General features: G+C 59.8%; 51 protein-coding genes (2 of these 51 only partly in view). 25 read left to right on the top strand and 26 right to left on the bottom strand.

Annotation, left to right across the window (positions count from 1 at the left end):
• Together ASE00_RS07635 and ASE00_RS07630 are read right to left on the bottom strand one after the other, a co-directional pair.
• Positions 1–3,982: the 5' portion of a translocation/assembly module TamB domain-containing protein gene (locus tag ASE00_RS07635; RefSeq protein WP_056378707.1), read on the bottom strand. 221 nt of this gene lie to the left of the window's left edge; only the first 3,982 of its 4,203 coding nucleotides appear in the window; it begins with the start codon at positions 3,980–3,982; the stop codon falls past the left edge of the window.
• Complete coding sequence (locus ASE00_RS07630; RefSeq protein ID WP_235538566.1) at positions 3,982–5,979, bottom strand: autotransporter assembly complex protein TamA; 1,998 nt, start codon at positions 5,977–5,979, stop codon at positions 3,982–3,984. The genes ASE00_RS07635 and ASE00_RS07630 overlap by 1 nt, the downstream gene beginning before the upstream one ends.
• A gap of 188 nt (positions 5,980–6,167) precedes the next feature.
• Between ASE00_RS07630 and ASE00_RS07625 the strand changes: the two genes are divergently transcribed.
• Complete coding sequence (locus ASE00_RS07625; RefSeq protein ID WP_235538565.1) at positions 6,168–6,707, top strand: YihY/virulence factor BrkB family protein; 540 nt, start codon at positions 6,168–6,170, stop codon at positions 6,705–6,707.
• 762 nt (positions 6,708–7,469) lie between these two features.
• Here ASE00_RS07625 and ASE00_RS24315 read toward each other — a convergent pair.
• A complete protein-coding gene (locus ASE00_RS24315; RefSeq protein ID WP_082594512.1) occupies positions 7,470–7,709 on the bottom strand; it encodes a PRC-barrel domain-containing protein in 240 nt (79 codons plus the stop codon).
• Between the two features lie 298 nt (positions 7,710–8,007).
• The gene (locus ASE00_RS07615; RefSeq protein WP_056378702.1) at positions 8,008–8,289 is read right to left on the bottom strand and encodes a hypothetical protein; all 282 of its coding nucleotides are present in this window, start codon (positions 8,287–8,289) and stop codon (positions 8,008–8,010) included.
• Positions 8,290–9,033: 744 nt separating this feature from the next.
• Here ASE00_RS07615 and ASE00_RS07610 point away from each other — a divergent pair.
• Together ASE00_RS07610 and ASE00_RS07605 are read left to right on the top strand one after the other, a co-directional pair.
• Positions 9,034–11,118 (top strand): tetratricopeptide repeat protein, encoded by a 2,085-nt coding sequence (locus ASE00_RS07610; protein ID WP_056378700.1) that lies wholly within the window; start codon positions 9,034–9,036, stop codon positions 11,116–11,118.
• Positions 11,119–11,221: 103 nt separating this feature from the next.
• Positions 11,222–15,340, top strand: a complete 4,119-nt coding sequence (locus ASE00_RS07605) for a beta strand repeat-containing protein (protein ID WP_056378698.1) — start codon at positions 11,222–11,224, stop codon at positions 15,338–15,340.
• A 299-nt stretch (positions 15,341–15,639) separates the two neighbouring features.
• On the opposite strand, the gene ASE00_RS07600 is transcribed toward ASE00_RS07605, so the two are convergent.
• Positions 15,640–15,882: a helix-turn-helix transcriptional regulator gene (locus ASE00_RS07600; protein WP_056378696.1), complete on the bottom strand. Its 243-nt coding sequence runs from the start codon at positions 15,880–15,882 to the stop codon at positions 15,640–15,642.
• Positions 15,883–16,512: 630 nt separating this feature from the next.
• Here ASE00_RS07600 and ASE00_RS07595 point away from each other — a divergent pair.
• Entirely contained in the window at positions 16,513–18,264 is a 1,752-nt protein-coding gene (locus ASE00_RS07595) for a ParB/RepB/Spo0J family partition protein (protein ID WP_056378694.1), read from the top strand.
• A 63-nt stretch (positions 18,265–18,327) separates the two neighbouring features.
• Here the strand turns inward: ASE00_RS07595 and ASE00_RS07590 are convergent, their stop codons facing one another.
• Positions 18,328–18,603: an HU family DNA-binding protein gene (locus ASE00_RS07590; protein WP_056378691.1), complete on the bottom strand. Its 276-nt coding sequence runs from the start codon at positions 18,601–18,603 to the stop codon at positions 18,328–18,330.
• A gap of 143 nt (positions 18,604–18,746) precedes the next feature.
• Between ASE00_RS07590 and ASE00_RS07585 the strand changes: the two genes are divergently transcribed.
• The 3 genes from ASE00_RS07585 (at position 18,747) to ASE00_RS07575 (ending at position 22,658) form a co-directional block, all read left to right on the top strand.
• On the top strand, positions 18,747–19,667 hold the full coding sequence (locus tag ASE00_RS07585; RefSeq protein ID WP_056378690.1) for a HEPN domain-containing protein: 921 nt from the start codon (positions 18,747–18,749) through the stop codon (positions 19,665–19,667).
• Positions 19,668–20,079: 412 nt separating this feature from the next.
• Entirely contained in the window at positions 20,080–22,101 is a 2,022-nt protein-coding gene (locus tag ASE00_RS07580; RefSeq protein ID WP_082594510.1) for a DUF3363 domain-containing protein, read from the top strand.
• 140 nt (positions 22,102–22,241) lie between these two features.
• Entirely contained in the window at positions 22,242–22,658 is a 417-nt protein-coding gene (locus tag ASE00_RS07575) for a hypothetical protein (RefSeq protein ID WP_056378688.1), read from the top strand.
• Positions 22,659–23,783: 1,125 nt separating this feature from the next.
• Here ASE00_RS07575 and ASE00_RS07565 read toward each other — a convergent pair.
• Together ASE00_RS07565 and ASE00_RS24425 are read right to left on the bottom strand one after the other, a co-directional pair.
• A complete protein-coding gene (locus ASE00_RS07565) occupies positions 23,784–24,713 on the bottom strand; it encodes a hypothetical protein (protein WP_056378684.1) in 930 nt (309 codons plus the stop codon).
• Between the two features lie 17 nt (positions 24,714–24,730).
• On the bottom strand, positions 24,731–24,970 hold the full coding sequence (locus tag ASE00_RS24425) for a DUF6471 domain-containing protein (RefSeq protein WP_056378682.1): 240 nt from the start codon (positions 24,968–24,970) through the stop codon (positions 24,731–24,733).
• Positions 24,971–25,074: 104 nt separating this feature from the next.
• Between ASE00_RS24425 and ASE00_RS07555 the strand changes: the two genes are divergently transcribed.
• Positions 25,075–26,031 carry an IS1595 family transposase gene (locus ASE00_RS07555; RefSeq protein ID WP_056379432.1) on the top strand — a complete coding sequence of 319 codons (957 nt, stop codon included), beginning with the start codon at positions 25,075–25,077 and terminating at the stop codon, positions 26,029–26,031.
• Here ASE00_RS07555 and ASE00_RS07550 read toward each other — a convergent pair.
• From ASE00_RS07550 to ASE00_RS07525, 6 genes are all read right to left on the bottom strand, one after another.
• The gene (locus ASE00_RS07550) at positions 26,028–26,462 is read right to left on the bottom strand and encodes a hypothetical protein (RefSeq protein ID WP_162256424.1); all 435 of its coding nucleotides are present in this window, start codon (positions 26,460–26,462) and stop codon (positions 26,028–26,030) included. The two genes, ASE00_RS07555 and ASE00_RS07550, sit on opposite strands and share 4 nt — an antisense overlap.
• 259 nt (positions 26,463–26,721) lie before the next feature.
• Positions 26,722–26,901: a hypothetical protein gene (locus ASE00_RS07545; RefSeq protein ID WP_056378679.1), complete on the bottom strand. Its 180-nt coding sequence runs from the start codon at positions 26,899–26,901 to the stop codon at positions 26,722–26,724.
• A 179-nt stretch (positions 26,902–27,080) separates the two neighbouring features.
• Entirely contained in the window at positions 27,081–27,512 is a 432-nt protein-coding gene (locus ASE00_RS07540) for a hypothetical protein (protein ID WP_056379431.1), read from the bottom strand.
• Between the two features lie 54 nt (positions 27,513–27,566).
• Positions 27,567–28,580, bottom strand: coding sequence for an MFS transporter (locus tag ASE00_RS07535; protein ID WP_162256423.1), 1,014 nt, complete (start codon positions 28,578–28,580; stop codon positions 27,567–27,569).
• A gap of 96 nt (positions 28,581–28,676) precedes the next feature.
• Complete coding sequence (locus ASE00_RS07530; RefSeq protein ID WP_056378675.1) at positions 28,677–29,870, bottom strand: serine hydrolase domain-containing protein; 1,194 nt, start codon at positions 29,868–29,870, stop codon at positions 28,677–28,679.
• 25 nt (positions 29,871–29,895) lie between these two features.
• Positions 29,896–31,041, bottom strand: a complete 1,146-nt coding sequence (locus ASE00_RS07525) for a CapA family protein (RefSeq protein ID WP_162256422.1) — start codon at positions 31,039–31,041, stop codon at positions 29,896–29,898.
• Positions 31,042–31,195: 154 nt separating this feature from the next.
• Between ASE00_RS07525 and ASE00_RS23360 the strand changes: the two genes are divergently transcribed.
• Both ASE00_RS23360 and ASE00_RS07520 read left to right on the top strand, forming a co-directional pair.
• Positions 31,196–31,339 (top strand): hypothetical protein, encoded by a 144-nt coding sequence (locus ASE00_RS23360; protein ID WP_156405310.1) that lies wholly within the window; start codon positions 31,196–31,198, stop codon positions 31,337–31,339.
• A gap of 24 nt (positions 31,340–31,363) precedes the next feature.
• Entirely contained in the window at positions 31,364–31,957 is a 594-nt protein-coding gene (locus tag ASE00_RS07520) for a TetR/AcrR family transcriptional regulator (protein ID WP_082594508.1), read from the top strand.
• On the opposite strand, the gene ASE00_RS07515 is transcribed toward ASE00_RS07520, so the two are convergent.
• Positions 31,954–33,435, bottom strand: a complete 1,482-nt coding sequence (locus ASE00_RS07515; protein WP_082594507.1) for a leucyl aminopeptidase family protein — start codon at positions 33,433–33,435, stop codon at positions 31,954–31,956. The genes ASE00_RS07520 and ASE00_RS07515 overlap by 4 nt on opposite strands.
• Positions 33,436–33,511: 76 nt before the next feature.
• Between ASE00_RS07515 and ASE00_RS07510 the strand changes: the two genes are divergently transcribed.
• Complete coding sequence (locus ASE00_RS07510) at positions 33,512–35,800, top strand: TonB-dependent receptor (protein ID WP_082594506.1); 2,289 nt, start codon at positions 33,512–33,514, stop codon at positions 35,798–35,800.
• Between the two features lie 106 nt (positions 35,801–35,906).
• Entirely contained in the window at positions 35,907–37,139 is a 1,233-nt protein-coding gene (locus tag ASE00_RS07505) for an alpha-hydroxy acid oxidase (protein ID WP_268801344.1), read from the top strand.
• Positions 37,140–37,568: 429 nt separating this feature from the next.
• Here ASE00_RS07505 and ASE00_RS22845 read toward each other — a convergent pair whose 3' ends face one another.
• Genes ASE00_RS22845 through hxsB form a run of 3 tightly spaced genes read right to left on the bottom strand, consistent with a single transcriptional unit; the run spans position 37,569 to position 40,581 of the window.
• Positions 37,569–38,105, bottom strand: coding sequence for a peptidoglycan-binding protein (locus tag ASE00_RS22845; protein WP_082594505.1), 537 nt, complete (start codon positions 38,103–38,105; stop codon positions 37,569–37,571).
• Complete coding sequence (gene hxsC, locus ASE00_RS07495) at positions 38,102–39,175, bottom strand: His-Xaa-Ser system radical SAM maturase HxsC (RefSeq protein ID WP_056378665.1); 1,074 nt, start codon at positions 39,173–39,175, stop codon at positions 38,102–38,104. The genes ASE00_RS22845 and hxsC overlap by 4 nt, the downstream gene beginning before the upstream one ends.
• Positions 39,172–40,581 (bottom strand): His-Xaa-Ser system radical SAM maturase HxsB, encoded by a 1,410-nt coding sequence (gene hxsB, locus ASE00_RS07490; protein ID WP_056378662.1) that lies wholly within the window; start codon positions 40,579–40,581, stop codon positions 39,172–39,174. Before hxsB ends, hxsC begins: the two co-directional genes overlap by 4 nt.
• A 16-nt stretch (positions 40,582–40,597) precedes the next feature.
• On the opposite strand from hxsB, the gene ASE00_RS24015 reads away from it, so the two are divergent.
• A complete protein-coding gene (locus ASE00_RS24015; RefSeq protein ID WP_235538563.1) occupies positions 40,598–41,002 on the top strand; it encodes a hypothetical protein in 405 nt (134 codons plus the stop codon).
• Between the two features lie 151 nt (positions 41,003–41,153).
• Here the strand turns inward: ASE00_RS24015 and ASE00_RS07480 are convergent, their stop codons facing one another.
• From ASE00_RS07480 to ASE00_RS07470, 3 genes are all read right to left on the bottom strand, one after another.
• A complete protein-coding gene (locus ASE00_RS07480; protein WP_056378660.1) occupies positions 41,154–42,104 on the bottom strand; it encodes a protein-glutamine glutaminase family protein in 951 nt (316 codons plus the stop codon).
• Positions 42,101–42,955: a hypothetical protein gene (locus ASE00_RS07475; protein ID WP_162256421.1), complete on the bottom strand. Its 855-nt coding sequence runs from the start codon at positions 42,953–42,955 to the stop codon at positions 42,101–42,103. Before ASE00_RS07475 ends, ASE00_RS07480 begins: the two co-directional genes overlap by 4 nt.
• Before the next feature lie 87 nt (positions 42,956–43,042).
• Positions 43,043–43,312: a hypothetical protein gene (locus ASE00_RS07470; RefSeq protein ID WP_056378655.1), complete on the bottom strand. Its 270-nt coding sequence runs from the start codon at positions 43,310–43,312 to the stop codon at positions 43,043–43,045.
• Between the two features lie 676 nt (positions 43,313–43,988).
• Between ASE00_RS07470 and ASE00_RS07465 the strand changes: the two genes are divergently transcribed.
• Positions 43,989–44,297 (top strand): DUF938 domain-containing protein, encoded by a 309-nt coding sequence (locus ASE00_RS07465; protein WP_082594504.1) that lies wholly within the window; start codon positions 43,989–43,991, stop codon positions 44,295–44,297.
• Between the two features lie 204 nt (positions 44,298–44,501).
• Here the strand turns inward: ASE00_RS07465 and ASE00_RS07460 are convergent, their stop codons facing one another.
• Positions 44,502–45,605 carry a GmrSD restriction endonuclease domain-containing protein gene (locus ASE00_RS07460; RefSeq protein ID WP_056378653.1) on the bottom strand — a complete coding sequence of 368 codons (1,104 nt, stop codon included), beginning with the start codon at positions 45,603–45,605 and terminating at the stop codon, positions 44,502–44,504.
• Positions 45,602–46,627: an adenine-specific methyltransferase EcoRI family protein gene (locus ASE00_RS07455; protein WP_056378651.1), complete on the bottom strand. Its 1,026-nt coding sequence runs from the start codon at positions 46,625–46,627 to the stop codon at positions 45,602–45,604. Before ASE00_RS07455 ends, ASE00_RS07460 begins: the two co-directional genes overlap by 4 nt.
• Positions 46,628–46,988: 361 nt before the next feature.
• Between ASE00_RS07455 and ASE00_RS07450 the strand changes: the two genes are divergently transcribed.
• On the top strand, positions 46,989–47,291 hold the full coding sequence (locus tag ASE00_RS07450) for a hypothetical protein (protein WP_056378649.1): 303 nt from the start codon (positions 46,989–46,991) through the stop codon (positions 47,289–47,291).
• A gap of 81 nt (positions 47,292–47,372) precedes the next feature.
• Here ASE00_RS07450 and ASE00_RS07445 read toward each other — a convergent pair whose 3' ends face one another.
• Positions 47,373–47,576 carry a helix-turn-helix domain-containing protein gene (locus tag ASE00_RS07445; protein WP_056378647.1) on the bottom strand — a complete coding sequence of 68 codons (204 nt, stop codon included), beginning with the start codon at positions 47,574–47,576 and terminating at the stop codon, positions 47,373–47,375.
• Positions 47,577–47,736: 160 nt separating this feature from the next.
• On the opposite strand from ASE00_RS07445, the gene ASE00_RS07440 reads away from it, so the two are divergent.
• The 7 genes from ASE00_RS07440 (at position 47,737) to ASE00_RS07410 (ending at position 53,191) form a co-directional block, all read left to right on the top strand.
• Positions 47,737–48,114 carry a DUF4177 domain-containing protein gene (locus ASE00_RS07440; RefSeq protein ID WP_056378645.1) on the top strand — a complete coding sequence of 126 codons (378 nt, stop codon included), beginning with the start codon at positions 47,737–47,739 and terminating at the stop codon, positions 48,112–48,114.
• A 2-nt stretch (positions 48,115–48,116) separates the two neighbouring features.
• Entirely contained in the window at positions 48,117–48,599 is a 483-nt protein-coding gene (locus ASE00_RS07435; protein ID WP_056378644.1) for a hypothetical protein, read from the top strand.
• Positions 48,600–49,223: 624 nt separating this feature from the next.
• The gene (locus ASE00_RS07430) at positions 49,224–49,475 is read left to right on the top strand and encodes a hypothetical protein (protein ID WP_056378641.1); all 252 of its coding nucleotides are present in this window, start codon (positions 49,224–49,226) and stop codon (positions 49,473–49,475) included.
• A 294-nt stretch (positions 49,476–49,769) separates the two neighbouring features.
• Positions 49,770–50,075: a hypothetical protein gene (locus ASE00_RS07425; RefSeq protein WP_056378639.1), complete on the top strand. Its 306-nt coding sequence runs from the start codon at positions 49,770–49,772 to the stop codon at positions 50,073–50,075.
• 81 nt (positions 50,076–50,156) lie between these two features.
• Positions 50,157–51,464: a VapE domain-containing protein gene (locus ASE00_RS07420; RefSeq protein WP_082594503.1), complete on the top strand. Its 1,308-nt coding sequence runs from the start codon at positions 50,157–50,159 to the stop codon at positions 51,462–51,464.
• A gap of 190 nt (positions 51,465–51,654) precedes the next feature.
• Positions 51,655–52,821, top strand: a complete 1,167-nt coding sequence (locus tag ASE00_RS07415) for a site-specific integrase (RefSeq protein WP_056378636.1) — start codon at positions 51,655–51,657, stop codon at positions 52,819–52,821.
• A 94-nt stretch (positions 52,822–52,915) separates the two neighbouring features.
• Positions 52,916–53,191, top strand: a complete 276-nt coding sequence (locus tag ASE00_RS07410) for a hypothetical protein (RefSeq protein WP_156405308.1) — start codon at positions 52,916–52,918, stop codon at positions 53,189–53,191.
• Positions 53,192–53,465: 274 nt separating this feature from the next.
• Here ASE00_RS07410 and ASE00_RS07405 read toward each other — a convergent pair whose 3' ends face one another.
• The gene (locus tag ASE00_RS07405; RefSeq protein WP_200957884.1) at positions 53,466–54,206 is read right to left on the bottom strand and encodes a hypothetical protein; all 741 of its coding nucleotides are present in this window, start codon (positions 54,204–54,206) and stop codon (positions 53,466–53,468) included.
• A 234-nt stretch (positions 54,207–54,440) separates the two neighbouring features.
• On the opposite strand from ASE00_RS07405, the gene ASE00_RS07400 reads away from it, so the two are divergent.
• The 3 genes from ASE00_RS07400 to ASE00_RS07390 are packed head-to-tail and all read left to right on the top strand — an operon-like array spanning position 54,441 to position 56,401.
• On the top strand, positions 54,441–54,896 hold the full coding sequence (locus tag ASE00_RS07400) for a hypothetical protein (RefSeq protein WP_056378631.1): 456 nt from the start codon (positions 54,441–54,443) through the stop codon (positions 54,894–54,896).
• A 12-nt stretch (positions 54,897–54,908) separates the two neighbouring features.
• Positions 54,909–55,478, top strand: coding sequence for a hypothetical protein (locus ASE00_RS07395; RefSeq protein ID WP_056378630.1), 570 nt, complete (start codon positions 54,909–54,911; stop codon positions 55,476–55,478).
• Positions 55,472–56,401 (top strand): hypothetical protein, encoded by a 930-nt coding sequence (locus ASE00_RS07390; protein ID WP_056378628.1) that lies wholly within the window; start codon positions 55,472–55,474, stop codon positions 56,399–56,401. Before ASE00_RS07395 ends, ASE00_RS07390 begins: the two co-directional genes overlap by 7 nt.
• A 472-nt stretch (positions 56,402–56,873) precedes the next feature.
• On the opposite strand, the gene ASE00_RS07385 is transcribed toward ASE00_RS07390, so the two are convergent.
• Positions 56,874–57,671: the 3' portion of an aldehyde dehydrogenase family protein gene (locus ASE00_RS07385; RefSeq protein WP_056378626.1), read on the bottom strand. Its footprint extends 648 nt past the window's final position; 798 of the gene's 1,446 nt are visible here — the last part of the coding sequence; its start codon lies beyond the right edge, outside the window — the gene reads right to left on this strand; it ends in the stop codon at positions 56,874–56,876.

Genomic DNA, 57,671 nt, shown 5'->3' with positions numbered 1-57,671 from the left:
GGTCGATCCCCGACGCCGAACGCAGCTTGCCCAGCGGATTGAGCCCGCCACCCGATCCGCGCAGCGAATTGAGCGCGGCGGCGAGCTGGATCGCCTGGGTGGGCGACAGCGAGGTCACCGAACTGCCGAACAGCAGTCGTGACAGGACCTCGTCCTGCGGCAGCGTCGGAGTCGAGGTGAAGGCGATCAGCGGGTTGAGCGCATGGCCGCCGATATTGATCGTGGCGCTCACGCCCTCGACGCTGGTCGTGGCCGAAAGATCGAGCTGCGGATCGTTGACCGGTCCACCTTCGAACCGTACCTCGCCATCCTCCGCAAGGTCGAAACGCCGCCCGGCGAAGCTGTACGTGCCGCGCACCACCGATAACCTGCCAGTGACCCGCGGATCGCTGGCGCTCCCGCGGACCCTCAGATCGGTTGCCCATTCCGCTTCCAGTCCCATGCCGCTGACAAAGATCTTGTTGTCCGCACGGACCCGTATATCGAGCTTCCACATGCTGGGCAGACCGCCGGCATCCACCTCTCCGGGCTTGGCAGCTTGATCGGTGCGACGGCGGACTCCGGTCAGTTCGGGGACTTCGGCAGCACCCTGGCGGATGATCTGATAGCGTGCCTCGGGGATGGTGAGCTCTCCTTTGATCCGAGCGCCGCCCGCCTTGCTGTTGGTGATCGCTATTGTCCCGGAAACGGTGGCGCCAAGGGCATCGCTGCGCGCGAGCTGGGCGCGGTGCAGCTCCGCCTTGAGGTCGATGGGGAAGCCTCGCGCCGCATCGAGACCGATGGCGCCGCTGGCGCTGATCGTTCCGCTGCCCGCCTTACCCGTGAGCGATGCGATCTGCAGCGATGACTGCGTGAAGCGACCATCGACCGCGATGCCTGAAATCACGGTGCCATAGGTCTCATTCTCGTAGCGCAGCGCATTCGCACGCACCACGCCGTTCAGCGTAGGGGTGTCGAGCCGGCCGCCGAAATCGGCACCGAGCGCGACCGAACCGCTCACCGTCTGCCCGGCGACCCCGGTCAGGGTCCACAACACGTCGGCGGGGCCATTGTAACGGATCCCGCCTGACAACGGCGCGTCGAACAGCCGCTCCGAGAGCGTGGCGCCAGGGCCCAGCGGGGCAAGCCGTGCCTGAAGCCGCCCGACGATACCGCCACCGCGCCGGATCAAGGCCCGGATATCACCGCCGCCGGCATCGAGGGTGCCGAGCATCGCGATATCGACCGGTGCCGAGACGACATAGGCGGCCGTACGGGTGAAACGCGCGATATCAAGGCGGGCCCGTGCCGTCGGAGCGGCGGCACCCGCGGCTAGGCGGTAGTCAACGGTCCCGGTCGCCCGGCCACCAAGGCCGAGGCCGGGCAGGAAGGCTTGCGCGATCGAGACATCCATGTCGGACAGACGCGCATGGAGCGTGGTGCCGGCCCCATAGCTCCCGCTCAATTCGACCTTGCCCTGCGGCACGATCAGCGTAACCGGCTGCAGCGTCCAGCTCGCTCCGGCCTTGGTCGCGACAGCGGGCGCGGCGAGCGAGAAGGCGACGCCGTTGGCGCGGCCCTTGGCATTGGCGACAACCCGGGTGGGAGCAAGCGCTGCCTGCAGCTGAATATCGAAGGGCACGCCGCTGCGACCGCCGGCGACGAGCGCGACCTTGCCTTGGCCAGCCGCATAGGTGACGCGGCCTTGCGCCAGACTCAGCATCGCTTCGCCCTGACGGACATCCTGCAGCGCGAACCGGCCGGTGACCGATGGCCCCTTGTCCGCCAGGATTGCGCTGGCGGTCACGCTGCCCGACCCGATCGCGATGGGACTATCGCCGGGGATGCGGGCGGCGCTGGCGGTGACGGCGAGATCGGCACGTTGATCGGCGCCCGCTGCCGTCAAGCGCACGGTGCCGTTCAGTCCCGATCCCGCCAGTGTCAGCGTGCCGGCAAACGGTCCGGTCGGAGCCTGGACCAGCCTGCCCCGGAGATCGACTCCCGCGAAGCTGGCCCTGTTTACCTCGATGGCAAGCGGTCCGCGCCCGCTGCGCACAAGCAGGTCAGCGTGGAGCGGGCCATAGGCCGACCGTGCGCTCGCGCGCACCGCATAGCCGGCGGGAACGCCGCGCAACTCGGCGTTCAACTCACGCAGATCGACCCCGAGACCAGGCTGCGTCGCCTTCAATCGGACGAGCGGGCGTTCTAACGTGCCCGAAGCTGTGACGGTGAGCGGGCCATAGAGCTTCGACATCGCCTGCGCGGTGAAGACGATCCGGCCAGTGTCGACATTGTACCGACCCCCGCCGCTGGTGATCGCGAAGCCGGGCGCGGTCATCCGAAGGCCGGTCAGCGACGCCGTGCCATTCTGGTCGAAACCGAAGCGCGCGGTGGTCACCGCATTGCCGCCGAGCGTGTCGCGCAAGGTCGCGTTGTCGAGGCTGCGCGTCGCCAGACGGAACACGCCCTGGATGCCGAAGCTGCCCTTGGCGCCCGGCACGAGCTTCGCGTCGGTCACAAGGCGGATCCGGCCGAGCCCGTCAATCCGATAGTCGTTGACCCGGCCCTTGATCGCACCCGTGTAACGGCCTTCGGCCGGATCGACGAGCACGATAGCGGTTGCATCGATCTGCTCGGATTTGAGCTTCAGATTATCCGACATCAGCCGCCCGTTCGACCAAGCGAGGTCCCCATTGACCGCGAGATTGGTGAGCAGTCCGCCGGCCGCAGCGTTGAGCCCCGTCACCCGACGGGCGGTTGCATGTACCGGGATGCGGATGCGATTGGCATCAATCGTCGAGCGTCCCTCGGCGCTCAGACCCTCGACACCCATCGTTCCGAAGCCGATCGACGTTGCCGAAAGCCGATAGGCGATGGCGGGTGTTGCGAACGGCCCATCGATCGTCGCTGCGAAGGCGACGTCGCGCCCGCGGACATTCTCGGCGATCGCGCCGGGAGTCAGCAGGCGTCCCGAAATCTTTAGGCTCCCAAAGCGATTTTGGCCGAGATCGACCAGTCCCGCGCCTTTCACGGCGATCGCGCTCGATCGTGCGGCGAACCGCAGATCGGCACGCCGCTCGCTGAGAGCAGCGGACACATCTAGCGACAGCTTCGGCGCGGTCAGCCGCGCAGCCGGGCCAGTCAGTATCGCGCTAGGCATGGCGTCGCCTTTTAGCGCGAAGCTTCCGTCGCGTGCGGTGAGCGTGAAATCGGCAAGCGCAGCATCGCTGGCGCGGCCCGTCAGTGTTCCGTTCCACGCCTGCCAGTCGCCGCGGCCCTTGAGGATAAGCGCCACCGGCGTGCCGAGTTGCGTATAGCGCTCGATGAGCCCGCCACGCGGAGCGCTCATGGCGGCATCGATGACGAGCCGGTTGGCGGCGGGAACGGCATCAAGCCGCACCGTCAGACTGTCCCCGGCGGTTACGCCCGGACTGGGGAGCGTGCGCGCATTGAGATCAAGGCGGGCGCGGCCGTCGGCTATGTCGACTGAACCGGTCAATCGCGCGATATGGCGTTTGCCGGTGATCGCCGGCGCGATGACGATCCTGTCAATGTTCAGCCGGCTGAGGGAGATATCGATATCGGGCAGCAACGGCGCGTCCGGATCGGCCGGAACGGGTTTGAGGACGGGCAGCCGAAACAGCCGCACGACGGGCGCGGACAGCTCGCGAACATCGATTTTGCCCTGGCGCAGATAGGCGAAGGGCCGCCAGTCGATCGTGACCGCGCCCGCGGACGCGAACACGCCCTGGGTGTCGAAGACGCGAATATTGTGGAGCGTCATCCTGCCATAGAGCGTTCCGTCGATCCGACCGATGTCGACGGCCAGACCGGATTCGGTCCCATAGGGAAGGAACTGGCTGGCGACGAAGCGACGGCCGGGACCGCTGTCAATGGCCAGGAGCAGTGCGGCCGCGAGCGCGGCCAGGACCGCAAGCGCGATGCCGACCCGCTTGGCGATCCGGTGCGAGCGCGGCGTAGCGAGCACATCTTTCTCGGCCATCAGAACGCCTGGCCGATCGAGATGTACAAGGCGATCTTCGATTCACCGGGTTGCCGGTTGATCGGGGTAGCGACGTCAATCCGAAACGGACCAAAATTGGTATAGTAGCGCACACCGATGCCGGCACCGTAGCGAATGTTTTTGATGGACGGTGTGGAGGCTTCGCCGACCCGCCCCGCGTCGAAGAAGGGGACGATGCCATAATCGCCGAAGCGATAGCGCGCTTCAAGCGCGAATTCGGTAAGCGACCGGCCACCGATCGGCTTGTCGTCGATATCCTTGGGGCCTAGCTGCTGATAGCCGAAGCCGCGCACCGATCCACCGCCGCCGGCGTAGAGGCGCCGTGAGGGCGCGATGTCGTCGCGCGCGGCGCCCACGATCGAACCCACCCGCGCGCGGCCGGCCAGGGTCAGCGCGTCGCTGATCGGATAATAGGCGCTGCCTTCGAACAACAGGCGCGCATAGCCGTCGAAGCCCCCTCCCGAACGTTTCTGTGCCTCAGGGCTGAGCCGCCCCGACAGCCGGAAGCCTTTTGTCGGATCGAGCTGACTGTTTGAGCGATCATAGCCGAGCTGGAGCGGGATCGCGGCGATGAAATAGGTGTTGCGGTCGCGAACGAGTGTCGCCGCTTCGAACGGCGTCTCGCGGGTCGCGACTAGTTCGCCGCCAACGCTCCAGGTCCAGCGCTTCTGGAAGATCGGCGTGCTCTGGCGCGAAAGGCTGCCCGACAAGGTGATCGTCTGCGCATTATAGGCGTCGAAATCCTGCCGTGCGACCGAAGCGCCGAGCGCGAAACTGCGATCGCGCTGGCCGGCGTTGGACCGCCGAAAGGTCGTGCCGAGGCTCTGCTGCAGGGTGCCCGCCACCGCTTCGACGGTCAGGGCGCCCTCTGGTGGGAAGAGATTGCGGTGCGTCCATGATCCGGTGAGCTTGATCCCTTCGCCGGTGCCATAGCCAGCGCTCGCGGCCAGCTGGCGCGCCGGACCCTTGGTCTGGCGTACCAGCACATCGACGACCTCGGTGCCGTCTGCCGCCATCTGTCCCGTCCTGACCGGCTCGATCGCGTTGGTTGCAAGCAGGCTAGTTGCAATCAGCGCCTGGCGCAGGTCATCTACCTGTCGGCTGTCGTAGAGCTCGCCTTTATCGAAGCGGCTGATCACGGTCAGATGCTCGGGCGTGAACACGGGATCGCCCTCGGTGCGGATCACGCCGAACCGCGATTTGGGGCCCGAGTTGATCGGCAGCGTATAATCGCCATGATGGTCGCGATCATCGAGCAGTATGTCCCGCTGCCCGACCTCGACAAAGGGATAGCCGGCTTCTGGCAGGCGTAAAGAGATCGCGGCTTCGGCACTCTGCACGTCCGCCGCGACGATTGGATCGCCGGTTTCTAAAGTCAGCGCCTTGCGGGCAAGCGCTGTCGGCTCGGGCGCAGCACCGGTTATCGCGATCTTGCCCAATCGATAGCGCGCGCCCGGCGTTGCGCTAAGCTCGACCGTCAGGCTGTTGGTCGCATTGGGCAGCGTGTCAACCGCGACGGTGGCGATCCCATCATAATAGCCCTCGCTGCGCATCAGCCGCTCGGCGAGTTGGACATCCTCATCGGCGCGCGCGGAGACCTGTGCGGCATTGGCGGCGCGTCTCCCGTCCTTGAGCAAGGCGGAGAGGTCGCGAAACGAGTCGTCTAGGCCGACCGGCTCGAGACCTTTGACCACCAGCGTATAGCGGATCTCGGGCATTTTTTCCGATGCGACGTCGATCTCCGGCGGGGGCTCGGCGTCGAATGTCGCGATCGGTGCGAGCGGGGTAGTCAGGGCCGGATCGGCGGGGAAGTCGGCAGGTCCGGCGATGGCGTCGCCATTCGACGACAATGACCCCGGCCCGGGCGTCGGCACGAACACGAGCGACGGAAGGCTTTGCTCGAAGGCAGGGTCGCTCAGAAGCCGGTCGTCGGATGTATTTTGGGCATGCGCTGTCGACGCCAGCGCGATGCTCACGGTAGAAACCAGCCATGTCGACACTGTTCGCAAGGGCGCCCCTTTTTTCATCGGTCGCCCGCACCGCTCGTCGCCGATATTGTCCTTAATGCTCAAAGGTCGGGCCCCGCCCAGGTTCCCAGCGCCAAGAAATTCCCATGACTTTCCGTCAGGTCGCGCGTTTGGTCTTCGGGAGCGGCACCATGGGCATGAGACAGAATAGTATCGAACTCGGCGCCGTCCTCGTCGGGATCGCCGGCGTGCTGGCGGCGTCGGTGCTCGGTTTCGTTCAGGATCTGATCAGCGGCATCGGACCGGTCGCAGCGGCCCCTGTGCGGATCGTGACATGGGCCATCGCTGGCCTGCTCGTCATCGCGACCATCGGGGCGACCTACCGTTTCGCACCCTATCGCACCAACGCGCAATGGCAGTGGCTCAGTGTCGGCGCCGTCCTGGCGACGGTGCTGTGGCTGCTGGCCACCCTTGGCATCGGGTTCTACGCGTCGCACTTCGCTGGCTATGACGCGACCTATGGCTCGCTGAGCGCGATCGTTGTGCTGATGATGTGGTTGTATGTGTCGGCCTACGCCATCTTGATCGGCGGTTTGATCAATGCTGAGGCCGAACGCCAGACGGCGGTCGACACCACTACGGGTCGGCCCCGGGCGATGGGAGGCAGAGGCGCGACCGTCGCCGATACGAGCGCCGCGCTTCAAGACGCTCCGCACGCCGCGCATCTTTCGGATTGAACCGTGCGCCAAGCGCGGTAGCCGCCCATTGCCAGCAGAGCGAGCCCCAGGAGCGGCCTATCCCGGCGCATTGCAAGAGCGACGCCTGTTGTCAGCAACATGGCATCGACCGGACCGACAGCGGTCATTCCCAAGCGTTTGTGAACGAAGCGCGGGACAAAGCCGGTGGCAAGGGTGCGGATCACGGTAATCTCCCGGTCGTCGATAATTAGTTCGCTCGCGGCTCGTCGAGTAGGCTACTCAGCGGCACGCCTTGACATGGGTTGCCGACGACTTCGTGCCTTCAATCGTTATCGCTAGTCCTTGTCTTTCCATGCTTGTTTTGCTCGGCCCGCTCGCAGTCTACCTTGTGAACCGGCCAATGAGTGACGCTGCGGTTACGGTGGAGCGAGCCACGGCATTTGATGTCTTCATGAGCAGGATTGTGTCCGGTCCTTGGGTGGCGCATGGTTCGAGCTCGCATGCCCAGGGAGCGCTGGGACATTTACGACGGCCACGTCCAACCCTTGTTTAAGCTGTCTGCGCCATGACGCGGATTAGGGGTCGGCAAGTCGTCAAACCCGCGAGCGGATCCGTCGGATCGCTCACTTACAGCTGGAATATCGATCAGAACGGCACGCCATAGTGACCGTAAATCCCCATTCCATATGCGCGATCAAAGGCGGGCATATTTTCTCGTCCGAAGCGGGGTCCGGTCTCGAGCGCCTCTTTCTTTATGCCAACCACATAGCCGCCAAGCTTCTCGTCATAGCGCAGGATCGGCTAAGGAAGCGGATGATATTGCTCACCAATGCCTAGAAAGCCCCCGAAGGACATCACGGCATAGCGAACTTGGCCGTCATATTTGTCGATCATCACACAGTAGATCGAGCCGATCTTCTCGTCGCGTGAGTCATACACGGCGGTGCCGGCGACCTTATCGGACGAAATCGTGCGATCTGTCTCCTCGATGGGTAGGCGGTTCTCGATATTTTCGGGATAATCGGAGCGGGTGACGGTCATGATGATCTCCTAGTCTGCAGACCTTGCCTGATGAGGTGCGAATGCCAAACCGGACGTTGGCCGGAAAATTCGCTGGTCATTTCGAGTGATGCTCGTGATGGGAGCAGATGCGAGACGTCGACGCTCTCAGCCGCCAGTCCCTGATAATTCAACGGTTCGCGGCCTGTATCGTTTCATCGGATTGCCGTTGGCCTATTTAGAGGTTGCTACAACCATCGTTCGCAGAGAAGGCAGTCGCCGCCTGACCCGCGCTTACGACACCCAGGCCGATCAATGTCGTCCGTGGACTCTGCAGGGTCTAGTCGATGTCGAGAGCGGTGACGAGGATATGCGGCATTCCGAATGCTTCCGAGGTGTCCTCGTAGGCGCCCTGATCATAAAGCCGCTCCGCCGCACGCGCTAATGTTTCATAATGCTGGTCCACAAGCGATCCGGTATTGCGGCCCGATATCCATCCGCCCAATTTCATGCAGGCTCCGGTGTCTAGTTCGACCAACACGGGGTCACTGTCTATCATGCCAAGCAATCGGAGATGATCGGGATCCCGACTCTGATGTTCCAAGATAACACGCTTGAACATTTCCCAGCTCCTCTACGATAGCGTTAGGCGATCTGCCGTGATCACATTCCTTAGGTCAGCCCAACGACACGCCATGGTTCGACGGCCAGCCTTGCGATTGATCGGCGGCCGATCGACAGGCCCTGTTTGGGCGGTCTAGTCCTCGTGGCTCACAGGATGCTGCGCATTCACCGCAGGCCGAATGAGGACAGGAAAAGCTGGAGCCACCGTCCATAACGGGGGCGGGAGCTTTCTGCGTACAAGCGACGCCGAGCGGACTGGCGTCGCTCACCTCTGATTCGAAGGCGACATGAGGCATATATATCGGATTACGACATATATGCAATTGTTGGCGCGCTATCCTGGTATCGGAGGTTCTGGCGGGTTGGAAGTTGTTGACCCGGTCTCGAGCTTATTGTGGCGCACGTTGGGCCGTGCAGCGCGGAGCTCTGCAGGAAGGCTATCGGCAGGCCCGACCCGCCGGATGCGCGATGCAGTGTGTTGGAGAATACGGACCAGACTCAGGAAACAAGCCCGCATGGGAAACTGTTCTGTTCACATGTTCTTTGATAACGCCATAGGTCTGTTGCGCGTCATCCTGATGTCAGCGCTGGCCTATGGGTCGCTTATTCTCGTGCTAAGAGCGGCAGGAAGCCCATAAGATCCAGCGAGGGGCGCGCTCGCCAAGGCACGCTTTTACGACGTGCGGTCTGCACCCTTCATTAACCATAAATCGCGATAAGCAATTGTCCCCACGTGAAGAAAATGACCAATATGTCCTTGGAAATTAATGTTTCTGCCAAGATTCAGATGATCGTTGCCGCTTTCTCTCAGGGGCGCTATGAGGAAGCGCTTCGCGAACTCGATCCACTGATGCAGATCGTTCCGGATCAGCCTGCGCTCTATAACATTGCTGGCGCCGCCTATGCGGGAACCGGGCAACTGGAACAGGCGATCACGCGCTACGACAGAGCCATTGCGCTGCAGCCCGATTTTGCCGACGCCTACTCGAATCGCGGCCTCGCATTTCGCGAACAGGGGAAGGCTCTTGATGCCCTGGCCAGCTTTGACATGGCGATCCAGTGCAATCCCGGCCTTGCAGACGCTTATTCGAATCGAGGAATTCTCCTCAACGATTTAGGGCGAACCGCGGAAGCCATCGAAAGCTATGATCGGGCTATCAGCCTGATGCCGATCTTTCCCGTCGCGCTATACAATCGGGCAAACGCGCTCGTCAAACTGAGGCGCTATGAGGACGCGTTGGCCAGCTTCGATCAGGCTATCGCCCAAAAGCCTGACTATGCAGAGGCCCTTTGCAATCGGGGGAACGTCCTGCACGAGTTGGGCCGGTTGAAGGAGGCAGTAGACTCCCTCGATCGCGCTATCGCCATCAAGCCTGACTATGCTGCCGCCTATAGCAATCGGGGCAATGTCCTGCATGAGACCAGGCAACTGGATGTGGCGCGGATCAGTTATGAAAAGGCTATCAGCCTGGTGCCTGACGATGCCGAGACCTTAGGCCGATTGGCGTTCCTGAAAGCGCACATGTGCGACTGGCACACGTTGCGATCGCTCGATATTCCCGCCTTGGGCATTCGGACCGCCGCGATTACCCCCTTCAACATGCTGGCACTCGATGACGACGCCGGGCGACAGCTAAAGCGGTCCAGAAAATGGGCCGAAACCAAATATACTGTCCGGAAAAGACCCTCGTCACGCCCGCGCGCCGCCGACGCTCCGATCCGGATCGGCTATTTTTCCGCAGATTTCCACAATCATGCTACCATGTGGTTAGTCCACTCGCTGTTCGCAGCGCATGACAGAAGCCGTTTCGAAATCCATGCCTTTTCCTATGGGCCCGACCGGCAGGATTTCATGCGGCGCCGCGTGATCGATACAGTCGATCATTTTCACGATGTCCGGTGCCTGAACGACGAGGCGATAGCTACCCGAGCGCAGGCTGCATGTATCGATATCGCGGTGGATCTGAAGGGGTACACACAGGATACCCGATCGGGCATTTTCGCACATGGTGCGGCACCTATCCAAGTCGCCTATCTGGGCTATCCGGGGTCGATGGGAGCGGACTTCATCGATTATATCGTCGCTGACGCGATAGTGATTCCTCCCGATCTGCGGCGGCATTACAGCGAAAAGCTGATATGCCTGCCCGCTAGCTATCAGGTGAACGACGATCGGCGCCCGACGGATGGCAAGCTGACCAGCCGGGCCGATGAGGGGTTACCGGAAGAAGGTTTCGTTTTTTGCTGCTTCAACAACAGCTATAAATTCTCCCCTGATTCTTTCGATGTCTGGATGCGACTTCTCACAAGTGTCGATGGCAGCGTCCTATGGTTGCTGCAGGACAATGAATGGGTCGTCGGCAATCTCCGGCGCGAGGCGCGGGACCGGGGCGTCGATCCCGACCGGATCATCTTTGCTGAGCGCGCTGTGCTGGCGGACCACCTTGCTCGTCATCGACATGCCGATCTGTTCCTCGATACCTTCGCCTGTAACGCTCACACGACAGCCAGTGACGCGCTCTGGGCCGGTGTGCCAGTCGTAACCAAGTTGGGCAACAGCTTCGCATCACGGGTGGCAGGCAGCCTGCTTCATACGGTGGGCTTGCCCGAACTCGCGACCGACAGCGTTGAGGCGTACGAAAGCCTTGCCTTGTCATTGGCATCAGATCCGGCCAGGCTCGGCGTGATCAAGGCGCGGCTGGCGGCGCAGCGCTCAGCTTCCCCCCTTTTCAACACGATGGCGTTCACCCGGCATCTCGAACGGGGTTTCATCGAAGCATTCGATCGACAGCTCCGATCCCTGCCTCCAGATCATATCATCTTGTGACGAGTAAGGCCCTCAGCGAAATTTGATCCAATTTGGCTTATTTCTCCGTAGTTTAATAAAAATGCTGTTGATAGCCTCCCTGTGGGCAAAACAGGAGATATCGATGGCGACCATCACCGGAACATCGGGCAACGATTACCTCACCGGCACAAGCGGAGCGGACACGATTTCCGGCCTTGATGGTAACGATCGGATGATCGGAGGCGCTGGCGCCGACGCTTATGACGGAGGCAACGGGTTCGACTGGGCGAGTTACGAGACGGCAGGGTCGGCGCTGGTCATCGATCTGTACGACGGAAGCCGAAGCACGGGAGAAGCCGTGGGCGACACTTATACCGGTGTGGAGAGCTATGTCGGAACAGCCTATAATGATGTTTTCTGGGCAGGTAGCACGACCACGACGTTTGATGGCGGTCCAGGAGGGGATGATGATGTCGTCAACTACTCGCTTTCCGCCGCAGGCATCACTCTCACTTTTAATCTGACGACCACCACGCAGACGGGCTCTGGGGTCGGAGGTCTCGCTCAGGGCGACGGTTTTTGGGCAATCGACCGTGTGATCGGCACAAGTTACAACGACGTCTACAATCTCAACGGCAACGTTAGCACCGTTACGATAACCGAGGCGTCGGGAGGTGGAACCGACACCATCCAGACGAATCTCAACAGTTATTCATTGGGCGCCAACATCGAGAATCTTACCTTTACGGGGACGGGCAATTTTTCTGGCGAGGGGAATGGAGGAAATAACGTCCTCACGGGAGGGGCCGGCAACGATCTTCTCAGGGGGCAAAGTGGTGCGGATCAACTCATCGGAGGCGGCGGCACCGACACGGCGAGCTATCAGAACGCTGTAGCGGGCGTGACCGTTGATCTGAAAACCGGCGCAAACAGCACGGGCGACGCGGCCGGCGATACCTTTTCAAGTATCGAATGGTTCAGAGGATCGCTCTATGCCGACACCTTCATCGCAAGTTCGGCCGCTGAAGGCTTCGACGGCAACAGCACGGGCGATACCGTGGATTATTCCGGATCTGGTGCTGCAGTTAACGTCAATCTCGTGTCCGGTATGGGAAGCGGCGGCGATGCGACCGGAGATAGTTATGTGAACATCGAACGCGTCAAAGGTTCGGCCTACGACGATGTATATACGATAACCAGTGCACACGTAGTGGTTGAGGCGCCTGGCGGCGGAATCGACGAGGTCCGTACCTCGGCTTCCAGTCTCAGCATTCTCACATTCGCCAATGTCGAAAAGCTGACCTACACCGGCACGGGAAATTTCACGGGCGAGGGCAATTCTGGAAATAACACCATCACCGGAGGATCGGGCAATGACACCCTCAAGGGAGCTAGCGGTGCCGATTATCTTGTCGGTGGCCTGGGGACAGACACCGCTAGCTATGACAATGCCATAGCTGGTGTAACGGTCGACCTTAAGACCGGGATGAACAGCACGGGCGATGCCGCCGGTGATACGTTTTCGGGCATCGAATGGTTCAGGGGGTCCAGTTACAACGATACATTCATCGCCAGCGCGGCGACTGAAGGTTTCGATGGAAACGGGGGCATCTCGGATATAGTCGATTATTCCGGTTCGAGCTCTGCCGTTACAGTGAACTTGGTAAGCGGCTCAGGCAGCGGCGGAGATGCCGCGGGCGATACGTATGCCAATGTGGATGGAGTGAAGGGGTCGGCCAATGACGACATCTTTGTTCTTACCAGTGGACAATTCGCGATTGAAAGTACCGGTGGAGGTGTCGATGAAGTTCAAACAGCTTCCTCTACGTTTGATATCATCAATTTCACCAACGTAGAGAAACTCACGTTCATCGGTAGCGGAAATTTTGTCGCCACGGGCAATTCGGGTGCAAATACGATCACTGGAAAGGCAGGAAACGATACCCTTTCGGGAGCCGAAGGCAACGATACTCTGATCGGAGGAGCAAGCGGGGATCAGCTTAATGGCGGATCGGGTACCGATACTGCGAGCTATGAGACTTCTGTTTCCGCAATTTCCTTGAATATGAAGACCGGGACGCATACCGGCGACGCTGCGGGCGATATCTTCAACAGCATCGAAGCCTTCAAAGGCTCGAACTCCAACGATACGTTTGTAAGCGGTACTGCGTCGGACAGCTTTGACGGCAATGGTGGGACCGACACCGTGGACTACTCCACGTCAGCCGCAGCCGTCGCCGTCAATCTGACCGGGGGCACTGGTAGCAGCGGTGACGCAGCAGGCGATACCTATACCAGCATCGAGAAGGTGATAGGCTCGGCATATGCCGACACGCTGTCGTCAGCAATGTCGGGCGACACCTTGGCCGGCGGGACAGGAAGCGATATCTATGTCGTGGGAGCCAGCGGGATCACTGTCACGGAAGCATCGGGCGAAGGAACCGACGAAATCCAGACGTCCCTGGCCAGCTTCAGCATCGCCGGTATCGCGAACGTGGAAAACCTCTCCTATACGGGTTCAGGCAACTTCGTCGGCACGGGTAGTGCGGGCAATAACGTCATCACGGGTGGTGTCGGAAACGATACCCTCATCGGCGGTGCCGGTGCGGACCAGCTAATCGGTGGCTCAGGAACCGATGCTGCCGACTATTCGGCTTCCGGCTCAGCCGTCACCATAAACCTGACGGCAGCTACGAGTAGCGGCGGCGACGCCGCCGGCGATAGCTTCTCCAGCATCGAAAAGGCGATCGGTTCGAACTATGCCGACTCCCTATCGTCTGCCACCTCCGGGCACACTCTCGCTGGAGGAGCGGGCAATGATATCTATGAAGTCGGGTCAAGCGGCGTCACCGTCGTTGAGGCTTCTGGTGAAGGAACCGACGAGGTTCAGACCGGATTGTCGAGCTTGAGTATTGCCAGTTTCGCCAACGTGGAGAATCTGACTTACACGGGTTCATCCAGCTTCACTGGAACTGGAAACGCGGGCAACAATATCCTGACCGGGGGCAACGGGAATGATACGCTTATCGGCGGGGGCGGCGCGGATCAATTGATCGGCGGCTCCGGCACGGACGTAGCCAGCTACGAGAACGCTTCTTCAGGCGTGACGCTGAACTTCAAGACCGGAACGCACACGGGCGATGCGGCTGGTGACAGCTTCACCAGCATCGATGCCTTCAAGGGTTCGAATTTCGCAGACACCTTTGTCAGCGGTGCATCAGCCGACACGTTCAACGGCAATGGTGGGACCGATACCGTCGATTATTCGACATCAGCTTCGGCTATCACGGTCAATCTTACGGCAGGGACGGGCAGCGGCGGTGATGCTGCTGGTGACAGCTATACGAGCATTGAGAAGGTGATCGGTTCTGCCTATGCGGATAACTTGTCCTCTTCGACTTCAGGACACATCCTGGCCGGTGGAACGGGCGATGATCTCTATTTCGTGGGATCGAGCGGTGTCACGGTCACCGAAGCCCCCGGCGAGGGCAGCGATGAGATTCAAACCGGCCTGTCGAGCTTCAGCATCGCCAGCTTCGCCAATGTGGAGAATCTCACTTACACAGGCTCATCGAACTTCATGGGTACCGGTAATACCGGAGATAATATCGTCACCGGGGGGATCGGCGACGATACACTCGTTGGCGGAGCTGGCAGCGATCAGCTTATAGGCGGTTTCGGAACGGACACCGCGGATTATTCGGCGTCGGCTTCCGCAGTGACCGTCGATCTGACCACAGGGACGAGCAGCGGTGGCGATGCGGCTGGCGACAGTTTCGCTAGCATCGAAAGGGTGATCGGCTCTTCCTATGCCGACAATCTCTCCTCATCGACCTCGGGCCACAATCTTTACGGAGGAGACGGCGACGATACGGTCGCGATTGGCGACGGGACCGCGTTGGGGGACGGCGGCAATGACACTATTAGCAGCGATGGCACTATTGCCGTTCTCTATGGCGGCGCGGGCGATGACACTTTCTCGGTCATCGGTAGCGCGAGCATATTCGGCGGAGAAGACAGCGACACCTACGATCTGAGTTCGGCATTGCTCGATACGGTGACGGTGCGCGACGATGGCAGCACCGGGTTCGACAAGGTTTTCCTGCCCTTCTTGGATTCGACGTCCTTCACGCAAACTCAAGTAGGTAACGATCTTGTGCTCGCTGATGGAACCTATAGCGTTTCGTTAAAAGACTGGTTTGCCGGATTTAATACAATCGAGGAGTTTGAAACTCTCGACCATAATACCTTTACAATATAATCTGTCGATCCCGCCGCCCGCATGTGTGCGGGCGGCGGGACTTCGACCGGTCTTTCTCCAAAGAAGACGAAGCGTCGCCATTTCGACCGGCAGTTCGCGTCAATGCACGCGTGAAGCCCCGCATATCGATGCATCTTGGCTCTTGGTGCGCAAAGAGGCGATGCGAGCAGCTCGCCTGACCTCCACAGCAGCAAAGCGCGACTGCCGCCCTAAGTATGGACAGTCCGCAATCCCATTCGCTCGCCCTGCTGAGCTGGTGGATGAACGAACGGCAGCTTTCACGATTGATCGAAGCCAGGCTACGACCGGGATTGGGGCGCATTGCAGTCTTCAAGGTTTGGGGCCTCTGTTTTATAAGACAACGGATTGTTCATCCACTGGATGACCGCTGACTCTCGCCAGCCTGCGCATCGCATGGCGATCCTGATCTGTCGGGGGAAGGTGCCGGCCTCGACCTTCCTGTACAGCGTCGAGCGGCTAAGGCCGGTGCGATCGAGCACGGCGTCGAGGCGTAGAATACGATCGGGTTGATCTTGGGTCATCTTGGCAAGGTCCTGGGCTGAAATGGGCGATTGATCCCCCGCGATCAGATTTGAGGCAACATGATCTCCCTGCAAGATGCCCGGTCGCCAGATGCCTTCGTCGTCACCGCAAAGATATGGTGTTGCCCCATAAGAACCAGCGCCTGAGGTGGTGTGCTGACATCTGCTCAGCCCTTTTCGGCTCCGCGACAGGCCGGTGGCACATCACCAGGATTGATCATCGGCGATGTGGCGAGCCTTCCCGGCCTTGAGTGCGCTGGAGGCGGATCGACAATCGGGGCGTCTCAGCCTGTGGCGGACCGCGCTCTATTCCGCTGCCGCTCCACCGAGCCGCCGGCTGCGCCAGCGTCTCGTCCCTGTCGGGCGACGATCGCATGACGCTGCTGGATCTGGCGATCCAGATACGGCCATCGCGCGAGCGCGATGACGTCGACCGGCCTGCGGCGGCGGTGTGGGCGTCGCTTGTCCTCTAGGACCTCCGCGGCGTGCTGCAACCCGGCTGCGCCGGGTCCTCCTCTTCGTTCCGGCCCTTCGGATGCGGCCCGCCTCCGACGGCGGTCCTGCCGGCCAGCTCCTGTCGCCCACCCCGCCTTTCGGGGCCGGTTGCGGCTTTTGAGAAGGAGCAAGGCTATGGAACTGCGTCATATCGATATCGCCCGTCTGAGCGTCTCGCCAGCAAACATGCGGGGTGCGAAGAACGTGCCCGACCTCGCCAATATCCTGCCGTCGGTCAGGGCGCGCGGGGTCTTGGTCCCACTGATCGTCAGGGCCAATGGCAAGCCTGACCATTATGAAATCGTCGCGGGCAAACGGCGCTACCATGCGGCGCTGGCGGTGGCTGACGAGGGCGGGGCGGTCGAGGCGCTTCCCTGCGCGATCATGGCGGCAGGCGACGACGCGGCGGCGCTCGAAGCCTCGCTGATCGAGAATATCGCCCGGCTCGATCCCGACGAGGTCAGCCGCTGGGAGACCTTTACCCGGCTGGTCCGCGAGGGCCGCAGGCCCGAGGATATCGCGATCACCTTCGGACTGACCGACGTGCAGGTGAGGCGGACGCTCGCGCTCGGCAATCTCATGCCGCGCATCCGCAGTCTGTACCGGGCGGAGAAGATCGATGCCGTGACGGTGCGTCATCTCACCCTTGCCTCGAAGGCGCAGCAGCGCGACTGGCTGGCCTTGTTCGACGATGAGAAGGCCTATGTCCCGATCGGGCAGCAGTTGAAGGCATGGCTGTTCGGCGGTACCTCGATCCCGGTCAAGGCGGCGCTGTTCGATCTCAAATACTATGGCGGCGAGATCATATCCGACCTGTTCGGCGAGGAGCGCTGGTTCGGTTCGGCATCGGATTTCTGGGCGGCGCAGCGCGTCGCCATCGAGGCGCGCGCCGACGCCTATCGCGGGGCGGGCTGGCAGGATGTCGTCATCCTCGGTGAGGGCGAAGCCTTCCACGGCTGGGAATATGAGCGCTATCCCAAGCGCAAGGGCGGGCGCGTCTATGTCGCTATCGGCCATCGCGGCGATGTCAGCTTTCACGAAGGCTATATCTCGGCCAAGGAAGCGCGAAGGATGGAGCGCGGCGAGCCCGTTGAGAAGGCGGTGCGGCCCGAGATCAGCGCGGCGGTCCAGAATTATATCGACCTTCACCGCCACGCCGCCGTTCGGAACCGGCTGCTCTCCAGTCCGGATGCAGCACTGCGGCTGATCGTGGCGCATGTCATCGCCGGATCATCGCTGTGGCGCGTATCGGTCGAGCCCCAGCACGCGCACAACGATGCGATCAGCGAGAGCGTCGAGCTCTGCCCATCTGAGACGGCATTTGATGCGCAACGGCGTGCAGCGCTGGCGTTGCTCGGCTTCGATCCTGATATGCCGACCGTGACCGGCGGCTATATGGGGGAGGGTGGTCTGTCGGGCCTGTACCGCCTGCTCACGACGCTGAGCGACGATGTCGTGCTTGATGTGCTCACCCTCGTCATGGCCGAGACATTGGAGGCGGGGAGCGCGCTGATCGAGCTGCTCGGGGTCGATCTCGGTGTCGATATGGCGGCGCTGTGGACCGCCGACGACGCCTTGCTCGACCTCATCCGCGACCGCGAGGTGATCGGTCATGTCCTGTCCGACGTGGCGGGTGAGGATGTGGCGAACGCCAATGCCGACGCCACCGCCAAGGTCCGGCGCGGCATGATCCGCGATTGCCTCACCGGCGCCAATGGGCGCGCGAAGGTCGAAGGCTGGGTGCCGAAGTGGATGGCATTTCCACCGTCGAGCTATACCGAGCGGGGCGGGGTCGGCACCGTCAAACGGGTGAGGGCGCTCGGCGAACTGCCACCGGCTGCGGTGGTTGTCGGGGATAGCGCCCCCGACGATGCGACGCTGCATTGAGCGCTGCTGTCATCATCCCGAACGACCGGGCCGGATATTTCCGGCCCGGCTTCGGATGCTGGATCAGCCGTTGAGCTTGTCCTTGATCGCCTTGGCGGGGGTGAAGCCGAGCTTCTTCGACGCGGCGATCTGGATGGTCGCGCCGGTGGAAGGATTGCGGCCTTCGCGGGCGGCGCTTTCCTTGACCTTGAACTTGCCGAAGCCCGGCAGCGAGACCTCCTCGCCCTTGGCGGCCGCGTTCGCAATCCCGGCGAACACGGCATCGACCAGCTTCTTGGCGTCGGCCTTGCTGAGGTTATGGGCGGCGGCGATCTGGTCGGCGAGGTCGCTATTGTTCATGGAGATACCTTTCTATGATGTGTCCGGCTGGTGTTGACGAAGCGCCGCGCCTTTAGCCGTGACTTGGGTCACATCGCCAGTCCGGTGAGACCCGGGGTACGATTTTTCTTGGCAATCCGCCGCCACCGCGCGAGTCTGAAACCATGAGGCCGATCACCGCCAAGGACATAGAGCTGCCCGAGGGCAAGCGCCGCGAACTCGAGTTCGTGGTGCAGCTGATCCGCGACGGTTTCGCCGAGGCGATCGAGCGCCGCAAGGCCGAGCGGCTCAAGGACGGCAAGCTCCTCAAGATCATATTGTTCGGCTCTTACGCGCGGGGCGACTGGGTCGAGGACCCTGTAGGCCGATATTTTTCCGACTATGACATCCTCGTCGTCGTCGACCATGAGGATCTGACCGACGTCCCCGAATTCTGGCTGAAGACCGAGGACCGGTTGCTCGATGCGCTGTCCGAAGGCACCCGGCTGCGCACCCCGGTCAGCCTGATCTATCACAGCCTCGACGATGTGAACGAGAAACTGCGGCTGGGCCGCTATTTCTTCATCGACATCCTGCGCGACGGTATTTTGCTGTTCTCGGAGAGCGGCTTTCCATTCGCGAGACCCCAGCCCTTGTCGCCCGAACAGGCGCTCCGGGAGACGCAGGAATATTATGAGGAATGGTTCGAGAGCGCGGTCGCTTTCGCAAAAGGCGCTCAATATTACCGCAGCATCGAACGCCCAAAAGAATCGGCATTCAATCTACATCAGGCTGCCGAACGGCTCTATCATTGCCTCCTTCTGGTGCGCTCCTTGTACAGTCCTAAGACGCATAATCTGAACCGCCTGCGCTCACAGACCGAGCAGCTTGAGCCAAGGTTGAAGGCGATCTGGCCCTCGACCAACAAGTTCGAACGGCGCTGCTACGACTTGCTTCGCGCCGCCTATGTGAAGGCGCGTTATTCACGCCAATATCGCATCACCGACGAGGAACTGGCGTGGCTCGGCGAGCGCGTCGAGCTGCTCACCGCGCTCATTCGCGAGCTGTGTTTGGAGCGCATCGAGGCCCTCGCAAAGGCTGCCTGATCGGCCCACTCCGCGTCGGCCTTTGACGAAATCGAACAGCAAATCCGTTGAGCTGCGCTGCCTAGGAGGTCCCGCATGCCAGCAAACCATGCGCACCATACGGCAGATTCTGGCGGTCTATCGGCAGCGGCTGACGGCATGCCTCGCCGCTTGAACTGTAGATGTGCGGAGATGGACGGACAGAGAGGGGCGGAAAAGGGGGAGGGGGATATGGCAAGATAAACCGGGTTGCCCCGGCCAGGCCTCGTGGCCCTAAGCTATTGTCTGCACATCATTTTTTAGGGAGGTCTGCTTGCTCCCTTTGCGGCCGCAGGGAGACTTTGCGAGCCTCGCGACCCCTTCGAGCCCGGCGTTCCGGCGCTTTCCGGGGAGATACTTGCGAGGCGGTGCAGCGCCGACCAGCTTTCGCATCATGACACAGGATGACGATGGCTTCGAGTTGTGGCTCGGCCGGATACGCAGCGGCGGCAGCGCCACGGCGGGTGGTGCCCGACAGCGCCGCCTGCTCGAGCGGATGGCGCGCTCGGGCGGCAATCCACGGAGGCTGCGCAGCGTCGTGGCGGAGGCGCCGCGACCACGCTCGGGACGCTTTAACGGTCGGGGCCGCGGCGCGGCGGTCGCGGCATCCATCCCGCGCAGTTCGGGCTGGTCGTTCGACGACGTCACCGGCGCGCGCGTCCGGATGCGCCGGGTGACGGTCAAGGCGCGGATCGTCAAGGCCGCGGGCAAGGCTGGCGGCGCTGCCGCTCATCTGCGCTATCTCGAACGCGACGGCACCACCCGCGACGGCACGCCGGGCAAGCTCTTCTCGACCTTCAGCGACGAGGCCGACCGCGATGCGTTTCTCGAGCGCGGCGCTGATGACTGCCACCAGTTCCGCTTCATCGTCGCACCCGAGGATGGCGGGAAGCTCGAGGAGCTCAAGCCCTTTACCCGCGATCTAATGGCGAGGGCCGAGCAGGATCTCGGCACCACGCTCGACTGGGTCGCGATCGAGCATCACGACACTGGCCACCCCCATGTCCATATCGTCGTCAGAGGGGTGACCGAGGATGGCAAGACCCTCAACATCGCCGGCGACTATATCGCCCATGGCATCCGCCACCGCGCCAGCGAGATCATGACCCGTGAGATCGGAATGCAGAGCGAGCATGAGGTCGCGCGCCAGCTTGGCCAAGAGGTCGACGCCGAGCGGCTGACCCGACTCGACCAGGCGCTGCTCGGACGGGCCGAGGATGGCCTCGTCGATCTTTCGCAGGCGATGGGCCGGACCGGCCTTGGCGAGGACTATCGCCAGCTGCTGATCGGCCGGGCGCGCACGCTCGAGCGCATGGGCCTGGCGGAGGCCGGGCTTCCGCTAAACTGGAGGCTCTCGCCCGGCCTCCGCCAGACATTGGACGAGATGGGCCGGCGCGGGGACATCATCCGCACGCTTCATGCCGCGATGACCAAAGATGTTGCCGAGCGCTCACCGCAGCTTTATCGCATCCGGTCGATGGACGATGAGCCGGTCGTCGGCCGCATCGTCGCGCGTGGGCTCGTCGATGAGCAGGCCGACCGCCGCTACCTGATCGTCGACGGCATCGATGGGCATAGTCACTATGCCGACATCGGCGAGGCCGAGGGCAGCTTTCCCATCGGCAGCATCGTCCGGCTGTCCTCGTCGCACATCGAGCCGCGCACGGTCGATCGGACCGTCGCCGAAGTCGCCGCCGGCAATGGCGGCCACTATTCGGTCGATGCGCATCTGCGTCATGATCCGAGCGCCAGTGAAGCCTTCGCCCAGGCGCATGTCCGCCGGCTCGAGGCGATCCGGCGCGCGACCGGCGGGGTCGAGCGGTTGTCGGATGGCAGCTGGACGATCGCGTCCGATCATCTCGGCCGGGTGCGGGCCTATGAGGCTCAGCAGGCCGAACGCAGACCGGTGATCATCGAGACGCTGTCGCCGGTCGGGATCGAGCGGCAGCTGTCGGCCGAGGCGCCGACCTGGTTAGACCGCAGGCTGGCGGGGGAGGAGAGCAGCCCGCTCGCTCCTCATGGCTATGGGCTCGATGTCGCCGCCGCGCTGCGCCAGCGCCAGCAATGGCTGGTCGAGCAGGGGCTTGCCTACGTGCAGGGAGAGGATGTCGTCCTGCGGCGTGGCGCACTCGACCTGCTGCGCAGGCGCGAGCTGCTGCGTGTCGCTGGGCAACTGTCCGATGAGTTGAGTCTCGCCTTTGTCGAGCATCGTGACGGCGAGCGGATCACGGGCATCTATCGCAAGACCGTCGACACCCTTGGCGGGCGTTACGCGCTGGTCGAGCGCTCGAAGGAATTTTCGCTCGTTCCTTGGAGGCCGATGCTTGAGCGGCAGATCGGGCGCGAGGTCAGCGGGACGCTGTCGCGCGGCGCGGTCGACTGGACGATTGGCCGAGGGCGTGGGCTGGGGCGCTGAGCCCGATCCTGCATCTCGGTGCACCAGAGAGACTCTCCCGGCGCGCCACTCGCGAATGCATCATCGGGATCGATGGCGGCGCGGCGTCAACGCCCTCGTCCCGAAGCGCCAGCGTCGCCATCACCGAAGAGGGTGAACCGATGGCTATCAAGGGCAAGACCCGCCACCAACTGTTTCTCCCTGACGCAACCAGCGCTCGGCTGACCAGGATGGCGCGCGCCCAGAAGCGCGCCCGCTCCGACCTACTCGTCGAGATGGTTGATGCCTGGATGAACCAGCGCGCCGCCAGCGAAGGCGACGACAGCGTCAACAAACGCCTCGACCGGCTCCAGCGTTCGCTCGACGAAACGCGGCGCGAGACCTTCATCATCAGCTACACGCTGTTCCGCTTCTTGAGGCACCATCTGATCTATGCGGCGGCATTGCCCCGGCCCGACGAGGCGGCCCAAGCGGCGGGGCAGCGCAGCTATCAGGTGTTCCTTGACCAGATTGCGCAGCGCATGGCGCAAGGGGCTGAAGTAGAGGCGGCCCCGGAGGGGCGTGATGATGAAGCGTGACGGTCGATGGCCCACGTCAACTGGTCCCGGGTCAGGCAACCCATGTCAGCTTTGCGCCCTAGTTTCAGTCATTCGACGCACCATGGCATCTGCCCGAAAGCCGCCGTTCGTTCATCTGCTCACATCTCACGTCCTGAACGGCTGGGATTGGGACTTTTCTGCCGCTCCTAGTGACGTGTCGAATGGCAGGTCCCGTCAGGAGCCGACATCCAGCACTGCGCCGACCGGCTATCAGAAAGCGATAGAGACTGGGCCCAAAGCGGTATCGCAAGTTTGGAGAGAGCTAGGGATAGCAGCCGTTCGCGCACTTCGGTGCTTCTTCTGCGGCGGTCAGTTTTCCACAATATGGTGGGCCCAGGCGTGGATCAGTCTTCCAGATCGCGCCTTAGCGACCGGCCGGCGACTAAGATGATTGCGCTGGCTGGCAGCAGTAGCCAGACAACGGTTATGATGGCGCTTTTCAGCCCCGCGGCTCCTTCTGATCGCGAGAAAACATCGCTGAGCCACCCCGTCAGAAGCGGCCCGAGTGTCATCCCGATCATATTAAGGCCGCCGAATAGCAAGGCAGTTGCAAGTGCGCGCCGTTGCGATCCACACGGCATTATGTAGCAATTGCACCAAATACGATGATATAACACATCGGATAAGGTGGTTACATAACGCCGCTCCAACAAGGAGTGAGCGCTAATGAATACGGGCCACTGGTCGGACTGCGCGACCAACAACGAACCGGCGTATCCTGCCGGGCCATGCGACTGCGGCGGGTTAGATCTGGCAGCGTATGAACGCTATCGCCGGATCACCTCGCTTATACCCACTCCGGGGAGCTTGGCTGCGTTCATGGTAGATGAGGCCGCCGCGTGCCTCGTCGAGCCGGAACAGCTTCCATCCGGTCCGCTCTCCGCTGACGCTCCCGCCACTGACTTGCCAGCAACGCATGATGGGGTTGCCGTCTTTCGTGGTCCCGACGGCGTGGACCTCAACGATGCGTGAGTATCCGTCATATTGGAGTTCGAGGCAGCAGCCTTTCTCCAGCGCGTCGCATGCCACATGCCACCACATCACCGCTCTCCCGACTCGTTGCGGAGACGGTACATGATTGGCGCGTGGATCATAGGCGCGCTACTAGTCGGCACTGATCAAACTAGCATCGCATGTCATGTGGTGCGCGCAGACATTAAAGGGGTCCCCGTAGAGATCCTTACGTCGATAAAGCTTACCCTGTTCGATCCAGTGGACGGCATCACCGTTTTCGTCGATCGCATGGAGCATCCACGCACGCCAAACAATTTGTATTCGGTCGGGGTCGCTCACAGTCCGGTAGTAGGCGGCCATGAGGAACACAGGCGTGCTTCCCATAACAGGCCCCAGGATCTTTGCCCAAGGGATGTCTTTCGAGGCGATATCATTCCACCAAGGAACAACGACCCTCTCTGCGGGAACAACAGTCAGGGTTTTAATTTCGTATATTTTGTCCAACCAAGCCTCGACCTGGCCAAGCATCCGCGTGGCGAAGTCGTTAGAGCTTTCGCCTGCGCCCTGAAACAGCACGGAGTGTTTGACAAAGAAATGCGTGGCCTCAGTGTTTCCCACATTGGCAGCCGTGAAATTGATGCGAAAATATATCCCCCCGCCGGGGTAAGGGCTGGCGTGATCCGGCTCTATGCCAAGAGTTATCCAAGCGCGTTGGGCATTTTCAGAGATGCGGTTAGCTTGCCTCATCGCCTCAGTAGCGCGCCCGGTGTCTTCCACAGCTTCGCGAGTGAGCATAATTTGCCAGAGCAGGAAACTAGACCCGACGACGGCGATCCAAAAGCCCCACTGTGCCCAAAATGCGCTATCTTCAGCCGCGTTAGCGGCTTTCCATTGGGCGCAAAGGTCGCTCTCAGTTTCCCCTTTTGGGTCTTGGCAGGGGCGGCGATATCCGAGGGGTTGGGCGCGGGGCACACCCGCCTGCGCCGATTCAGCCTCCGCTGGCTTGTCGGCGGCGTAGCGATAGGGCTCATACCGTTCTTTGTCGGTATCTAACGAGCCTAAGCTGAATCCGAACAGCACCGCCCAAATGAGCGCACCTAGTCCAGCCGCAATGCCGAGACTCCGATAGCCTCTAGACATTGGAGCAGAAACGCAGCCGTAAAGCCGCCCCGGCTGATCTTATTGTTAAGGTTGCGCTCGTTCTCTGTGACGCCAATCGACGCCAGCTTCTCCGCAAGCTGAGCATAAGTGACCCCCCGTCGCTTCAACTCACCCTTAAGCAAGTTCTTCGCGCGAGTCTCATACTCGACATTCACGGGGTCCGACTTCGCCACCATAACGGATCAATCCTAAAAATATCATCGCTTGTGATGATATACACCCTTGACTTCGGTTATATCAACCATCATATCCAGTGTATAACATCACCGGATACGATGACATGCAACACTTTCTTCTCTCAGCCGCCGCCCGCACGCTCAGCCTCAAGGCTGTGTTCCGCATGGGCGAGGATGCGGCTTACGAGACGTTCAAGCGCCTGCGCTGGGCTGCTACGGACGGCGAAGCGGTGTGCCCGCGTTGCGGCTGTGTCGAAACCTACGACATTGCCACGCGCCGCCGGTTCAAGTGCATTGCCTGCCATCATCAGTTCTCGGTGACGAGCGGCACCATCTTTGCCTCGCGTAAGATGAGCTTCACCGATCTGCTCGCCGCGATCGTGATATTCTGCAACGGCGCAAAGGGCGTTTCGGCGTTGCAAGTCAGCCGCGATCTGGATTGTCAGTACAAGACGGCTTTCGTCCTTTCGCACAAGCTGCGCGAGGCGATGGCGCGCGAGAATATGGGCGCGCAGCTTGGGGGCGTTGTCGAGGTCGATGGCGCTTACTTCGGCGGCTACAGCAAGCCGGAGAACGAGAAGTCAGACCGCAAGGATCGCCGCCTTCTGGAAAATCAGACCGGCAAGCGTCAGGTCGTTGTCGTCGCTCGCTCGCGCGGTGGTCGCACCCTAACTTTCATCGGTCGCACCGAAGCACAGGGCGTCCCTTTCATTCGCTCGGTTGTTGAGACTGGCGCGACCGTCCACGCCGACGAAGGCTCCGCATGGGACGCGCTGCACGCCTCCTACGATACGGGCCGCGTCAATCACTCGTTCCGCTATATGGACAAGGGCGTTTGCACCAATCAGGCCGAAAGCTACTTCTCGCGTCTCCGCCGTATGGAAGTCGGCACGCATCACCACATCGCGGGCCCGTACCTCGCCAGCTATGCAAGCGAAGCTTCGTGGCGGGAAGATAACCGCCGCGCTTCGAACGGCGCGCAGGCGGCTATGGTGGGGACGTTGGCGCTGGCGTCGAGCCAGTCGCGCCGGTTCGCGGGATACTGGCAGCGGGCTTCTTAATCGCGCAAAAAGAGTGCCTTCAGGATCAGATGCATGGCCTGCGCGGAAACACGCCCACTAAAAAGTGCCGAGACCACATCAATTTCAAACTCGTCAGTCGTTCGAGCGACGAAATCATCTACCCTATCGATACGATTTTTTTCGAAAAACTCGCAAATATGATACCCGATTAACCAAGCAAGCATTGGGGTTTGTCCATCGACAAATTTTGCCAGTTCTCTCTCGGGCAATCGTTCCGGAGGAGGAAACTGAATGCCATCACCATCTTGGTATGAAACACTACCTCCGATCCTCGGAACAGCCTCTCCAACCGCAATTGGAGTCAACTCAATCATAGACTCGATGAAAATCGCGGAAAGCTTAAGATGGCTGAGGTACTTTGTTCCGACAGGAAGGATATGTTCGAGCCATGCCTCTTGATGCGCCAGCATTCGCTCATGCGCTATCTGCAATCTATGCGGGTCAAGCTTGACACGGCGCTCCGTCCGGTACGCCATAATGTCACAAACGTGCTCTATATCCTCTCGGAAATCCGAAAAGGACCGCCAACGAGAAAATATATTCTCGTCCACAACGAGCGTTCCAGAGATAATGGACATTCCCACCGCCGCACCGCTAAGCTTATAATTTAATAGGCGCGATGTTACATCGCGCCTATTCGTCGTTGAGCTACTAAGTGATTGTTATCTCTTAAGCGGCGGTCTTTGCTGCCATGCGCTCCCGCTGAATCTCATAGGCAGTTTTAAGGACAATATGACCCTTAATGCCTTCAGGCATTTTTGGCATACCATTCTGACGGCACCGACGAAACATGTTGTTGCTGTCGAGCTGCAACCTGCGGTCGTCAATCATCTGGTCACTATTCGTCATAATGTCCCTCCCGCGCTGCGGGTCAGCTATAGGGCCAAACCTCCTGTACCCCCAAGCGAACTAACAGAACGTTAGCAATCACTCGGGCGCACAAAAAAACTCCAACCCGTGAATCACGGGGGAGTTCCTTAGCCTTATCGTAGGAGTACGCCCCATGCAACCGCTATATATACGTAGTTCTAACGCGCAATCTCCCACAATTGGTACAGCCCCGCACCCTCGACAGTGCGCACCAAGCCCTTCTCGCGCTTGTCCCTGAGCGCCGACCCGACGCGCTTCGTCATCAACCGGAGAAGCTTCATATCCATAGCCATGCCGCGCTCTAGGATAAGCTGAGAGGCTATGTCGCGGGATGCCAGCGGCTCCTTGGCGTTGCGGAGGATGCTCAGCACAAGGCGGCTCATCTGTCCGCGCTTGCTCCAATCTTCGGGCGGCTGAAACAGGCGGGGCGGAATAGCTTCCGGCACGACATGCGGCGCTACGATCTGCAACGTCGCGTCCAGATGCTCGATATCCCGCACCAGTTGCGCGACCCGGTTGTGGATGTTCGCCAGTTCCCCGGCTAGCTCTGCCCGTTTCTTGACGAGGCCCGTCACCATGTAATCGGTCATGGTGCACTGTATCATTGCATGTCGTGACGTTCATCAGTATGCTTGGTGCAATTGCTACATAATGCCGGATCCACACACGGCCTGAACTGCAGCGAAGATGACGGGAAGACAGGCCGAGAGCATTGCGACCATCAGGCTGCACGTTAGCAAGAATGTTTTCATCGAGCTTGTGGTGAACGCCGCTAGGCCTGCCGGCAAAGCTGCCAGCAGCCCTAACGAAGGTATGCGCACTAACCACAGGGGGTTGCGTTGGACCAACCGATCGCCGAGCAGGCCGCCCAAAAAGGATCCCGCAAGCGTCCCCAGTCCGAGAGCCGGACCGAATACCAGGCCCGCTTGGAAAACGTCAGCTCCCAGCACGCGAATGAGATAGGTCGGCGCAAGCAGCAGTGGGCCATAGGCGACAAAGCCGTAAATGGTCAGGCCCGTCGCCAGGAGAACATATGATCGCTTTGCGGCCAAGGCCCAAAGCTGATCCAGCCAGTGCGTAGATCCGGTCCGTTCGTCTACCGCTTCGCCGCTCCTGTTGCGCGGTTCGATCAAGATGCGGGCCGCGAGAACCAGGACCGGAAGCGACGCGGCGCCCATGACCAGGAATGCGGACCGCCAGCCATAATGGCCGGCAATGAAGCCGCCACCGGCCAGAGCGAGAAAGCCGCCAATCGCGGCCGAAGCCGTCAATGCCGAGTAGGCGCGCGATCGTTGAGCTGGGGAACAGTAATCAGCCACGAGCGAATGGCTCGTCGGCGCGGCGCCTGCTTCGCCAGCGCCGACAAGCATGCGGGATAAAGCTAGCATCCACACGGTGCCGGCTAAGCCGCACAGCAGCGTCGCGCAACTCCAGACGAATAAGCAAAGGAGCAGAATGGATTTTCGGTTGTAGAGGTCGGCGAGGCGAGCGATCGGAATGCCGAACAGCGCAAACAGGATGGCAAAGGGACCGCCGATCAACAAACCGACCAGCGTGTCGGAGAGGTGAAACTCCTGCTTTATTCCCTCCACGACGACCGAAAGCACGTTCCGATCGGCATAGCTCAGCGTGGAAATGAGAAACAACGTCGCGATCAAAAAGAACCGATGGCGGTTCGAGAAGCTTTCATGATGCACGACGGGCCAACCTGCTCACCACGAGGAATCCTGTCATCTCCCGTCTTGCCCCCGTCATCACTGTTCTTCGAAGGCGCGGTAGACGATGTCTTGCGATATGACGTCGAGCGGGCGCATGTCGCCCTGGCCGCGCCTCAAATTGGTCATGCCGACGAAAAGGACGTCGTTCGCCGGATCGACCCAGAACCAGGTGCCGAAGGCACCGCCCCACTCGTAGGTTCCTTTTCCGACCGGACGGCCGGCACGTACCGGATCAACGCAGACCAGACCATTCAGCCCGTGCCCGTTTCCGTTACCCAGCACATAATGTTGCACACCCCTGGTCGTCTCTAGGAAATCGTCGGACAGATGGTTCGAGAGCATCAGATCGACGGCTTCTGCCGAGAGTATCCGGGCATCCCCCAATCTGCCGCGGTTCAATAACATCCGTGCGAACCGTGCATAATCCAGCGCAGTGGATTTGAAGGACGTGCCGCCCATCGGAAAGATCGACTCGAGCTTCTCGGCCTCTGTCGCGGGCCGCAGGCGGCCGCTCTCTGGATCCTGGATGTAGCCATTCACGAGGCGGCGCGATTGTTCGTGATCGAGCCGGAATCCCGTGTTGACCATGCCAAGAGGTTCGAACACCCGCTTTGCCATATAGAGGTCGAAACGCTCGCCGGTGATGCGCTCGACAATTTCGGCCTGGAGGTCCGTGGCGACACTGTACTGCCAGTCTTCGCCGGGCTGGTAGGAAAGAGGCATGGCGGCATAGCGGCCAATCAGCTGCGACAGCGACCGCGCCCCGGACCAGTCGACACGCTCGATGGTTTGCAGTACCTCTTCCGGCGTTCGGCCGAACGAAAAGCCTGCGGTATGGGTAAAGAGCTCGAGCATTGTCGGCTCACGCGTCGCGCCGCTGCCCGGCAAGGCTGCGATATCGGCAAACTCGGGCAGGAAGCGCGACACCGGGTCGTCGAGCTTCCAATGCCCTTCGTCGAACAACGTAAGGATGCCGACCGCGGTGAGCGGCTTGCTCATAGAATAGAGAGTGAAGATCGCATCGTGCTGAAGGGCAGTTCTGCGCTCGATGTCGCAATAGCCCGACACGCTGGAGAAAATGAGCTTGTCGCCGCGCGCCAAAAGCATCACCGCGCCAGCGATGTCACCATTCGCCACCTTGACATCGACATAAGCGGGAAGCTCCGCGAGCACCTCAGGCGCAAAGCCGGCCTCCTTAGCCAGGCTCGCCTTGAAACGGAAATCAGTCATTGGGATACCTTCACTACCGGAGCAATCAGGGTGCAACGACCCGCACAGTGGGCCAACCGGCGATCTCGATCGCACCGTCGGTCGTGAGGCGGGCGTTCAATCCCTGGCTGATATTGCATCGCTCGACATAATCGACGACCTCTTTGCCTTCGCCGCTGTCGCGATGGACCGGCTCGACTCTGCCATCCGGCCGAAGCCGGCACGGCAGGAAGCCAATGTCCTGGACGCCGGTACCCTCGGCCTGAGCATAGGCAAATAGCGTCATCCGAGTATCGGGATGCGTCGGCAGCAACGGCCAGCCCTCGCGGGGAAAAATTCCGAAGCTGTCCGGATCGGTGCCGATCATCGCCTTGGCCTCCTCGCTCATCTCCAAGCGTACATCAAACACGAAGTGGCCCAGTCCGTAGAAGATCGGTTTGCCGTTATACCATTCGATGCCGCGCAGCGCATGGTGGTGATGCCCGATTACCATGTCGGACCCGTTGTCGATCGACCAGCGCGCAGTCCGCTTCTCATGATCGGAGAGATGGAAGGGACGCAGCATGTCGCCCCAATGATAGCTGGTGAAAACGAGATTCGCGCACGACCGGGCTTCGGCAATGTCGGCAGCGAGATTGGCAAGATCGGTCTCGTCGGGCACTGTCTGCGCCCGGGGCGGGACTCCGGGGATATAATAGTTGTCGAGAAAGGGGCGCCACAGATCATAGGCGCGCATTGGCGCGATGCCCGGCACGTTCGATCGAGCCTCATAGCCCATCGGAAACACGGAAGCGCGCGCGAGGATGCCGATCGTCAGGTCGCCCGTCGTGACGAACGCCGGCTTGCGCGCTTCGGAAAGATTCTCGCCTGCCCCCGAAACGTGGACGCCCTGCGCGCGAAGGCGGGCAATATTCTCCAACATCGCCTCATGACCAGCATCCACCATATGGTTGTTGGCGAGCGACAGGATGTTAAAGCCGGCCCTGCTGAAGGCATCGAGATTATGTGCCTTGGGATACAGGGGCGTCGCGCCGCTCGGCGCAGGATGGGGGTCGTCGGTAAAGCAGGCTTCCATATTGCCGAACATGACGTCCGGCGCTGCCAGCACATCTGCGACCTGCGCAAAGGGTTCGTCGGGATCATCGCGGTCAACGAGTAGGTCGCCCACCATCCCGATCAGATGCTCAGCCATTTCATACTCCAGCGTCATCGGGGCCATGCGACCTCGGTTCCGCCCTTTTGTAACCTGTCAGTAAGCTGCCAGCAATTAAAAACGCGTGCACTCTCTTTTTATGTGAGTGATTATTGAGCTTCTCGGCGAATGCGCCTAGTCGATGGTGCAACGCATGAACACGCAACTGCCGGCGGGGGCGGTCGATCCAGGTGCATTCGCGAGAGATGGAAGGGATGGCGAGCGGGCCAAACCAGGGATCAGTCAGATCGCCGATGTTCCCGACAGTTCCAGTGTGCTGGCGATCGCATGCTATTAGAAGAGAAACAGGCGGGAACGCACGATGCCAAAACGCAGTCCGGAATATATGGAGAGCCAGCGCCTTCGCTTCTGCGAAGCGGCGATGGCCTGCTTCAGCCGAAAAGGGGTTGCGGCCTCGAACCTTAACGATATCTGCGAGGAAGCAGGTCTCAGCATGGGGGCGCTCTACAAGCATTTTTCCAGCCGTGAAGATCTTCTCGAAGCAATTCTGCAACTCCGATCAGAGCGTCGGAATGCGATGCTGCGGGGTGAAACCTGGCTCGATTTGCGGTCGGCGCTTGTCAATTATTGGCGGGAACTCCAGGGCCTTCCGTTCTGGCGGGAATTCCAGGGCGTGAGCGACTGGAGCGAACAGTTGCGAAAGCTTCGTCTCCAGCAGGCGCGTTTGATACTGATGCAGATCCAGACCCAACTGGAGGGATATATGGCGCGTGGAGAGATCAATCCGCCGTTCGACCTGGCCCGTACTGCCCAACTCGTAAGCATCATCTTCGATGGCTCGAGCACCGGCATTCGGTCGTCAGGCGAGCTCCATATCATGCTCGAAGATCTTGCCGCTTATCTCGATTTCGCCGTCGGGTCACGGGAAGTGCAAAGCAAGCGCAGGCCAGGCTAAGCGTCGCGCTCGTTCTCTAGTCCGGCGAGCCATTCATCGATCAACGCGACACCGAATCCTGTCGCGCCCGGCTGTGATCGCGACGTCTTGCGTGTCGCCCATGCGGTGCCCGCGATGTCGATATGAGCCCAGGGCGTATCACCTGCAAAGCGTTCGATGAATTTGGCACCGGCAGTCGGCGACCCGATGCCCAGCCCAAGAAAGCCTGGCGCGCCGAGATTGGCCACGTCTGCAACCGACGATTCGACAAGGTAGTTCTGTTTTGGCGTGAGCGGCATACGCCATAGAAGCTCGCCCGTGGCCGCGCCCGCATTCAATAGCGCGTTAGCCAGGCGGTCTTCGGACGCGTACAAGCCCGCATATTCCTCATGCAGCACCCCGGTGATCAAACCGGTCAGGGTGGCGATATCCACAATGGCCGCCGGCTTGTAATGATCAATCGCGTAGGTAATCCCATCGGCCAGTACCAACCGCCCCTCGGCGTCGGTATTCAGGATCTCCACAGTGAGGCCCGACAATGATCGAATGACGTCTCCCGGGCGCATCCCTCGTCCGCCGATGACGTTCTCCGCCATCGGCACCACCGCGACGAGATTAGCGCGGGCGTGACGCGACATGGCGAGTTCCATCGCCCCGAGGACCGCCGCCGCTCCGCCCATGTCAAACTTCATCTTTTCGATGACAGGGCGGGACTTGATATTGAGGCCACCGCCATCGAAGGTGATCCCCTTTCCGACAAGCGCTGCATCCCAGCAGCCGTCTCGCTCCGGCGCACCACGCCACTCGGCAACGAGCAGCTTGGGCTCGTGCACCGATGCTTGGCCGACGGCGATCAGGGCACCCGCCCCGATTTGCTCGAGTTCCGCCAGACCGAGGACTCGAACGGTCGCGCCGCAGGCTTCCAGCACGCTCGCAGCCTCCTGCGCGAAGATCGCAGGGGAGAGGAGGTTGGCGGGCTGCTCCACCCAGGCCCTCGCACGATTGACCGCGTTGGCGATGCGCAGCGCTTCGTCTGCATTTGGCCCGTCGGCATCATCGATGACAATTGTCTCGGGTCGAGACGCACCAGAGTCTTCATTGCGTCCTTGATCGAGATGATAGCCGTGTAGGAGCGCGCCAAGAAGGATTCCGTACAGGGCGCTTTGATCGCCTATCTCGCTGCTCTTAGGCAACCGCACGCTTCCGATCCGCAGCGCGCGCATCGCATCCAGCAGCGCCGCACCTGTAGCCAGCCAGCTGTCGCGGCCGCTCCTGGCCGAAGACCCGACGCCAAGGAGCACGATACGCCGTTCGTCCTGCTTGCCCACCAGATCGAGCCATAACCCGTCGTGCGCCTCGAATTGCGTTGACTGGATCGCAGCCGCTGCGCGGGCGGTTAATTCGGCGGCGCCTGTGGGCCCAGCGTCAGTTCGCGCGAACAAGACGTCGGCATCGCAATGAGAGCTGCAACCGATTTCTATGGAGTGCCATTTTGTCATTTCTATCTCATGACACTCTTGCGCCTTAAAAAAAAGAGGGTAGAAGCTTTTTTTAATCAGCTAAGGGAGAAGCGCTGTGCTCAAAGCATCTCAACGGGGAAATGCTCCGTCGGTCGGTTTCACGGCCAAAGCCTGGTCGCTTTCGTCAAGCGTAGCAATTTCGGCATTTTTGCTGTCATGCCCAGCTTCAGCGACGGCGCAACCGTTCGATACCCCATCACATGCCGCGCCCAGCGCAGGGCAGGTCGCCGAAGGTTCGGACCTTGGCGAATCGACCGATATCATCGTCACTGCGCGCAAGCAGTCCGAGCGGCTGATCGACGTTCCGCAGTCGGTTACGGCAGTCTCGGGCGCGGATCTCGTCAGGCTTAACGCCACGCAGTTTCGCGATTTCGCCAACACTCTGCCCGGGCTGCAATTCACCACGTCCGGCGCCGGCCAGACCCAGGTCAACATTCGCGGCGTAACGACCGGAACGTCCGGTTCGCAGACCGTCGGCATCTATATCGACGACGTACCTTATGGTGCTAGCACCTCCTACGCGCAGGCTGGTCAGCTGGCCCTCGATCAGGGACTTTTCGACCTCGACCATGTCGAGGTGCTGCGCGGCCCGCAGGGCACTCTTTACGGGGCGAGCGCGCTCGGGGGCGTCATCAAATATGTTCCGAACGCGCCGGACACCGGCGAATTCGGCGGAACCGGCCAAGTCGGCATTTCGTCGACTCGCCACGGTGGGACGAGCTACAATGGCTCGGGAGCGGTCAACGTACCGATCGCTACAGACAGGGCTGCAGTGCGCGTCGGAGGCTATTATTCGCGCGACGGCGGCTTTGCAGATAATGTCGCACTTGGTAGTAAGAATGTCGATCGTTCACGCGTTTACGGCGCCCGCATCGACCTGCTGGTGAAACCAACCGACCGGCTGAGCATCCGCCTGGTCGGCACAGGTCAAAATGTCCGCCGCGAAGGCCGAGGGACGATCGATTACAACTTCGACCGCCGCCCCCGCTATGGTGATCTGCAGCAGAATCGCCTGGTTCCCGAAGCTTTCGATCAGAACTTTCGCCTGGCGAGCGGTACGCTGAGTTATGATTTCGGCGGCGCGGAGCTGACCTCGATATCCAGCTATCAGACAGTCCGCTCGGTGGTACGCCTCGATTATTCGGCGCTGTTCGTGCCGCTGTTGAGCGCGGCTGCCGGCATCCCGCTACGTTCGATCGGGGTTAGGCTTGATCCGAAAACAGACAAGTTCGTCCAGGAAGTACGGTTGCAGTCAGCCGGAAAAGGCACGTTTGAATGGCTCGTCGGCGGCTTCTACACCGATGAGGACAGCAACTCAAAGCAGCTCATCACCGGCACCAATCCGAACGGGACACCGTTCCCGCTTGCCATTTTGGATGTGCAGTTGCCGGCCAAGTACAAGGAGTTGGCGGCTTTCGGCAATTTGACCACCAATTTGACCGACAAGCTTTCGGTAACCGGTGGCATACGCTATGCGCACAACAAGCAGCGCTTCGCACAGACCGGCGGCGGCCTGCTCGGGGCTGCCACGCCAGCACGGAAATCCGACGAGAATGTGACCACCTGGCTTGCCAGCGCGCAGTACAGGTTCAGCCCAGATGCCAACATATATGCACGGTACGCAACCGGTTACCGGCCTGGCGGCCCCAACGCGGTTGCTAACAATCCGACGACAGGCCTGCCTCTGGCGCAACCCACCTTCGAGGCCGACAGACTCAAAAATTACGAGGTCGGGTTCAAGGGACAGACGGCGGATCGTAAGTTTGCAATCGACCTCGCAGGCTATCGCATCGACTGGAGCAACATTCAGCTGGTCGTTACCAGAAATGGCCTCAGCCTCATCTCAAATGCATCAGGTGGAGCGCGTATCTGGGGCAGTGAACTGACAATTACGGCACGGCCCACCCGAGATATCACCGTCACCGGCGCCTTCGGATACACCGACGCAACTTTGACCGCAGCGGATGCAGATTTGGGCGCGCGGAAAGGTGAGCGTCTGCCCGACGTTCCCAAGTTCACCGCGGCGGTCACTGCGGACTATGCATTGTCAGATGTCAGCATCAAACCGCGATTTGGCGCGACGGTCCGTTTTGTCTCCGATCGCCAGACCAGTTTCGACGCAAGTCCAAACTCTCCGCAATATGATCTCGGAGACTATGTCACGGTCGACCTTCGTGCGGGCATTTCCGTTGGCGGTTTCGATGCACAGCTTTTCGCTCGCAATCTTTTCGACGTGCGCGGACAGCTTTCAGGTGACGCAAGGCTATCGTTGGCGGGCGGGCCAGTTCAGGTTGCGGTCCTGCAGCCCCGTACTCTCGGCGTAAGCGTGTCGAAGCGCTTCTGAACATGACCGTGAATGTCGCGAGAAGAGGGCAACCTTTTGAGTGGCGTTTAGCGACCGCTGGCGTCTTAAGGCCATCCGCATTCATCGATGTTGAAAGTTTCCTGAGGTGAGGCGGTCGCTGGGTCGTGTAAATAATATTGAGGATCTGCGCTGTTGCGCGCGGCGCCGGCTTCCACGACCCGTGTTCGACTATCTGGACGGGGGTGCGGACGATGAGGTGACCCTCAAGCGGAATCTCTCGGCTTGGACGCACATCGAACTTATCCCCGACACTATGGTCGACGTGTCGAAAATCCGTACGGCTACCAAGCTTTTTGGGGAGAGGGTCTCCTGGCCGCTGATGCTGTCGCCAACCGGGCTGACGCGCATGTTTCATGGTCAAGCCGAACTGGCAGTTGCGCGCGCGGCTGCTCGGCACGGACTGCTCTATAGCTTGTCGACCATGGGAACGACCCCGATCGAAGCTCTGGCGGCGGCATTCGATGGTCCGAAGGTCTTCCAGATCTACATCTTCCGGGATCGCGGTCTCACGCGTGAGCTTGTCGCGCGCTGCAAGGAGGCTGGATTTCATGGGCTGACGCTGACGGTCGACACGCCGGTCGCTGGCAATCGGGAACGCGATCGGGTCAGCGGCTTCTCGCTTCCTCCCCGGTTGTCGCTAGCGTCGCTGTTGAGCTTTGCTCTTCATCCGGGTTGGTCTCTTTCCGCGCTGACGGGCGCCAAGTTCGACCTCGCCAATGTCAGCCACCGCGTCGACGCCTTGGCCGGCGGGCCGATGAGCCTCTTCGATTATATTGGTGGACAATTTGACCGCACTCTGACTTGGCGAGACGTCGAGTGGCTTGCAACTGAGTGGGGAGGTCCGCTCGCCATCAAGGGAATCATGACCCCTACTGGCGCCATAAGGGCAGTCGCCTCCGGGGCGACGGGGGTCATCGTCTCCAACCATGGTGGTCGACAGCTCGATGGCGCGCCCGCGCCGATCGACCAGATCGCTCCGGTTCGCGACGCGGTGGGTAATGGGGTGGACGTCATCTGTGATGGCGGCATCCGGCGCGGCTCGGACGTCGTCAAGGCCTTGGCGCTTGGCGCGACCGCTTGCTCGATCGGGCGTCCCTATCTCTATGGCTTGGCGGCGGGAGGCGAGGCCGGAGTCGATCGGGCCCTGTCGTTGCTGTTGGATGAGTTCCAGCGCACGATGGCGCTCGCTGGCATTAACGACATTGCCAGTCTCGCACGACGGCATGTTCGACCTTCAAGGGACCGGCACCGACCTCGTCCAAGCTGCGCAGGGCGCGCACAGGCTGGCGGCAACCCTGAGGTCATCCATGAAGTTTAAATTCTCTTTCGAGCTGCTATAGGTGTATGTTAGGCCAAATCGCTGTGTCGGCTCCTTTTCGTGTGATGTCTGAGAAGGAGCCGGTTGCCGACTGACAGCTTCGGCCGCACAACTGCAATAGCTGCCGTTCGCTGACGAAGCGCCTAATCGCGGCTCCCACCCCATAGCGGACGCCCGGCCGCTGCCCGCACGAACGACAGGTGTAAAGACGATATTTCTGTCAGTTGAATGGCTGCTATTGACGCGCGTAGCTGCCAGACGGTTTGACGCCGACCGAGCGGCAGCTTCCAGCAGGAGCGGTCATTCACGTCCGGGCCGCTGAACGTCGTAAAATGGTCGAAAGCTGCTGACCTGTCTATCTCGCTCGGAGCGGCAGCTTTCGTGCATCTAGCGCCGAAACCCGCCAGTCCGCTCCCGGCCCAAAATCCGTCACTGGGCAGAGATGCGCAGGGCATCAAGCGTATCTGGCGTAATCCGCCCTGTTGGAGCAATTCGGCAATCTTTCTGAAATTGCATCAGCGCAACCTTGGTCTCCGCCGTGAGCGTCCCGGTGATCGCTCCCGGCTCATACCCAAAGGTTTTCAGCGCAATCTGGACTTGCCGGACGATTTCCTGAAATTTGGATGTGTTCCCCTTCAGGGTCACAGGCGGTCGATTGGTCGTCGCCGGCGGCGTATAGGCTGGGACGGGTGGCGGCGTGTAGAGCGGAGCGCTGTACGAAGGTGAATAGCCGCCTGAGCCCGATCGATGCGAACTATGGCTGCTGTGCGAACTGTGGCTGCTGTGCGAACGGTGTGACGCCAGATTGAATAGATGATCTTGCGAGAATTTTAGGAAGATTGCGGGCTCCAAAGGTGACTTTGCTGCCTCCACCCCATCAGCAAACGGAAGGGCGGCGTTAGCCAGGCCTGACTTCATGAAGCCCGCTGCGGCCAGGCTCGAGATCAAAAAGCGTCGTTTGCTCATAAAGGAATCAAGCCCCCCATTGCGGTCTCGGGATGCCACGCAAAGAAACCGGAACACTCTGCCTTCTGAGTGCAGGAATCACATGCCTGGGCGTATTGCCGCTTCCAGTCGGAAATGGATGGAACGACCAACTCGCGATAGGCGGCTGGCACGGTGCATCGTGGGAAATTGAAGAGCCGAACGGGTATCCCGCGCAGCTCGGCCAGATCGACAGCCTCGCTGATCGAACTGAAATCCTGTCCATGGTCCCAATAAAGCTGCGCCCAGCGCCCTCGCGCAAAACCGATATGCTCCAGCTGCATGATCGACCACTGCTCAATCGGCTGCAGATTGGTCGAGACAAATCTGGCGAGCGTGGACAGAATGGCCACATTTTGCTGCACAACCACCGTGCGTAGCTCGATGCGGGCGCCCGCCATGATCAGGCGAGCTAACCCCGCTTCCAGCGCATCAGCCGCACCGGACTTACCGACGATCTCATCGTGAAGTTTCGGGTCAGCGGCATAAAGCGGGATGCCCCAGGCGACCTTGCCCCATAGCGGCTGCCGCAGCCGATCGATGTCGTCGTCAGTAAAATGCTGCGCATTGGAAAGTACATGGAAGCGCAGGTCGGGGCGATTACGGAGCACGTTCTCGATCAGTTCGAACAGCTCGTTTTTGTAGAGTGTCGGCTCGCCACCAGAAATGCCAATCAGGGCGCTTTCGTCCGCGAGCCGGCAGGCCTGCTCCAACAAAGCAAAACGGTCGACGTGGGTCTTCTTGGGCGGCTGCGAACACATGACACAGAGCTGATCACACCGCTCGGTGACGAGCAGCGTGTTATGGTTTGAACCTGAGCGAAACAACCGTTCGACACGGCCCGCATCGGGATCGACCAGAACGACGTCCCCATCGAGATCGTTGGCCGGCACCCCTTCGATCTCAACCAGACCATGATCGCCAGCGAAAATCGCAGAGTTCACGCTTTCCTCGATCAACTGAGCTTGGTTCCTGACACCGGCGTCGCGGCCGAGCCTTGTGACATAGGGTACGCCGGGCTCGGCCTGGGCGGGTAGGACCAGCGGGATCAAAGCTCGTCCCCCAGTACAATGTTGTCGCCGCGGACCTTCAGCCAGCGGCGCAGCGAATATTGGACCGCCGGATCGGGATCGTAAATCAGGTCGAAAGCAAGATCGAAGAGGCTCAAATGCCGCTGGCAGAAGGCCGTTTCCTCGCGTGGCAGATCGATCGTCCCATATCTCGCCAGGTCATCGATAACGTCGCGGCCGCAATAGGGCTGATAGGCGCAGGCCGCACAGGTCGGATCGTCGCGATTGTCACAGTGCGCATTGATCACCTTGCGCGCTTCGCTGTCCCAGCCGTTGATCACGTCACCGATCCTGAGATCAATCACGCCCGAGCGCGTCAGCATCCGGGCTTCGTCAGTGGGGTAAACCGCACCATCATAGTCAACGACGATATAGTCGGTGCCCACAGTGTTCGGATTGCGCAGGTCCACATGCCGGTCGTGTCCTGGCTGGAAGATGCGCCGGAGAATGATCGAGAAATAGCTTTCCTCTAGCACGCGGCTGCGATCGGCCCAGTTGCGGACGATTAGAGCGCGCATGAACTGCGTCTGATAGCTCAGCCACGCTTGCTCGACATCCCGAGCGTGGCTGTGCCGCTTTCGGGCAAAGCCCTGATAGTTGATGGGCCGCAAGAATATCTGGTGAAGCCCGCGCTCGACGAAGGCATCTATGAGGCTATCGATGGCCGGCGGGTCACGCGGGTCGATTGTCGGAAGTGCCGATACCTTGTCCGGCCCATAGCATTCGATGATCGTCGCCAGATTAGCGGCAAACGTATCCGTGGCAATCGAGGTCAGTGTCCGCTGGCGTTGGTGGATATTCATGGGTCCATCGAGCGACGTGCTCACATGGAGGTTTTTTCGCCCAAGCAGTTGCAGCGTCGCCTCATCGAGAGTGGCCAGATTGGTGCAGATGACGAAATCCGCTCGTTCGAAACGATCGCAGGCCGCGATCACAGCTTCGATTAGGTCCAGCCGAAGCGTAGGCTCCCCACCCTGAAACTCGATCTTGATCGAAGGCGTGTCGAGGCCTCGGAGAAGGGTTAGCACGGCTTCGAGCGTAGCGTCAGACCAGTCATAGCCTTGGGCGCGCTCGTCCGCGCGCGAAACCTGACAGTATGAGCAGGACAGATTGCATCTAAGGGTCGGGACTAGGATGAGGTAGTCCAGCCGCTCTACAGACGAAGAACGCCGTGCTTCGCCGTACAGAGCCGCGAGGTGCGACAAGCCGCCCTCGAGTTCGATAACGACACCCCGTTCGACCAGCGCCGCTCGCTCCGTTTCAACCAGCGCATCTTGGCGCCAGCGATCGAGCAGCGCCTCATCACTTCGAAAAAAGCGCCCGGCGGTATCGATATAAAGAGCGCGGCCGTCAGCACCTGCGCGCGCTCGCAAGGAGACCGCGGTCATAGCGGCGCCTCCGCCATTGCTGGCACGCTACGATATGGAAGATGCCCCCGCACTTCCTTCCCCCTTCTTTCCTACCAGAACGGATTCTGAGGGCGCATTCAAGGCTCGGGAAACTACGCTGTCCAAAACGGATCAAATTCCCGACGCCTCAACCAAACCGACAAAAGTGGACTTTTCACGTGCACCGATCAGGCGCAGCATGGGTCAATCGACTCAGGAGATGGTGATGAAGGCTCTTTCCGTCGTTCTCGCTGCAGCCCTGGCCTTTTCGGCAGCCGCGCCGCTAGCCGCTGCTCCTTGCCGGGATGCCAAGGGCAAGTTTATCAAATGCCCAGAGAAGGCGCCCGCTAAAAAGCAGGTTTGCAAGGACGCCAAGGGCAAGTTTGCAAAGTGCGGAGCGCCTGGCGCGAAAGCCGCCTAAGGACGTCACAGTTCGTGTTTACGCGCGCCGGAAGAGCCGCCGGCAATTTGGCTCCCTAAGGCCCAAACATCGCCGATCAGACCGCAAAGAGGTACGGCGCGATCCCATCGCTCGTTATACAAGTGAAATTATAAGGCCGAGACCGCCAGCATCAATGTAAGGCCGTCAACCTCTCCTGCCAGTGGGTTTTCCGCTTCGCAAAGAATGCCTGGGCAGATTTCCTACCCGCGGTTGATACCGAAGGAACGTCGCCGGTTGAGACCAGTTTGGTCATCGCCGCCTCGGTCTTGATGACGTCCTTCAAGGCAGCTTGATCGGAAGATGAGACGGAGAGACGCACTTCGTAGATAGCCAGGGCGAGATCATTCATCGCCATTCCCTCCGCGATTACACTATCAACGGATGACTGCGATTGCAGCGAATATTTCTGGAAGTCGCCGGTAAGAATATTCGGCAGCCAAGCCGGGAGGGTGAACGACATAGGTGATGGCGACCCCGACCCATTATCGTATACCGTCAGTCCATTGAGCGAATTGAACAGATAGTCGTTGGTTCCCGTGACCAGATAGGTCGCGCCCGGCGTTCCCAAGGCAGACATCCAGTCCCTTAGCTTGATAGGGGCTTCGGGCGAGATCGACTGATCGATGACCATGGCAGTGGGTTCGGCCGCATCGGTCGCGACCAAGATGACCGGCGCGACGTGATGTCCCCAGCTGATCTCGGACGTCAGCCCCAGAGGATCCTTCACATGAAGGAGTTGACGCGACAATAGGGATGCCCGTGCGGGGGCTATCGCCCAGATTTTAGACACCGGCAGATTGTTCTTGCGCGCCAGCATCGCGACAAAATGCGCTCGATCTTCGCACGAGCCCACGACATAGCGATATTCGACTTTCTCGGCCTGGAGCAGCGCAAAGAACGCATCGATCTGCGCTTTCGTCGCAATGCCCGATGCAGGATTGTCGGGCATTCCCCCGAGCAGAAGATTATTCTCCTCGACCCGCACGAACTCGCCGGTCGTCGGCGGAAAGGGCTCGGCAACGGCCGGCTGCCATGCGGTCAGCGCGACGAACGCCGTGAGCTGGACGGCCGACGCTCTCATTTCTTCACCTTGATGCCATTGAGTGCTTCCAGCGCCGTCGCGCGTGCGACCGGTTTGGGTGAGACATTGTCGCAGCTACCAACCAGCGAAAGATAGGCGCTTTCGATCGCCGCCTGAGCGGCGACGCCGAGATTGGGGAATGCCGCCTTGCTGACGACGCACGTTTTCCCGTCGCTGATCTGCTGAACCGCGAAGGCCGTCAGGACGGTGCCGGACATGTCGATTGTGGCGGACGCGAGGCCAAGAAAATCCGGCGTGCCATTGGCACTTGTCGTGAGCGCCAAGTCAGCGGCGGATTTAACAAGCGTCTTGACCGTGTCGTAAGTTTCGACATTCAACGGGCCCAACAGCTTGTTGACCTCCCGCAGCAATGCGATGTCGGTAAGACCGATCACGACCGCCTGGACATTGCTTGAGCTACCCTTGAGCGTCGAGTTGGCGGCGATCGCGCCCAGGCTGAGCGATGCGTTGATATCGAAATTATCTGCAGCAGCGACCACCCGGATCGCTTGGCCATATACCAATTGCGTGCGTCCATCGGTCGATAAACAGGTTTTGGAACGACTCCAATCCTGCACGAGCACCCTGCCGCTCCCATTCGCGCCGAGCGAACCGATGGGCAGGCCCAGTTTGCCGGCCAGGCTTAAGGACATTTCTGAGTTCAGCAGACGGAATGTCCCAAGGTCGGCGAGTTTCGGCGGGTCGGCACAGACAAGTGGGTCCGCCGGACTGCGTGCATTATCAGGTGCGACGACCGGAACAGCCGCTTTCGTCATAGGGACATAATCTTCGGCCCGAACGGCCGTCGACCCCAGCAAGATTACGACCAGGGAAATCAGTCCAATTCGCATCAGAGCCCCCTCCGCGTGCATTGAGCGAATGAAATTAAGGCAAATCTCGTAAACTAGCAATCGCCCGACTGCGCCAGATTGGCGCTATTAATCACCGAGATTGATGAATTGGCGGCACGCAAGCGCACTGTTGTCGGGCATTGGAGCGGCCCACATCGAATTCACCGCTGCATAATCAAATTCGCATCCCTTATGTTTACTATCAGAACATTGAAGTCTGGCCGCCCGGTGCAATCCAAAGCTGATAATACTCTCCTTTGCATCGTCGAGACGGACGGTGCATACGGCGAGGAGCTGGCCGTCGAAAGGCACAATGGCGATGAAATCGTCATCCAGAAGCCTTATGAGCGCGATCATCTGGCTCGCGCAGTGCAACGGGTCCTAACCCATGTCTCAATCTGACGCTCTCGATCTTGTCGCCACGGCAATAGTCGATTTTTGATGCGGTACCTGCACAAAGATTGAGTTTTGGACCAAGAGTAATCGCGCAGACGAAATAGTTTCGGCCTGGGCTGCGCAGCAAGTCGATGTCAGACGAGCGGCAGCTTTTTAAAAGCTGACGTTCGCCCCTCTGCAACTGAACGACGTTTAGTGCTTGCGAGCTGGCGTTTTAGGCGAGCGGGTGTGAACGGCACGTCTAGCCGGATATTGTCCCGAAGCTGCCTGTCCGCTCACGGCTCAAAAGCGATCAACAGCTACGACGACGAGGCTCCTCCTGCGATTGAATCTGGGTGTCCTATCGGTGCTCGAATCGATCCATTATCGGCCAATTGGCCGGGGTTCGTGTCCTTCTACCGGACCGAATTTTAGCAGTGGACCACGAAGGGGCCACGAAACAGGGCGGCGCTAAAAACCCCAGCATTATTGGGATAATTAGCGCGGATGTGAGTCCTGTAAGAGCACCAGACTTCCAGCAATATAAAGACTGAGCTTCCTACGGGAGACCCTTTCGGTTGGGTTTCACAGTGGGGATGGAGTGGGTAGCCTTTTTGGCGGTTCTGAGCATTCAACCACGCGAAAGCGCGTTGGATTGATGGCTCGATCGACCAACATGGTCCATATCAGCCCGTGGGAAGCGACGGTGGGTTTGCTGACTCACAGCGCAAAGCTGCTTCCGGTAGGAGGCCCGCTTGTTCGGTATGGACCGTACTTCCAGCAGGGAGTGGAGACGGCACCCTCGAATATGGCCTTTGACGAGAGCCTTCGGGCGCGTGACCGCCGGTGGGGCCTACGCCCGTTGGAGGAGGTGATCGGCTTGGCGGAAAGCCTTGGGCTGCATCTGGAAGCGGTCCACTCGATGCCAGCGAATAACCTCACGATCGTCCTGCGGAAGCGTGGGTGAAGGGTGGGAGCCAACTGACCTGCTGCATGTCGTTCGCCTCACCGGGGATGAGCTTAAGGGTTATGGGGGGTAAGGGTTGGTGGCTGAGCGCTGCCTTCCGAGTGGTCATCCGACCAACGCCCACCTACACTGAGTTGAACACGCGTTGAGTGCGATCGGTTGCCTGCTTCCGGAAACGCGCCGTCACCGAAATCGCATCCTATGTTATCGGCCCGATTTTCGCCGGTTATCCTCCAGGCACAGCATTTGGCAATTGGCCGCCACGGTTTTGCCACCACTGTGCCAAGGATCGATGTGGTCTGCTTCCATCTGCTGAATCTCGAAATGGTCCTTGCACACAGGGCAAATGCCCTGCTGCTGCTCGTACGCTTCCCGCTTTTGGCTCTCGCTGAAGGTGCGGATGCTTAGGTGCCGCTCCTTCCCCGAGAGAAGGTAGAGATAGATGCCCTTTTTGCTCCCAACTTCATCGTCGAGCATCAAGGTCCTCACCTTTGTTTCAAGATCGGTGGAATCCCATGGGAGCTTACCATACTCGTTATACAGATCGCCCCATTCAATGCCTTTCATTTCGCGTCGATAGGTGGGGAAGATCGATTTGACCCAATCTAGCACCTTTTCGAAGTACGCCCATAGTTCGGCCGCATCGGCATCGTTTTGATGCTTTGACATGTACTGCTCGATATCGCCATCGACGGATATCCACCTGATGATCGTCTCAAGGTAATCCTGCCGGATCGGTGTACCAGCAAGGTAGTCACGCCCAAGCGCGGAGGCGGGGCAGTTAGGCCTGCTGAAATACCTCTTCGCATCTGAAACCCACGATCCATGATAGACCGCGTTGCGAAGCTCCTGATCGGTTAGCCGTTCACCCGCGATGTTAATGGTCTTGAACCATTCCAGCTTCTCGCTGTCGCTCCCCTCGCAACGGTAAACGGTAAGCTTATACGCGAGCATCTTTTCGCGCTCGTCCTCTTGCAGATTATGGAAGGCACGGACTTCTGAGAAGCTACCGAGCTTCACAGAGAATTCGCCCTCCACATACTGGCAGAGCGAGATGGTCCGTTGCTGGCCGTCAATGACCTCGAATTGGTCCTCGCCTTGGACCGACCAATACATGACGTTGAGTGGAAAGCCGCTGTAAACGGTTTCGACAACGGCATCGCGTTGCCGATCCTTATAGATGAACTCGCGTTGATATGCGGGACGAATGTTCAATTTACCCTCATATCCGACAACGCCCCCTTCGGCATTGTCCTTATATCCGGCGGCAAGCTCCCCGACCGTGATCTCCGTCAGCTCGATCTTCAAGCGATGGGCCTCCTCTTTCGGATGAAAAGGCGAGCGTACATTCGCTTCCCGTTCAAATATGCGCGGTCAACCTTGCCGAGCCACCCGTCCTTCACCAGTTTGGATAGCCTGCCTGTTTTTACATCATAGTCGGAGCCAACGATCTCAAACTGGTCGGGGTTGTATTTGTCCAAAAAGGTGATTGGCACGCCCATGATGCCATCATAATCTTTTGGAAGATCGTTCACGCGTCCAACTTCAATGGCTTTAAAATTATCGTAGTCTGGATGCGCCACTGGATCGTAGTTGCGATAGAGAATGAGCCGCTCGTGGCGCTTTTCGTTGTCCATATTCGTGAACCAGCACGTATTATTCGACGAAACCATTCGCCGCCCGTCCTTATCGATCCGCGCTTCGCTACCGTGCATAGGGTAGTGGTCTGGCACGATAAAACCGGAGAAGTTGCGATTGCTGTTAATACCGATCCAAAGCTTGTTTTGGCGGATGAGCTCGAACGTCTCTTTGTATGAGATCGCGTTCCACGTGCCAATGATAAGAAATTTCTTATCGTGCTTAATCATTTGCGCCAGATACTCACGGAATAGCGAGAACGGCGGATTGGTCACAACAATATCAGCTTGCTCAAGAAGTTTAACGCATTCCGGTGATCTAAAGTCGCCATCACCGTCCAGGTTTTTAACACCAATCTCGTTAATATCAGGTACTAGATTTCCATTCTTATCGCCAAAATACTCTAGCCAAATAGCTTTCTCAGCCTGATTTTGGCTGAATAAGTCAACATTGTCATTCTTATAACAGGTTGTTATAAGCCTCTTCAGCTTGAGTTTTTCAAAATTATACGAAAAGTAGTGAAAAAAGTTACTGATACGCGGATCGTCACAATTACATAGAACCGTTTTACCATCAAAATGCTGGCGATAGTGCTTTAACTCCTTTTCGATATCCGAGAGCACGGTATAGAATTCGTCACTCTTACTGGATCGCGCATTTTTTAAGGTCTGGTTGGTCGCGTTTCGAGCCATTTTAGATGCGATAGTCCGCTGTTCGATGTTTCCGCTAGGAGACTACCTTACCGTCCGGGGCGGTCAAGTTTTGTTCTCCTGGCATGTCACCGCACTAACCGCTTGAGAGCGCAGGCAACATCAAGATGGAAGGCAAGCGCCCCGCGCTCCCGCCGCGATGTGTCCCACAGTGCCCAGAGTACCCCGCTGAGAGACATTTCGCGACCGGTGCCCCGAGCCCATCGACATCGGCCGCCGCTGCTCTCTGACCAACTCTGCGGCCCGGCCCCACCCGGTCTGATCGCGCCAACTACCGACATCAACCCAAGGCCCCTGGAGCAATCCGGCGGGCCTTTTTATTGTCCGCGAAAGGGACCAATCCATGATCATCATCCGCACTTGGGAACAGCTGGCGCAAGCGTTGGCTGGACCGCTCGATGCTTCCCTGCACCAGATCCTCAGCGAACACCGCGATCGGCTGCAGGAGTTCGCCCACTACGATCTGCGCGAACTGTGTTGCTTCGTGATTGTAGAGCCCGGCGATCAAATGAATGCCGTCGAAGCCGTTCGAGGCTTCCCCATCGGTACCGAGCCTGAATACGAGATCGTACACGACAACTGTACGGAGACCGTTTGGATCGTCTCGGACGACGGATTTGGTTGGGTGCTTTTGAAGCCCGACTAGGCGCGCGAGTCGAACTAGACCGTTTTATACAGTAATATCAGTATCTTATATGAGGAAGAGAGGCCTCAGCTCGGTCGTAATTCAATCGAGCAAGTCGCTCATCCGGCAATCCAACGCCGCCGCCACCCGCTCGACCACAGTGATGGTCGGGTTCTTCACCACCCGCTCGATGCCACTGATGTAGGTCCGATCCAGGCCAGCTTCATCGGCCAAGGTCTCCTGCGACCAGCCGCGTTCCTTACGCAGCTTCTTCATGTTTGCGGCCAATCGCTTCCGGACGTCCATCGTCCAGACTGAGCGGGAATGTTGCCGTTTGTACCACGGACTATGAATCTCATTTTTTCTAGCGTTCGCCCGACGTGCCGATAAATGATCGGTATCGGGTGGCTATCATTGCGCCTCTGCAACGAGCGAGGCATCATCAACCCAACAGGGGGAGACAAGCATGGAGTACGAATACAAAGTAATCGATGTAGCTGATGGCTCCATTAGCTCTGTATTACTAGGCGAGGGCCGTATCGAGACGTCAGTTCTGGAAGCCTACATCAATGCAATGGCGGCGGAGGGCTGGCGCATGATCTTCATGGAAAAGGTCATGCAGCGCCATGTTGTCATCAGCGATCGCGAAACCCTCATGATCACGTTTGAACGGCGGGTACCCGAGGCGGAAAGGGCAACCCGTGCAGCCCGTGTCATCGATGACGTGATTGCAGCAGAAAATGGCTCGAACCGGCAGGGCATGAAGGCAGCGGCTGGGTTCGCAGGACTGGCTGTCGGCAGCGCCATCTTGGGCTCGATTCTTTCGAGTGATGGGGAGGCCTGACCATGGACATACAGGCAAAGGTCGCAGCCCGACGTGCTGAATTGGAGCAGCAGGCCAAACTTACTCGGGAACAAGATGCGGCTGCGGCGGCTGCACGGATGGCTGCTCAGCAGAAGGCCGAAGAGGACGCTCTGGAGGAGATCGCAGTCGAAATCTCCAGCGAGACCGTACAGGTGGTGCGCGACGGCGACGGCCTCGCGATCGTTCCTTCCAATGCTCCAGAGCCTCTAGACATGCGAGGGATGAAAAAGGCTCAGATTGAGCGCCTATTCAGACGGGAAGCTCGCAAGGCCTGGACGCCCGGCGAGAACTGGCTGGTGATCGGCAGCATCACCGCTGGGGCCTGTCTGATCTTCATGCCTTTCGTCGGCATCCCGCTATTGGTGTTCGGCTTGTGGCGAAGGTCCGTCACCATGAACCGGCACAAGGAACGTCTCCGGGCGAAATATGCTGACCTAGCTGAGCAGCACCGCGCAGCTTCCTAGAACCACCGCATCATCATCACCGCAATCAGGCGTCTGGGAGAGATTCCGGGCGCTCTTTTTCTTTGTCCGCAACGTGGAGCAACGCACATGATCATCATTCCAAGCTGGGTGGCCCTTGATGCGGGGTTGAAGCGCATCCTCCATCAACGTCGCGATCAGCTACGTCCTGCTCGCGTCGCTCGCTATCGCTTTCCTGCAAGGGGTGATGGTTGTGCTCGTCATGATGCTCGGCCTGACCCTACTATGGGGCCTATGAGCTTGTGCTGTTCATCCGGCGACACGCCGATACCGATGCGGAACTCCTGACTGCCTGTGAACGGGCGCTGGCCGAGACCGCGCCTTAGCTCGACATCGATCGCACAGACCTCATCAAGTCCCTGCGGTCATATACCCCCCGGCGCTATTTACGTGCCGTTCGCCCGCGTCCCTCGCCAGCCGATGGGGCGCTTTTTTATGCCCACCGAAAGGAAGAACCATGACCCCACTCCTAAGCCGGGAGGCGATGCCTGGTGACCATGGCACGCCGCATCCAACCGACTTGCCCCCGGCCGTTGCCAATACCATCGACCAAGTTGTTGGCGGCGAGATTGCCTTCATCTGCCCGCACGATGCGACAGTGTGGTCATGAAGTTGATCGGCTACATCCTCGCCGCGTCGATTGTGTTGGCCATGCTCCGGGTGACGCTCGCGGCAATCGTAGCGGTCTATCTACTGACGTTGATCATCTGTGCCGCGATCAGGCCGAAGGAGACGTTCGGCTTCCTCGTCTATCTGTTGGTCTGCTTCATGCTCGACCACCACCTTGTCGCCACGCTTGTAACGGTCCTGGCATTCTTCATCGTGGGCACGGTGATGAAGAGCCGGCGCGACGGCTAGGCTAAGGCGAATCGGTCACCGTTGAGCGATCTGATTCGCGCTGTTGGTTGACGAGGGACTGCGGCACCGGCGCTCACCACCAACCGTCGCGCCATCGCTGCATCCACGATTAAGTTCATAAAACTGGTTCGCGAATTTCGAACAGGTTTAAGCCACTTTGTACCCAAAATATATTTTCATCACGGCAAAAGGCGTAGTCCCAATAAACGCGAAAATCCGGGCCCGAGTGGCCGTTGACCGCGCGACGATCACTTCATAGCTCGGGGGTGTCACTAGCAAAAAAAGGAGAAAATCATGCTAGATAATGTTCCGGGCAACGTGCTCAACTACGCCGAAATGGCGAGGGGTCTTAAGGCCGAACTGGCCCGCGCGAATGAAGAGACCCTCGACGAAATAATCTGCCTTCTCGCGCGATCGGGATACGACCGGCCCGAAATCCTCGAAATTCTAACTGACCTGATGGGCAGCACGCGTGCGGCAACGGCGTGGTGCGACCGAAACGACCTATTGGGCAACGATCGCTGGTGGAATTGGCTCAGCGACTTCGAAGCTGGGACCGAGGCCCCTTGGCTCCGTTGGGGCAAAGTCACGGTGCACTAAGCCCAACCGCTCTGCCGTTTCAATCAACTACTGGGGAGCGTCCATCGCGGCATTCCCCCCAAATTTCCCAAGAGAATAGTTATGAGTACCAATACCATGGAGGTCTTCTCTTCCGAGAGCTCCACCGGATCATCACAGCCCGCCGCCCGACAGGCGCGCCGGCTCGATCCCAACGCTTTTCCCGATGCGCCGCCACCGTTATCGAACACCCCGCCGCTCACGCTCAACAATGTCACGCACCTGCTCGCGGAAACCAGCATTTCCGCCCGGTTCGACGTGATCAAGAAGCGCGTGGTCGTGCAGTGGACCGATGGCAGTGCCGCCAGCACAAACGATATCGCCAGTATCGCCAACCTGAACCGGATACAGGGTCAGTGGCTGCTGCCCTTCATCTACGAAATCGCCAATCGAAACCGGCACAACCCGGTCGCCGACTGGATCACCAGCAAGCCTTGGGACGGCACCGACAGACTGCCTGCGTTTTACGCAACGGTGCAGGCGGCCCAGGACTATCCCGCCGGCCTCAAAGATATTCTGCTGCGGCGCTGGATGCTGAGCGTGACTGCGGCGGCAACCCTGGACAGGCGCTTTCACTGCCGAGGCGTTTTGACGCTGCAGGGGCCGCAGGGCATCGGCAAGACTAGCTGGGTCGCGAGCCTGCTACCCGATGGTCAGATGCGCAACGACTTCATCAAGCGCGACCACCATCTTGATGCAGCCAACAAGGACTCGATCCTCGGGGCCATATCGCACCTGATCACCGAAATCGGTGAACTTGACAGCTCGTTCCGCAAAGACGTGGCGCGGCTAAAGGGCTTCCTGACCAACGATTGCGACAAGCTGCGCCCGCCCTATGCCCGCAGCGACGTCGAGCTCGATCGCCGCACTGTCTTCGCCGCGACGGTCAACGACGAGAACTTCCTTGTCGACGCGACCGGGAACACGCGGTTCTGGACGATCGCGGTCGAAAAGCTCGATTTCCACCACAAGACTGACATGCAACAGCTCTTCGCGCAGCTCCAATGCGATCTCGACAACGGCGCACAGTGGTGGCTCACCAGTGACGAGGAAAAGCAGCTGGCTGAATACAATGTCCGGCATCGCAGTGTCAGCGCTATCGAGGAACGGCTGGGCGATTTCATCGACCACGACCGGATCGGCTCGGACGCGAAATACATGACTGCGATCGAGGTGCTCAAGGCCATGGGCATCACCAATCCGTCGAACAGACAGTGCAAGGAATGCGGCACCGTCCTGCGCGAACTGCTCGGCGATCCAAAGCGCGTAAAGGGTAGGGACCGTTGGCGTGTACCGATTGCCGGCGGTCTGACCTTCGAGCCCCTCGCGCGCGGCAACCGTCCGGGGCCCGATCCCGAGGACAAGTTCTAGCATGCAAGGTGGGGGGATGGGGCGGCAATCTCGTTGCCTCATCCCGCTGCTGAGGTCGGGCTAGGCCGCCCTCGGGAAGTTGCCTTTGCCGCTACCCCATCCCCCCACCTGCAGCCGATTTCCAATCACCGATCCGGCCGCGTCCTGCGCGCCGGTCAACCACTCATCACGCCTATGAAAAGGAGACACCATGAAGGTGAAACTTGATGCTAACACTTGCCTCACCGCTTATTGCGAACCGGGCAAAAAGAAGATTGTGCTCTGGGACGAAATCGTCACCGGATTTTGCCTGGAAGTCCGATCATCCGGAGGAAAAACGTATTATCTGCGATTCTTCGATCAGGCCAGGCGCCAACGGCAGCATAAGATCGGTGCCTACGGCGACATCACCTTCGATCAGGCCAAAAAGGAGGCAAAGCGGCTCCGTTCGGAAGTGACCCTTGGTGGCGATCCAGCCGCTAAGAAAGAAGAGAAGCGCGCGGTGCCGACCTATGCGGTGCTGGCCAAACAACATCTCGAACACGCCAAGACATATCAGCGCTCCTACGATACAACCGAAATGTATGTCCGCCGGCACATCGTTCCGCGCTGGGGCAAGCTCAAGCTGACCGAGATCCACCAACAGGATGTCGCGAAATGGCTTGCCGTTAAGGCCGACGAGGGGTTGGCTCCGGCGACCGTCGAGAAAATCCGCGTGATCTTCAGCCGATCGTTCGAGCTAGCCAGCCGCTGGGGCATCATGGGAAGCGAAAAGAACCCGGTCAGGGGGATACCCCGCCGCAAGTTCAACAACGCCGTAGAGCGCTTCCTGACAACCGCAGAGGCCAAGCGGCTGCATGTCGCCGTAGAGGCGTCCCGAAACACGCAGCTCAAGCATATCGTTGGGCTGCTATTGCTGACGGGGGCACGTGTTTCCGAACTACTGAACGCCAAGTGGGAACACGTCCACATCGATCGGCGGTCCTGGCTAATTCCGGACTCCAAAACCGGGAAGCCGCGGCATGTTCCGCTGTCGCAACCAGCTATAGGCGTCATCGAACAACTGCCTAGGTTCAAGGACTGCCCTTATCTGATCCCGAACCCGGAAACGCTGAAACCCTTCGTGTCCATCAAGCACGGTTGGGATAAGGCGCGAAGGGATGCCAGGTTGTCGGATCTTCGAATCCACGACCTTCGGCACTCGGCCGCATCGTTTATGATCAACGCCGGAATCGACCTCTATGCGGTAGGCAAGGTGCTTGGTCATGCCGATCACAAATCGACCATGCGCTACGGCCATCTGGCGAACGCTACCCTCCTGGCGGCCGTCGAGGCGGGTGCGGCCAAGCTACAGGTCGATTGGGCCTCTGCCGGCTAATAATACTACCGCAATCATGATGCGGACACCTTGGGGGGCGTGTGCAATCGCGTCCCCCGCAATTTCCAACTTAAAAATCGAGAATGAAATGAACATGCAGAAATTTGACCTAGAGGCGATCAAGGAGACCGCGGAAGCAATCTTGGGGGCCAATGAGCGGCCGAACAAACGAGAGTGCTGCAATGCCCTGATATACGCCTGCATCGAGGCTGAAATGACCGCAGGCGATCAGATCGTGGCCAGCGTCCACATGATCGCTCCTGACCTGAAGAAAGGGTTCATTGGGATATTGCTGAAAAAGCCTCTCAAGGATGCTTCTGATAAGCCCTTCTGGCGGAAAGACCCGATCGCGGGTTACGTGCTAAACTAATCTATAAAATGCTCGCAGGGACTTCTGCCTTTTTGGTGGATAGACCCTGCAAGCGGATTATCGCAATCCGATCTCGACAGATCAGGCCCGCGTTATTTGCTCCGTAAGGGCGCCTGTGGGGCCGTCCATCATTCCCGTGCCCCCGAGAGGGCCAACTGGCCATGTCGCCGTCTGAGGGGGGCTTAGAAACCGAATTTCAGAGATCGGCGCCTGCGCCAACTAGCCCGGCAACCTGTCCGAGGGCGCGCGGATGCAGGGAGGTGCAATCAGAAGATCATCGGCGGGCAGTATGTTGATAGGCGATCAACTCAACGGCCTTGGTAGCATCTCCGCGTTTCAAGTATCGTCCCATCAGCTCGCCACCAGCCGCTTCAACGGATTCCACCTCATACAGATCAAGCCGCTTGTCAGGTCCGGGCGATAGGCGGAAGAGTCGCCCGCTAACGCGACAGTAGACGTCTTTGGTTTTCGGCCACGGCGTCCATTTGCAGTCTGCTCCTGATAACAGGCGGTTTTCAGCTGCGGCCTGCTCTCGGCGCTTCAGTTCTTGGTAGCGGGCCTCCTGCTCAACGCGAAGGCGCTCTTCCTCGCGCTCAACGTGTTCCTGGAGAACGCCAATGATCGCGGGCATTTCAGTGCCGTCTGCCTTCTCGGCCTCATAAATTGCGAGGCATCCGGGCCGAAATTCATCGCGGGCGAAATCGGAATATCGTTCCTCGGCAAAGGCACGGAGCCGTTGCTCTACATCGCTTGTCGAGAGGGCAGGGCCTTCCATGCGGTTTAAATGGTCGCGCAAGTCGGCGGCTGGCACCCAGCACGCGATAGCTGATTTCACGAGTTGCTCGCGGGGGCCATTCCACTTGGTCCACGCCGAGTTCCCTCGATCAAGCTTCTTAACGATGTCCTGCGCGAGCTTGATGACCACGTATGGGTCTTTGATGTGGCGCAGGGACGGGCTTTTCATGTGTTCGAAAAGCAACCCCTTCACTACATTGACGCGATCGTCATCGACCACGGCTTTCCTCCATATTGCGCCGACCCGACATTATGTAGGTGCTGCGCATGTCGCTTTTCCAGTTCCGTCCTATCTTAAAACCTCAGTGAAGGGCGCGCCACCTAATTGCTCGAAAAGTCACTTAATATCACGAAAATCCACCAAATGCGTTTTCTTTGTTGACCTTCCCACGCTTGAGATGCACAAGAATGCACGTAATGGAACGTCAATGGATGAAACGGAAGGAAACGCGAGATGAGCACTGCAGGTGTCTTGATTCCATTCAGCGCTATAAACGGGTTTGAGCCGGCCGCGCGTCAGGCGATCATGTCCTATATCGAGAGCCAAATGGGCGCGCTGATGGACGTCGGAACGGGAGCGACGGATCGTCCCGAAACAGGGCTCGCCAAGCTCAATGTGTCTGGAGCAAAAGCCTTTCTCAACAATTGCAATGAGAAGAGCATGGCAATTCTCGCAGAGATCGTGAAGCGCGATGGCGATTTCATGATGTCACACATTGGTGCACTGACTGGCGACTCTAACGCCCAGCTTAAGGGCGCGTGGGCCGGCCTCACCAAGCGCGTCCGCACTGTCACTGGCGATCCTTCTGCCACCCTTCTCGGGTGGTTCAAGGAAGGTGGTGACTGGCATGGAATAATGGCCGCTCAGACCGTCGCGTCGATGAGAGTCGCTCTTGCGGAAAGAGCATAGGGGGAAACAATCATGGCAAAGCAAACAGCTTACGGGCGTTATCTGATCGCAAGTGTGTCTAAGGGAGCGGTGTGGCAAGCCCGCGCGTTCCGCAAACCAAAGTCGGGAAAGCGCATCATCGCGAGTGATGTTGCCGAACGAGATTCGGAGAGAGCGGCTATCGACGCGATAAGGGCCGACCTCGATGTTGCGCGGGCCGCTAAGATTGCCGCGAGAGGTGAAAGCGGCATCCCCACGCCAGAAGAGTATTTAGCGGCGCTGAAAACCATCTCGATCACCGACGGGCAGCGAGCAATGCTTACGGCGCATTTCAAAGCGCCTGGACGCACAATGACGGCGACCGAACTTGCCAACGCAGCAGGATATAAAAGCTGGTCGTCAGCAAACAGTCAGTACGGTTTGCTTGCTCGCAACGTCGCGGAAGAATTGGAATGGGAGCCGCCTTTACACCATGGCGTACCCGTCTGGACCTTCGCCCTTGCCTGTGAGGCTGAGCAGGCGGCTGGAAAGGAGGAGCTGGACGGTCAGCATTGGAAATGGACTTTGCGTGGCGAACTCGCAGAGGCGCTTGCCGCATGGTAGAGTCAGTTGCCCCTAAGACCGTGCGATACGTCAAGCTAGGCGAAGGCGGCGCGTGGGAGGAAGATTGCTTTGCACGCGGCATTTTGCGCATGGGCTTCGGCTCCGATGTCGAACAGGGCTTCGCGCTTTGCCTAGCCAAAGATTGGGACGGCTTTGCCGCTATGTGGCGCGAATACGGCCGGACTCCGAGCGTAGCGACACGGTTTGCCAACGAGACGCGTTTCTTCGTGGAGGATGACGGCTCCACGCTTTGGATCACATTTTCGGGCCAGCGGTTGCTTTGGGGCATGCTAGATCCGGGGGGGCATCTGACGCGCACCTATGACGGCGACAGCACCTATCGCCCCCTCGTTGGCGGATGGCGCGACCACGATATTCATGGCACGCCCTTGATTAAAGGCAATTTGGCTGGAGATCTCGTGAGCCTTGCCGCCTACCGTGGCACCTCATGCAATGTCCCTCGACCCGACTATGTTATACGCAAGGTCAACGGTCACCGGGCGAACGAGGTTGAAGTCGCCGAGGTTGCCTTGGCTGTCATGCAAGAGGCAACGCTTGCCGTAATCCGAAGCCTTCAACCTAATGACTTCGAGCTTCTGGTTGATTTGATTTTCACTCAGAGTGGCTGGCGTAGGGTCGGTATTCTCGGCCGAACCCAGAAGACCTTGGACCTGGATATCATTCTCCCGAGCACCGGAGAGCGGGCGATGGTGCAGGTGAAGTCCACCACAAGCTCATACGAGTTGACCCAATACATATCACAGCTTGAGCCAGACGGGCCGCACAAGCGCCTGTTCTACGCGTTCCATTCTGGCGAGGCTCAAACGTCAGATCCGCGCGTCAGTGTCCTTGGACCCGAACGCATAGCCGCCATGACGCTCGATGCCGGGCTTATGAGATGGGTGATGGATAAGGTTGGCTGAAGCAGGCCTCTTCCGACAATAGTAGGTATAGAGGAGGGCAGAATTTTGGAAATCGTCCATCCAAGGCACTTTGAGTAGGGAAGCCCGAAGTCGCGACCTTACCCGAGTTTGGGTAGGGGCTGGGTCTATCGAGAACCGGTGTAAGTATCAGTCGCAAAAGCCTGCAAAATAACGTCGTTTGAAAACTCGTCAGTAGCCTTCGTAATGCGGGGGTCACAGGTTCGAGTCCTGTAAGCCCCCTTGAGCATTATAAAAACGCGTTTCCTGCGTGCGGCGCGTTTAGCTGTTCGCCCGGAAGGCCGAAGAGGGCGGGTCCGATTGCGAGGTCCATGTCTGTGACGGGACGACCCATGTCATCCCTTCCAAATGTCGGGATGCTTGAAGCGGCGGCGCTTGATGACATCGGCGGATTTTTGGCCCGAATATTGGCGCCGACGCCTTCGTAAGGAAGGCGCCGGCGGAGCGATGAGCCTCAGGCAGTAGCGTATACGGTGCGAATCTGGGTGTAGAATTCGACCGCCGCAAAACCCTGTTCGCGCGAGCCGAAGCTCGATCGTCCCATCCCGCCAAAGGGGACGTGATAGTCGACTCCGGCGGTTGGAAGATTGACCATCACCATGCCCGCGCGCACCGATCGCTGGAAGTGGCGGCTATGCTTCAGCGACTGGGTGACGATGCCCGCCGACAGCCCGAACTCGCCATGGTTGGCGGTTTCGAGCGCCGCGTCATAATCCTTCACGCGCAGCACGCTCGCGACGGGGCCGAACACTTCGCTGGTGTTGATCTCCATCTCTGCGGTCGTGTCCGCGAGCAATGTCGGGCGGACGAACCACCCCCGCGTCCTGGACTCGACCGGATCACCGCCCGATATGAGGCGAGCGCCATCCGCGATCGCGCGTTCCACGAAGCCGATGTCCTGCGCCTGCTGCGTCTCGCTGACTGCAGGACCGATATGGGTTTCCGGATCGAGCGCATTACCGACGCGCAACGCGTCCATGCGCGACGCCATCGCGGCGAGGAAGCGATCGTGGATGGCGTCGGTGACGATCAGCCGGCTGGAGGCGGTGCAGCGTTGCCCGGTACCGAAGAAGGCGCCGTCGACGGCGATCTGCACCGCCCGGTCGAGATCGGCATCATCAAGGACGACCAGCGGGTTCTTGCCCCCCATTTCGAGCTGGAAGCGCGCCTGACGGGTTGCGGCATCCGCCGCGACGATCCCGCCAACGGTCTGCGATCCGGTGAACGAGACCGCGTCGACGCCGGGGTGGCG

This window comes from Sphingomonas sp. Root710, assembly GCF_001429065.1.
In the GTDB taxonomy this organism is placed as follows: domain Bacteria; phylum Pseudomonadota; class Alphaproteobacteria; order Sphingomonadales; family Sphingomonadaceae; genus Rhizorhabdus.
This window is presented reverse-complemented; position numbering and strand designations above follow the sequence as displayed.

Coding starts and splice junctions, on each gene's coding strand:
- ASE00_RS07550 (WP_162256424.1), bottom strand. CDS start 26,462: ATGCTGGCGCATCAAGAGGCATGGCTCGAACATATCCTTCCTGTCGGA.
- ASE00_RS07390 (WP_056378628.1), top strand. CDS start 55,472: ATGGTAGAGTCAGTTGCCCCTAAGACCGTGCGATACGTCAAGCTAGGC.
- ASE00_RS07455 (WP_056378651.1), bottom strand. CDS start 46,627: ATGGCTCGAAACGCGACCAACCAGACCTTAAAAAATGCGCGATCCAGT.
- ASE00_RS07575 (WP_056378688.1), top strand. CDS start 22,242: ATGGCTATCAAGGGCAAGACCCGCCACCAACTGTTTCTCCCTGACGCA.
- ASE00_RS07585 (WP_056378690.1), top strand. CDS start 18,747: ATGAGGCCGATCACCGCCAAGGACATAGAGCTGCCCGAGGGCAAGCGC.
- ASE00_RS07445 (WP_056378647.1), bottom strand. CDS start 47,576: ATGGACGTCCGGAAGCGATTGGCCGCAAACATGAAGAAGCTGCGTAAG.
- ASE00_RS07540 (WP_056379431.1), bottom strand. CDS start 27,512: ATGACCGATTACATGGTGACGGGCCTCGTCAAGAAACGGGCAGAGCTA.
- hxsB (WP_056378662.1), bottom strand. CDS start 40,581: ATGACCGCGGTCTCCTTGCGAGCGCGCGCAGGTGCTGACGGCCGCGCT.
- ASE00_RS07530 (WP_056378675.1), bottom strand. CDS start 29,870: ATGACTGATTTCCGTTTCAAGGCGAGCCTGGCTAAGGAGGCCGGCTTT.
- ASE00_RS07450 (WP_056378649.1), top strand. CDS start 46,989: ATGATCATCATCCGCACTTGGGAACAGCTGGCGCAAGCGTTGGCTGGA.
- ASE00_RS07410 (WP_156405308.1), top strand. CDS start 52,916: ATGCAGAAATTTGACCTAGAGGCGATCAAGGAGACCGCGGAAGCAATC.
- ASE00_RS07400 (WP_056378631.1), top strand. CDS start 54,441: ATGAGCACTGCAGGTGTCTTGATTCCATTCAGCGCTATAAACGGGTTT.
- ASE00_RS07415 (WP_056378636.1), top strand. CDS start 51,655: ATGAAGGTGAAACTTGATGCTAACACTTGCCTCACCGCTTATTGCGAA.
- ASE00_RS07615 (WP_056378702.1), bottom strand. CDS start 8,289: ATGTTCAAGCGTGTTATCTTGGAACATCAGAGTCGGGATCCCGATCAT.
- ASE00_RS07470 (WP_056378655.1), bottom strand. CDS start 43,312: ATGATCGCGCTCATAAGGCTTCTGGATGACGATTTCATCGCCATTGTG.
- ASE00_RS07475 (WP_162256421.1), bottom strand. CDS start 42,955: ATGCGAATTGGACTGATTTCCCTGGTCGTAATCTTGCTGGGGTCGACG.
- ASE00_RS07590 (WP_056378691.1), bottom strand. CDS start 18,603: ATGAACAATAGCGACCTCGCCGACCAGATCGCCGCCGCCCATAACCTC.
- ASE00_RS07555 (WP_056379432.1), top strand. CDS start 25,075: ATGCAACACTTTCTTCTCTCAGCCGCCGCCCGCACGCTCAGCCTCAAG.
- ASE00_RS07545 (WP_056378679.1), bottom strand. CDS start 26,901: ATGACGAATAGTGACCAGATGATTGACGACCGCAGGTTGCAGCTCGAC.
- ASE00_RS07440 (WP_056378645.1), top strand. CDS start 47,737: ATGGAGTACGAATACAAAGTAATCGATGTAGCTGATGGCTCCATTAGC.
- ASE00_RS07515 (WP_082594507.1), bottom strand. CDS start 33,435: ATGACAAAATGGCACTCCATAGAAATCGGTTGCAGCTCTCATTGCGAT.
- ASE00_RS07430 (WP_056378641.1), top strand. CDS start 49,224: ATGAAGTTGATCGGCTACATCCTCGCCGCGTCGATTGTGTTGGCCATG.
- ASE00_RS07425 (WP_056378639.1), top strand. CDS start 49,770: ATGCTAGATAATGTTCCGGGCAACGTGCTCAACTACGCCGAAATGGCG.
- ASE00_RS24425 (WP_056378682.1), bottom strand. CDS start 24,970: ATGGTGGCGAAGTCGGACCCCGTGAATGTCGAGTATGAGACTCGCGCG.
- ASE00_RS07395 (WP_056378630.1), top strand. CDS start 54,909: ATGGCAAAGCAAACAGCTTACGGGCGTTATCTGATCGCAAGTGTGTCT.
- ASE00_RS24315 (WP_082594512.1), bottom strand. CDS start 7,709: ATGACCGTCACCCGCTCCGATTATCCCGAAAATATCGAGAACCGCCTA.
- ASE00_RS07605 (WP_056378698.1), top strand. CDS start 11,222: ATGGCGACCATCACCGGAACATCGGGCAACGATTACCTCACCGGCACA.
- ASE00_RS07580 (WP_082594510.1), top strand. CDS start 20,080: ATGACACAGGATGACGATGGCTTCGAGTTGTGGCTCGGCCGGATACGC.
- ASE00_RS07480 (WP_056378660.1), bottom strand. CDS start 42,104: ATGAGAGCGTCGGCCGTCCAGCTCACGGCGTTCGTCGCGCTGACCGCA.
- ASE00_RS07610 (WP_056378700.1), top strand. CDS start 9,034: ATGACCAATATGTCCTTGGAAATTAATGTTTCTGCCAAGATTCAGATG.
- ASE00_RS07435 (WP_056378644.1), top strand. CDS start 48,117: ATGGACATACAGGCAAAGGTCGCAGCCCGACGTGCTGAATTGGAGCAG.
- ASE00_RS07520 (WP_082594508.1), top strand. CDS start 31,364: ATGCCAAAACGCAGTCCGGAATATATGGAGAGCCAGCGCCTTCGCTTC.
- ASE00_RS07420 (WP_082594503.1), top strand. CDS start 50,157: ATGAGTACCAATACCATGGAGGTCTTCTCTTCCGAGAGCTCCACCGGA.
- ASE00_RS07465 (WP_082594504.1), top strand. CDS start 43,989: ATGGCTCGATCGACCAACATGGTCCATATCAGCCCGTGGGAAGCGACG.
- ASE00_RS07595 (WP_056378694.1), top strand. CDS start 16,513: ATGGAACTGCGTCATATCGATATCGCCCGTCTGAGCGTCTCGCCAGCA.
- ASE00_RS23360 (WP_156405310.1), top strand. CDS start 31,196: ATGAACACGCAACTGCCGGCGGGGGCGGTCGATCCAGGTGCATTCGCG.
- ASE00_RS07625 (WP_235538565.1), top strand. CDS start 6,168: ATGAGACAGAATAGTATCGAACTCGGCGCCGTCCTCGTCGGGATCGCC.
- ASE00_RS07600 (WP_056378696.1), bottom strand. CDS start 15,882: ATGACCCAAGATCAACCCGATCGTATTCTACGCCTCGACGCCGTGCTC.
- ASE00_RS22845 (WP_082594505.1), bottom strand. CDS start 38,105: ATGAGCAAACGACGCTTTTTGATCTCGAGCCTGGCCGCAGCGGGCTTC.
- ASE00_RS07525 (WP_162256422.1), bottom strand. CDS start 31,041: ATGGCTGAGCATCTGATCGGGATGGTGGGCGACCTACTCGTTGACCGC.